56 protein-coding genes, 1 tRNA gene and 1 pseudogene (1 of these 58 cut by a window edge) are annotated in these 56,531 nt (G+C 56.7%); 14 read left to right on the top strand and 44 right to left on the bottom strand.

From position 1 onward, the window contains the following. Positions 1-223 carry the 5' portion of a D-sedoheptulose 7-phosphate isomerase gene (gene lpcA / locus ED901_RS23210; RefSeq protein ID WP_122097592.1) on the bottom strand. The gene continues 359 nt to the left of window position 1, outside the view, so 223 of the gene's 582 nt are visible here — the first part of the coding sequence; the start codon lies at positions 221-223; its stop codon lies beyond the left edge, outside the window. A 268-nt stretch (positions 224-491) separates the two neighbouring features. Here lpcA and fadE point away from each other — a divergent pair, with 268 nt between their 5' ends. Further along, on the top strand, positions 492-2,960 hold the full coding sequence (gene fadE / locus ED901_RS23205; protein WP_122097377.1) for an acyl-CoA dehydrogenase FadE: 2,469 nt from the start codon (positions 492-494) through the stop codon (positions 2,958-2,960). 81 nt (positions 2,961-3,041) lie between these two features. Here fadE and ED901_RS23200 read toward each other — a convergent pair whose 3' ends face one another. The 3 genes from ED901_RS23200 to mtnK form a co-directional block, all read right to left on the bottom strand. Next, positions 3,042-4,439 (bottom strand): carbohydrate porin, encoded by a 1,398-nt coding sequence (locus tag ED901_RS23200; protein ID WP_122097376.1) that lies wholly within the window; start codon positions 4,437-4,439, stop codon positions 3,042-3,044. Positions 4,440-4,734: 295 nt separating this feature from the next. After that, a complete protein-coding gene (locus ED901_RS23195; RefSeq protein ID WP_056781497.1) occupies positions 4,735-5,205 on the bottom strand; it encodes a DUF1456 family protein in 471 nt (156 codons plus the stop codon). A 95-nt stretch (positions 5,206-5,300) separates the two neighbouring features. Then, positions 5,301-6,500: an S-methyl-5-thioribose kinase gene (mtnK, locus tag ED901_RS23190; RefSeq protein WP_122097375.1), complete on the bottom strand. Its 1,200-nt coding sequence runs from the start codon at positions 6,498-6,500 to the stop codon at positions 5,301-5,303. 117 nt (positions 6,501-6,617) lie between these two features. On the opposite strand from mtnK, the gene mtnA reads away from it, so the two are divergent. Further along, positions 6,618-7,646 (top strand): S-methyl-5-thioribose-1-phosphate isomerase, encoded by a 1,029-nt coding sequence (gene mtnA, locus ED901_RS23185; RefSeq protein ID WP_122097374.1) that lies wholly within the window; start codon positions 6,618-6,620, stop codon positions 7,644-7,646. A 75-nt stretch (positions 7,647-7,721) separates the two neighbouring features. On the opposite strand, the gene rbsK is transcribed toward mtnA, so the two are convergent. The 12 genes from rbsK to ED901_RS23125 all read right to left on the bottom strand — a co-directional run bounded on the left by rbsK (position 7,722) and on the right by ED901_RS23125 (position 18,949). Beyond that, entirely contained in the window at positions 7,722-8,654 is a 933-nt protein-coding gene (gene rbsK, locus ED901_RS23180) for a ribokinase (RefSeq protein WP_122097373.1), read from the bottom strand. Further along, positions 8,651-9,595, bottom strand: a complete 945-nt coding sequence (alsK, locus tag ED901_RS23175; RefSeq protein ID WP_122097372.1) for an allose kinase — start codon at positions 9,593-9,595, stop codon at positions 8,651-8,653. The genes rbsK and alsK overlap by 4 nt, the downstream gene beginning before the upstream one ends. Before the next feature lie 15 nt (positions 9,596-9,610). Then, positions 9,611-10,291 (bottom strand): D-allulose 6-phosphate 3-epimerase, encoded by a 681-nt coding sequence (alsE, locus tag ED901_RS23170; RefSeq protein WP_122097371.1) that lies wholly within the window; start codon positions 10,289-10,291, stop codon positions 9,611-9,613. Between the two features lie 38 nt (positions 10,292-10,329). Next, complete coding sequence (locus ED901_RS23165; RefSeq protein WP_082465782.1) at positions 10,330-11,415, bottom strand: ABC transporter permease; 1,086 nt, start codon at positions 11,413-11,415, stop codon at positions 10,330-10,332. A gap of 11 nt (positions 11,416-11,426) precedes the next feature. Continuing rightward, positions 11,427-12,416: an ABC transporter permease gene (locus tag ED901_RS23160; RefSeq protein WP_122097370.1), complete on the bottom strand. Its 990-nt coding sequence runs from the start codon at positions 12,414-12,416 to the stop codon at positions 11,427-11,429. Next, entirely contained in the window at positions 12,409-13,941 is a 1,533-nt protein-coding gene (locus tag ED901_RS23155; protein ID WP_122097369.1) for a sugar ABC transporter ATP-binding protein, read from the bottom strand. The genes ED901_RS23160 and ED901_RS23155 overlap by 8 nt, the downstream gene beginning before the upstream one ends. 2 nt (positions 13,942-13,943) lie before the next feature. Beyond that, complete coding sequence (locus ED901_RS23150; protein ID WP_221298082.1) at positions 13,944-14,930, bottom strand: substrate-binding domain-containing protein; 987 nt, start codon at positions 14,928-14,930, stop codon at positions 13,944-13,946. Positions 14,931-14,932: 2 nt separating this feature from the next. Beyond that, a complete protein-coding gene (locus ED901_RS23145) occupies positions 14,933-15,805 on the bottom strand; it encodes a DeoR/GlpR family DNA-binding transcription regulator (protein WP_056781519.1) in 873 nt (290 codons plus the stop codon). Positions 15,806-16,255: 450 nt separating this feature from the next. Beyond that, entirely contained in the window at positions 16,256-16,999 is a 744-nt protein-coding gene (locus ED901_RS23140) for an SDR family oxidoreductase (RefSeq protein ID WP_122097368.1), read from the bottom strand. Between the two features lie 95 nt (positions 17,000-17,094). Beyond that, positions 17,095-17,640 carry an acireductone dioxygenase gene (locus tag ED901_RS23135; RefSeq protein ID WP_056781525.1) on the bottom strand — a complete coding sequence of 182 codons (546 nt, stop codon included), beginning with the start codon at positions 17,638-17,640 and terminating at the stop codon, positions 17,095-17,097. A gap of 11 nt (positions 17,641-17,651) precedes the next feature. Next, a complete protein-coding gene (gene mtnC, locus ED901_RS23130; protein WP_122097367.1) occupies positions 17,652-18,338 on the bottom strand; it encodes an acireductone synthase in 687 nt (228 codons plus the stop codon). Continuing rightward, on the bottom strand, positions 18,335-18,949 hold the full coding sequence (locus ED901_RS23125) for a methylthioribulose 1-phosphate dehydratase (RefSeq protein ID WP_056781530.1): 615 nt from the start codon (positions 18,947-18,949) through the stop codon (positions 18,335-18,337). The genes mtnC and ED901_RS23125 overlap by 4 nt, the downstream gene beginning before the upstream one ends. A gap of 205 nt (positions 18,950-19,154) precedes the next feature. Between ED901_RS23125 and ED901_RS23120 the strand changes: the two genes are divergently transcribed. Together ED901_RS23120 and ED901_RS23115 are read left to right on the top strand one after the other, a co-directional pair. After that, positions 19,155-20,315: a pyridoxal phosphate-dependent aminotransferase gene (locus ED901_RS23120; RefSeq protein ID WP_122097366.1), complete on the top strand. Its 1,161-nt coding sequence runs from the start codon at positions 19,155-19,157 to the stop codon at positions 20,313-20,315. After that, positions 20,303-21,076, top strand: a complete 774-nt coding sequence (locus tag ED901_RS23115) for an amidohydrolase (RefSeq protein WP_122097365.1) — start codon at positions 20,303-20,305, stop codon at positions 21,074-21,076. Before ED901_RS23120 ends, ED901_RS23115 begins: the two co-directional genes overlap by 13 nt. A gap of 125 nt (positions 21,077-21,201) precedes the next feature. Here the strand turns inward: ED901_RS23115 and ED901_RS23110 are convergent, their stop codons facing one another. Together ED901_RS23110 and ED901_RS23105 are read right to left on the bottom strand one after the other, a co-directional pair. Further along, positions 21,202-22,488, bottom strand: a complete 1,287-nt coding sequence (locus tag ED901_RS23110; RefSeq protein WP_122097364.1) for a nucleoside deaminase — start codon at positions 22,486-22,488, stop codon at positions 21,202-21,204. 392 nt (positions 22,489-22,880) lie between these two features. Next, positions 22,881-23,387 carry a DUF1993 family protein gene (locus tag ED901_RS23105; RefSeq protein WP_122097363.1) on the bottom strand — a complete coding sequence of 169 codons (507 nt, stop codon included), beginning with the start codon at positions 23,385-23,387 and terminating at the stop codon, positions 22,881-22,883. 212 nt (positions 23,388-23,599) lie between these two features. Between ED901_RS23105 and ED901_RS23100 the strand changes: the two genes are divergently transcribed. Then, positions 23,600-24,868, top strand: a complete 1,269-nt coding sequence (locus ED901_RS23100) for a glutamine amidotransferase (protein WP_122097362.1) — start codon at positions 23,600-23,602, stop codon at positions 24,866-24,868. 13 nt (positions 24,869-24,881) lie between these two features. Here ED901_RS23100 and uraH read toward each other — a convergent pair whose 3' ends face one another. From uraH to ED901_RS23055, 9 genes are all read right to left on the bottom strand, one after another. Beyond that, on the bottom strand, positions 24,882-25,232 hold the full coding sequence (gene uraH / locus ED901_RS23095; protein ID WP_056781545.1) for a hydroxyisourate hydrolase: 351 nt from the start codon (positions 25,230-25,232) through the stop codon (positions 24,882-24,884). Further along, positions 25,232-25,726 carry a 2-oxo-4-hydroxy-4-carboxy-5-ureidoimidazoline decarboxylase gene (gene uraD / locus ED901_RS23090; RefSeq protein ID WP_122097361.1) on the bottom strand — a complete coding sequence of 165 codons (495 nt, stop codon included), beginning with the start codon at positions 25,724-25,726 and terminating at the stop codon, positions 25,232-25,234. Before uraD ends, uraH begins: the two co-directional genes overlap by 1 nt. Next, the gene (gene hpxK, locus ED901_RS23085) at positions 25,723-26,997 is read right to left on the bottom strand and encodes an allantoate amidohydrolase (RefSeq protein WP_122097360.1); all 1,275 of its coding nucleotides are present in this window, start codon (positions 26,995-26,997) and stop codon (positions 25,723-25,725) included. The genes uraD and hpxK overlap by 4 nt, the downstream gene beginning before the upstream one ends. Next, a complete protein-coding gene (locus ED901_RS23080; protein ID WP_122097359.1) occupies positions 26,997-28,235 on the bottom strand; it encodes an alanine--glyoxylate aminotransferase family protein in 1,239 nt (412 codons plus the stop codon). Before ED901_RS23080 ends, hpxK begins: the two co-directional genes overlap by 1 nt. A 131-nt stretch (positions 28,236-28,366) precedes the next feature. Beyond that, positions 28,367-29,128 carry an amino acid ABC transporter ATP-binding protein gene (locus ED901_RS23075; protein ID WP_122097358.1) on the bottom strand — a complete coding sequence of 254 codons (762 nt, stop codon included), beginning with the start codon at positions 29,126-29,128 and terminating at the stop codon, positions 28,367-28,369. Next, on the bottom strand, positions 29,128-29,778 hold the full coding sequence (locus ED901_RS23070; RefSeq protein WP_122097357.1) for an amino acid ABC transporter permease: 651 nt from the start codon (positions 29,776-29,778) through the stop codon (positions 29,128-29,130). The genes ED901_RS23075 and ED901_RS23070 overlap by 1 nt, the downstream gene beginning before the upstream one ends. 2 nt (positions 29,779-29,780) lie before the next feature. Then, positions 29,781-30,446, bottom strand: coding sequence for an amino acid ABC transporter permease (locus tag ED901_RS23065; RefSeq protein ID WP_056781565.1), 666 nt, complete (start codon positions 30,444-30,446; stop codon positions 29,781-29,783). 24 nt (positions 30,447-30,470) lie between these two features. After that, on the bottom strand, positions 30,471-31,256 hold the full coding sequence (locus ED901_RS23060; RefSeq protein WP_056781677.1) for a transporter substrate-binding domain-containing protein: 786 nt from the start codon (positions 31,254-31,256) through the stop codon (positions 30,471-30,473). A 263-nt stretch (positions 31,257-31,519) separates the two neighbouring features. After that, on the bottom strand, positions 31,520-32,359 hold the full coding sequence (locus tag ED901_RS23055) for a MurR/RpiR family transcriptional regulator (RefSeq protein WP_056781567.1): 840 nt from the start codon (positions 32,357-32,359) through the stop codon (positions 31,520-31,522). 191 nt (positions 32,360-32,550) lie between these two features. On the opposite strand from ED901_RS23055, the gene ED901_RS23050 reads away from it, so the two are divergent. The 4 genes from ED901_RS23050 to hpxZ are packed head-to-tail and all read left to right on the top strand — an operon-like array spanning position 32,551 to position 36,191. Next, entirely contained in the window at positions 32,551-34,137 is a 1,587-nt protein-coding gene (locus ED901_RS23050) for a gamma-glutamyltransferase family protein (protein ID WP_122097356.1), read from the top strand. A 36-nt stretch (positions 34,138-34,173) separates the two neighbouring features. Next, positions 34,174-34,368 (top strand): oxalurate catabolism protein HpxX, encoded by a 195-nt coding sequence (gene hpxX / locus ED901_RS23045; protein WP_056781572.1) that lies wholly within the window; start codon positions 34,174-34,176, stop codon positions 34,366-34,368. Further along, positions 34,365-35,768, top strand: a complete 1,404-nt coding sequence (locus ED901_RS23040) for an AtzE family amidohydrolase (RefSeq protein WP_122097355.1) — start codon at positions 34,365-34,367, stop codon at positions 35,766-35,768. The genes hpxX and ED901_RS23040 overlap by 4 nt, the downstream gene beginning before the upstream one ends. A gap of 39 nt (positions 35,769-35,807) precedes the next feature. Beyond that, positions 35,808-36,191, top strand: coding sequence for an oxalurate catabolism protein HpxZ (hpxZ, locus tag ED901_RS23035; RefSeq protein ID WP_056781578.1), 384 nt, complete (start codon positions 35,808-35,810; stop codon positions 36,189-36,191). A gap of 611 nt (positions 36,192-36,802) precedes the next feature. Here the strand turns inward: hpxZ and puuE are convergent. Genes puuE through ED901_RS23020 form a run of 3 tightly spaced genes read right to left on the bottom strand, consistent with a single transcriptional unit; the run spans position 36,803 to position 39,226 of the window. Further along, entirely contained in the window at positions 36,803-37,741 is a 939-nt protein-coding gene (puuE, locus tag ED901_RS23030; protein ID WP_056781581.1) for an allantoinase PuuE, read from the bottom strand. After that, positions 37,734-38,492, bottom strand: a complete 759-nt coding sequence (locus ED901_RS23025) for an aspartate/glutamate racemase family protein (RefSeq protein ID WP_122097354.1) — start codon at positions 38,490-38,492, stop codon at positions 37,734-37,736. The genes puuE and ED901_RS23025 overlap by 8 nt, the downstream gene beginning before the upstream one ends. After that, entirely contained in the window at positions 38,492-39,226 is a 735-nt protein-coding gene (locus ED901_RS23020) for a GntR family transcriptional regulator (protein ID WP_056781586.1), read from the bottom strand. Before ED901_RS23020 ends, ED901_RS23025 begins: the two co-directional genes overlap by 1 nt. A 176-nt stretch (positions 39,227-39,402) precedes the next feature. Here ED901_RS23020 and ED901_RS23015 point away from each other — a divergent pair, with 176 nt between their 5' ends. Beyond that, positions 39,403-40,905, top strand: a complete 1,503-nt coding sequence (locus ED901_RS23015; protein ID WP_122097353.1) for an NCS1 family nucleobase:cation symporter-1 — start codon at positions 39,403-39,405, stop codon at positions 40,903-40,905. Between the two features lie 83 nt (positions 40,906-40,988). On the opposite strand, the gene ED901_RS23010 is transcribed toward ED901_RS23015, so the two are convergent. Further along, positions 40,989-41,065, bottom strand: a tRNA-Asp gene (locus ED901_RS23010). A 140-nt stretch (positions 41,066-41,205) separates the two neighbouring features. Further along, positions 41,206-41,937 (bottom strand): DNA polymerase III subunit epsilon, encoded by a 732-nt coding sequence (gene dnaQ / locus ED901_RS23005; RefSeq protein ID WP_056781591.1) that lies wholly within the window; start codon positions 41,935-41,937, stop codon positions 41,206-41,208. A 69-nt stretch (positions 41,938-42,006) separates the two neighbouring features. Here dnaQ and rnhA point away from each other — a divergent pair, with 69 nt between their 5' ends. Then, positions 42,007-42,474 (top strand): ribonuclease HI, encoded by a 468-nt coding sequence (gene rnhA / locus ED901_RS23000; protein WP_056781594.1) that lies wholly within the window; start codon positions 42,007-42,009, stop codon positions 42,472-42,474. 58 nt (positions 42,475-42,532) lie between these two features. Here the strand turns inward: rnhA and ED901_RS22995 are convergent, their stop codons facing one another. Further along, a complete protein-coding gene (locus tag ED901_RS22995) occupies positions 42,533-43,258 on the bottom strand; it encodes a class I SAM-dependent methyltransferase (protein ID WP_122097352.1) in 726 nt (241 codons plus the stop codon). Between the two features lie 43 nt (positions 43,259-43,301). Here ED901_RS22995 and gloB point away from each other — a divergent pair, with 43 nt between their 5' ends. Together gloB and mltD are read left to right on the top strand one after the other, a co-directional pair. Continuing rightward, on the top strand, positions 43,302-44,057 hold the full coding sequence (gene gloB, locus ED901_RS22990; RefSeq protein WP_122097591.1) for a hydroxyacylglutathione hydrolase: 756 nt from the start codon (positions 43,302-43,304) through the stop codon (positions 44,055-44,057). A 69-nt stretch (positions 44,058-44,126) separates the two neighbouring features. Beyond that, positions 44,127-45,515 carry a murein transglycosylase D gene (gene mltD, locus ED901_RS22985; protein ID WP_056781602.1) on the top strand — a complete coding sequence of 463 codons (1,389 nt, stop codon included), beginning with the start codon at positions 44,127-44,129 and terminating at the stop codon, positions 45,513-45,515. Between the two features lie 74 nt (positions 45,516-45,589). Here the strand turns inward: mltD and ED901_RS22980 are convergent, their stop codons facing one another. Further along, positions 45,590-46,390 carry an endonuclease/exonuclease/phosphatase family protein gene (locus ED901_RS22980; protein ID WP_072158198.1) on the bottom strand — a complete coding sequence of 267 codons (801 nt, stop codon included), beginning with the start codon at positions 46,388-46,390 and terminating at the stop codon, positions 45,590-45,592. A gap of 250 nt (positions 46,391-46,640) precedes the next feature. Between ED901_RS22980 and yafC the strand changes: the two genes are divergently transcribed. Next, positions 46,641-47,540, top strand: a complete 900-nt coding sequence (gene yafC, locus ED901_RS22975; RefSeq protein WP_056781607.1) for a DNA-binding transcriptional regulator YafC — start codon at positions 46,641-46,643, stop codon at positions 47,538-47,540. A gap of 39 nt (positions 47,541-47,579) precedes the next feature. Here yafC and ED901_RS22970 read toward each other — a convergent pair whose 3' ends face one another. The 10 genes and pseudogenes from ED901_RS22970 to ED901_RS22925 all read right to left on the bottom strand — a co-directional run. Next, positions 47,580-48,272 carry a 4'-phosphopantetheinyl transferase superfamily protein gene (locus tag ED901_RS22970; protein ID WP_122097351.1) on the bottom strand — a complete coding sequence of 231 codons (693 nt, stop codon included), beginning with the start codon at positions 48,270-48,272 and terminating at the stop codon, positions 47,580-47,582. A 3-nt stretch (positions 48,273-48,275) separates the two neighbouring features. Beyond that, on the bottom strand, positions 48,276-49,505 hold the full coding sequence (locus tag ED901_RS22965) for a beta-ketoacyl-ACP synthase (protein WP_122097350.1): 1,230 nt from the start codon (positions 49,503-49,505) through the stop codon (positions 48,276-48,278). Next, entirely contained in the window at positions 49,502-50,233 is a 732-nt protein-coding gene (locus tag ED901_RS22960; RefSeq protein ID WP_056781613.1) for a 3-ketoacyl-ACP reductase FabG2, read from the bottom strand. Before ED901_RS22960 ends, ED901_RS22965 begins: the two co-directional genes overlap by 4 nt. Next, complete coding sequence (locus tag ED901_RS22955) at positions 50,230-50,709, bottom strand: 3-hydroxy-fatty acyl-ACP dehydratase (RefSeq protein WP_122097349.1); 480 nt, start codon at positions 50,707-50,709, stop codon at positions 50,230-50,232. Before ED901_RS22955 ends, ED901_RS22960 begins: the two co-directional genes overlap by 4 nt. Beyond that, positions 50,706-51,878, bottom strand: a complete 1,173-nt coding sequence (locus ED901_RS22950) for a beta-ketoacyl-[acyl-carrier-protein] synthase family protein (protein ID WP_122097348.1) — start codon at positions 51,876-51,878, stop codon at positions 50,706-50,708. Before ED901_RS22950 ends, ED901_RS22955 begins: the two co-directional genes overlap by 4 nt. A 1-nt stretch (position 51,879) precedes the next feature. Further along, complete coding sequence (locus ED901_RS22945) at positions 51,880-52,455, bottom strand: DUF3261 domain-containing protein (protein WP_122097347.1); 576 nt, start codon at positions 52,453-52,455, stop codon at positions 51,880-51,882. Further along, positions 52,452-54,758, bottom strand: coding sequence for an MMPL family transporter (locus tag ED901_RS22940; protein WP_122097346.1), 2,307 nt, complete (start codon positions 54,756-54,758; stop codon positions 52,452-52,454). Before ED901_RS22940 ends, ED901_RS22945 begins: the two co-directional genes overlap by 4 nt. Further along, on the bottom strand, positions 54,748-55,353 hold the full coding sequence (locus ED901_RS22935) for an outer membrane lipoprotein carrier protein LolA (RefSeq protein WP_122097345.1): 606 nt from the start codon (positions 55,351-55,353) through the stop codon (positions 54,748-54,750). Before ED901_RS22935 ends, ED901_RS22940 begins: the two co-directional genes overlap by 11 nt. Beyond that, positions 55,350-55,793 carry a thioesterase family protein gene (locus ED901_RS22930; protein WP_122097344.1) on the bottom strand — a complete coding sequence of 148 codons (444 nt, stop codon included), beginning with the start codon at positions 55,791-55,793 and terminating at the stop codon, positions 55,350-55,352. The genes ED901_RS22935 and ED901_RS22930 overlap by 4 nt, the downstream gene beginning before the upstream one ends. Position 55,794: 1 nt before the next feature. After that, a pseudogene (locus ED901_RS22925) lies at positions 55,795-56,531 on the bottom strand (glycosyltransferase family 2 protein); the annotation flags it as partial.

The raw sequence follows: 56,531 nt of genomic DNA, 5'->3' as shown, positions 1-56,531 counted from the left end.
GACGGTTCTCACGGTAGCGGCCGGTCAGTTCTTCCGCAAAATGCATGGCATCGCAGTGTGAACCGCCGTTGCCGCAGGAAATCACTTTCCCGCCCGCTTTGAATGAATCCGCCAGCAGCACTGCTGCACGTTGAATAGACTCAATATTTGCCGGATCGCTGATGAATTTATTCAGCGTTTCAGCAGCTTCGTTCAGTTCAGTACGGATAATATCCTGGTACATAGCAGCCTCTTTTATGTCCATTTGCAGCCGTTGAAACACAGCCGATAGCAATAAAACTTTCCGCTGTGCAGTGTAACGGATCGGCGGATCGGCGAGAAGCAATGAAGCGGTAATGATTCCGATAGTTTCCATTTTTAACGCTTCGTGCGGCCGGATTGTGAGCTGTGTTGTAATTAGTATGTAAACACATTGATAAAGAAATGAGCATGAACTAAAACCATTGTATCCCTACAACAGGTCAGACCTCCTACTACTCAGGAGCATTACTATGATGGTTCTCAGCATTGTTGCATTTGTCGTTATCCTTGGTGCGCTGTTTTATCACCGCGTCAACCTCACCCTTAGCAGCCTGATTTTACTGGCGTTCACCGCCGTGATGGGCGCGATCAATCTGTGGACGCTGTGGCTGTTAGTGCCACTGGCGATCCTGTTGCTGCCACTGAACATCCCGGCCCTGCGCCGTTCATTATTCTCCGGCCCGGCACTTCGCACCTTCCGCAAAGTCATGCCAGCCATGTCACGCACGGAAAAAGAAGCGATTGAAGCCGGTACCACCTGGTGGGAAGGCGACCTGTTTGGCGGCAAGCCGGACTGGAAAAAGCTGCAGGATTACCCTGAGCAGCGCCTGACAGAAGAAGAACAGCGCTTTATTGACGGCCCGGTGGAAGAAGCCTGTCGCATGGCGAATGATTTTGAGATCACTCACGAACTGGCCGATTTGCCGCCGGAGCTGTGGGCGTATCTGAAAGAGCACCGCTTCTTTGCGATGATCATTAAGAAAGAGTACGGCGGCCTCGAATTCTCGGCTTACGCTCAGGCACGTGTTTTACAGAAACTGGCCGGTGTGTCAGGGATCCTGGCGATCACCGTCGGCGTACCAAACTCCCTCGGTCCGGGCGAATTGCTGCAACATTACGGAACCGAAGAGCAAAAAGATCACTATCTGCCACGTCTGGCCGAAGGCCTGGAAATTCCGTGTTTCGCACTGACCAGCCCCGAAGCGGGTTCTGATGCCGGCGCAATCCCGGATTTCGGTATTGTGTGTAAAGGCCAGTGGCAGGGCAAAGAAGTGCTCGGTATGCGCCTGACCTGGAACAAGCGTTACATCACGCTGGCACCTATCGCCACCGTGCTCGGTCTGGCATTCAAACTGAAAGACCCCGATCATCTGCTCGGCAACGAAACTGATTTAGGCATCACCTGTGCGCTGATCCCAACGGATACCCAGGGTGTGGAAATCGGCCACCGTCACTTCCCGCTGAACGTGCCTTTCCAGAACGGTCCGACGCGGGGTAACGACATTTTTGTCCCGATCGACTACATCATTGGCGGCCCGAAAATGGCCGGTCAGGGCTGGCGTATGCTGGTGGAATGTCTGTCCGTGGGCCGTGGCATCACGCTGCCGTCAAACTCCACCGGCAGCCTGAAATCTCTGGCGATGGCGACCGGCGCTTATGCCTATATCCGCCGTCAGTTCAAACTGCCGATCGGTAAAATGGAAGGTATCGAAGAGCCGCTGGCACGCATCGCGGGGAACGCTTATGTCATGGACGCGGCGGCGACGCTTATCACCAACGGCATTATGCTGGGTGAAAAACCGGCGGTGCTGTCCGCAATTGTGAAATATCACTGTACGCACCGCGGTCAGCGCGCCGTAATGGATGCGATGGATATCACCGGCGGTAAAGGCATCATGCTCGGTAAAAGCAACTTTGTTGCCCGCACCTATCAGGGCGCGCCGATTGCCATCACCGTGGAAGGGGCCAACATCCTCACCCGCAGTATGATCATCTTTGGTCAGGGCGCGATCCGCTGCCATCCTTACGTGCTGCGTGAAATGGCGGCAGCGGAGAAAAATGATCTGGTCGATTTCGACCGGGCGCTGTTCGGCCATCTCGGCCACGTCGGCGGCAACACCGTGCGCAGTTTCTGGCTCGGCCTGACCGGCGGGCGCACCAGCGATACGCCGGTGAACGATGCCACCGCCCGCTACTATCAGCACATTAACCGCCTGAGTGCCAATCTGGCGCTGCTGGCCGATGTGTCGATGGGTGTTCTGGGCGGCAGCCTGAAACGTCGCGAACGCATTTCCGCCCGTCTCGGCGATATCCTCAGCCAGATGTATCTGGCGACAGCCACGCTGAAACGTTTTGATGAAGAAGGCTGTCACGAGGCCGATTTGCCGCTGGTCCACTGGGGTGTTCAGGACTGTCTGCATCAGGCGGAAGTGGCGATTGACGATCTGCTGCGTAACTTCCCGAACCGTTTCATCGCAGGCGTCATGCGTCTGGTGGTGTTCCCGCTGGGTGGCGCTCACGCTGCACCGTCCGACCAGCTGGATCACGAACTGGCGCGGATTCTGCAAGTGCCTTCCGCCACCCGCAGCCGTATTGGTCGCGGTCAGTATCTGACGCCAAGCGAGCACAACCCGGTCGGTCTGCTGGAACAGGCGTTGCAGGATATTCTGGCCGCCGAACCGGTTCACAAACGTCTGTGTGAGGCGATGGGTAAAAAACTGCCGTTCACCCGCCTGGATATTCTGGCGCAAAAAGGTCTGGATGCCGGGCACCTGAGTGCTGACGATGCGCGCATTCTCAGCCGTGCGGAAGAAAGCCGTCTGCGTTCGATTAACGTTGATGAATTTGAACCGCACGAACTGGCCGCACATCAGCCAAAGGAAGAGGCAAAAACGCTAAAAAAGGATGAAGCGAAACCGCGTCATACTGAAGCCGCCTGATCCTCTTTTCTGACCAATAAAAAAGCCTGAGTGCAAAACACTCAGGCTTTTTCTTTTGTATTGCCGAAGTAAGGCCGGAAATCAGAAGAAGTATTTGAAGCGCACGCGCCCGCCGTAACGTTGCTCGCTGTCGTCGTCATTGGAATAGGTTTTATCCCCATCCAGCATCGACATATACGCCCCGAGATAGACGTTAAAGTTCTGCATATTCATCACGTTCGGGATCAGGTAGCTGGCATGAATGGTATGAATATCATAGCTGCCCGGCTCATTGAACCAGTCGTCATCGTAGTCAGACGCACGAACGCCATCCATGCTGAAGTCTTCAATTTTGTTATGCGCGTAGATGTAGCCCAGTTCGAAACGTTTCCACAACGCATTCGCGCCGACCGTGAAATCTTTTTCGTCACTGGCATCCATGTACGCCGTGCTGAGGTTTGCCACGATGCCATTTTCAGGGTCCGCTTTCTGGCCGTTCCAGGTCATGGTCATGCCGTAACCGTTACGTTTAGACTGATCGATGGTTTCGCCCTGATCATTCTTGTAACCGTACGCATTATTCACCACGTTGGTTTCCGCCGCCGCCGCCACCGAGAATGCGTCCCCTTTCCAGGCAATCACAGGGCGCAGATACGCCACGTTTTTATCCTGTTCCAGTTTGTTACCGTGGTAGTTTTGCTCGGCGAACAGCGAGGTCCCGTCTTCGAGCAAGGTATTGAGCTCGAAATACCAGTTGCCGATATTTTTATTCAGCAGGATGTTACCGCCGCTGTCGCTGCGTCCGCGCCCTTCTTTCATCATATACACATAGCCGTAACCATCGGCATACAGGTCGTTGGCCGTATTACCGGAGTATTCGATGAAGGTATCCTGATTAAGCGGGAACATATCGTAAGCTTCGAACCGGCCAATTTTGGCCATCCAGTCTTTCTCTTCACCGAAGAAGAACGCGGCATCATCAAGGGTCATTGACCCGTTGAGGTCGGCGGTCGGCTGAACAGAGAATCCGGAGAACTGGCCGTTGTCATTTCGGCGATAACCATCAAGGCCGATCAGTAAACGCCCGTTCACATCCCAGCGCTCATTGGTGCCTGGCCGCCAGTTTTTATTATCACTGGTGCGTATTGACGTTAATTGTCCGCTGCGGCTGGCGCCGTCGACGTTAAATTCCACATCGCCGTATAACTTCAAATTATCGAAACCATTCAATGTTAATAATTTGTCTTTCGATATTCCTTCGGTTTTCACTTCTACCGGATTGGCTTCTTTCACGCTGGCTATTTCCTGCCCGCGCTGCACATCCTGTTTTTTCAACTGTTGGATCTGTTTCTCTGCCGTATCTGCCCGTGCTTCAGCCTGCTGGAGGCGCTGTTCAAGCAGTGCCATACGCGCTTCCAGACTGGAGGGAGCCCCCGAAGCAAACGCGGAACCCGACACCGCAAGACCCATCAAAAGAGCAATCGGCTTAATTTTTCTCATGTGTTGATGTCCTTTTCTTATACCCAGATTAACATTCAGCGTTGAATTAAATTCAGCTGTATTATTTTTTTAAAATATAAGCCAGTGGAGGTTTGGCGAGGACTGAAGATAATAGGCAGAGGAATGGACTGTCAAAAAACAAACCGGTGAAACGTGAAGTTGAACTGTAATAACGAAATTTCATTCCTGTAAAACCAATAAACGTAAAACGGGGCGCTTTTATTAAAAGCGCCCCGTTTAATATGTCATTTAAATAAATACATTTAATTTATTTATCAGCTGAATTCGTTAATGCTCAGCTTTTTTTAGGACGGACTCTGGCCGTCAGGCCTTTCAGAAAGTAACGCAACACCTGATCACCGCACGGGCGGTAGTTCTTGTGGCCTTCTTTGCGGAAGAATGCGCTCAGTTCGCCTTCGGAGACTTTAAAATCTGCCGCCGTCAGCACGGCGATCATGTCTTCGGTTTTCAGCTCAAACGCCACACGCAGTTTTTTCAGCATGATGTTATTGGTCAGGCGTTTTTCAACTTCCGGTGCCGGGAAGCGATCGTCTTTACCGCGTCTGAAGGTGATCAGGCCGTTAAGGAAGTTCGCCATCACTTCATCAGGCACTTCCATGTAACCTTCTTCATCTTCTTTTTTCAGATAACGGGACATCACTTCAGGGCTGACCGGCGTGCCGGTTGTCTTGAGGATCTCGATCAGCTGGCCTTCGCTCATATCCAGCATGTAGCGGACACTGCGTAAGACGTGGTTATGCATCATAATTCTGTATTCCTGTTAAAAGTAAACCGAGGAAATGCCACCGGGTTTACCCCTACGCACCTCGAAGGCGGGCATTATACAAGAAACTCACAGGATTAGCTGAACTGACGTATCCGTGCAATAAGTGACTCCACGTCGCTGATTTGGTGTGCAGTGAGGATCAGTTTTTGGCCGAGGCTCAGCGCATGGCGCTGACAATCGGCACGCATCTCTGCATCTTTAATAGTATCGAGATCCGCCACGTGCGCCAGCCCGATGGTGCGGCGGATAAGCTCCGCGCCGCAATATCCCACGGCATCGTGCCAGACATCTTGCAGGTAGATTTCCGCATAACCCGGTTCCGCCAGCGTCGGATCCTGAGATTTTTCACGCGCCAGTTGCAGGAAGCGTTCGGAAAAACTCAGCCACAGCTCGCGCACATCTTTCAGCCGCTGTTCACGGCCATCCGCCGCTTCGCGCACGCCCAAAAGCCCCGGCAGACCGCAGTAATTGAGCAGTAAATTGCCGATAGCCGAACCCGGATCAAATCCCAGCGGGCCGTAATAACCAAATTCTGCATCGATAGCTTTAAGTTTACCTTCAGCCACGAAAATCGAACCACTGTGAATATCCCCGTGCAGCAGCGCTTCGGCTTTCGTCAGGAACCGGTGTTTCAGCGCGGCCACGGCCAGCCGCAACGGTTTATCAGCGCGCAGCGCGGTCACTTCTGGCAGCAGCAGCGGATCCACATTATTGCGTTCATGATCGACGTACGGATCGGTGAAAAACAGATCTTCGGTGATCTGACACAGTTCAGGGTTAGTAAAGCGCGAGACTTCGGCTTTCTTGGTTTGCGCATTCTGGTAGAAATCGGAGGTGTGAAACAGCGTCTGTGCCAGATACTCGCCCAGCTGGCTGGCTGCCTGCGGGTAGTCGTTTCCCTGCACCAGTTCGCTGCGCCAGATCTGATGATCCGACAGATCTTCCTGCACCATCACCGCCAGTTCCGCGTCGTGATGCAGCACTTTGACCGTATGTTGCGGGCAATACTGACCGTGAATGATCAGGGTTTCGGCTTCGATGCGCGCACGATCTAACGTCAGCGGCCAGGACTCGCCCACGCAGCGCACATAAGGCAGCGCCTGTTTGACAATCACCCGGCTTTTCCCCGTCGTATCGCGGATTTTGAACACCAGATTCAGGTTTCCGTCACCGATTTCATCGGCGGTGACCAGGGAGTGTGGATCCGCCACGCCGCCGAACTGGCGGGCATATTCAACGGCATCTGCGGCGGTAAACGTGTAGTAGCGCGACATCCTGACCTCTCGAATTCTTTTTTCAGCCTTAAAAGCGTTTAGACGTCTATACATCTATAAAACATGTTGGCAGAATAAGTAATCAGATGCAACTGGGCAACAAGGATTTAACCGACCATGCAAAGTCTCACAACTACCAGTTTACGAATTCGCGAAAATCAGCTGTGGATCCTCGATCAGCAGGCCCTGCCCCAGCGCTCAGACTGGCGTGAATGTCGCAACGTCAGCGAGCTGGTGGATCACATCCGCACCCTGCGCGTGCGCGGTGCGCCACTGATTGGCTTGTCCGCCAGCCTGCTGCTGGCCTTGCTGGCCGAACAGGGAATGTCCCAGGATGCCCTGCTTGATTCACTGGAAACGCTGCGCGCCTCGCGCCCGACGGCGGTTAACCTGATGAACAATCTCGACCGCATGAAAGCCGCATTGCATCAATCTGATTACGTGAAAGCGTTAGCGGAAGAAGCCCTGCGTCTGGTGGAAGAAGACCGGGCACTGTGCGACAGCATTGCAGATCACGGTGCCGCGCTGGTCACGCACGGCAGCCGCCTGCTGACGCATTGCAACACCGGCGGGCTGGCAACAGCGGGCGTCGGCACGGCGATTGGCGTTATCCGCCGCGCGCACGGGCTGGGCAATGTGCAACAGGTGTGGGTGGATGAAACCCGACCGCTGTTACAGGGCGGGCGTCTGACGGCCTGGGAGCTCGGCGAACTGGGCATTCCTTACCAGCTGATTTGCGATTCAATGGCCGCCAGCCTGATGGCACAAAAACGCGTGGATGCCATCTGGGTCGGCGCTGACCGTATTGCCGCCAACGGCGATGTCGCCAACAAAATTGGCACTTACAGTCTGGCGGTGCTGGCGAAATACCACGGCATTCCGTTTTACGTCGCCGCGCCGCATACCACCCACGATCCGCACTGCCCGAACGGTTCCGCGATCCCCATCGAACAGCGCGCAGCGAGTGAAGTGACCGGCGTTTCCGGCAGTTTTGGGGCCGTGCAATGGGCACCGGATGACGCGCAGGTTTACAACCCGGCCTTTGATGTCACTCCGGCTGAACTGATCAGCGGATGGGTGCTGGATGTCGGTGTGGTGACGCCGGTTCAGGTGCGGGATGGGATATTGACTCAGGCGCTGAAGTAGCAAGTGCTCGCTTTGCTCTTCCCCGGCCAGGGGAAGAGCACGAAAAACTCCGCAACCGCCTGTCGCCGTGAAGTCTTAAACCACCGCCATCCCCATTCTTTCCCGTGCTTCCTCATACGTCGGCATCGATGCCGCCGCGCCTGCCCGTTCCACACAAACAGACGCATAGGCAGAAGCAAATTGTGCCGCTTCGCGAAGGGTGACACCGGCGGCCAGCTGCGAAGCCAGCGCACCGTTAAAGGCGTCGCCTGCGCCGGTGGTATCAACCGGGGTGGCCGGGCAGGCGTGGATAATCTGCGTGTCGCCGTTCACCGAAAGCAGCGCGCCCTGCGTGCCCAAGGTGATGATCAGCGCCTGTATGCCTTTGGCGTGCAGCGCGTGGGCAGCTCGTTCGGCGGAAGGAATATCGCAGACGTCGATGCCGGTGAGCAGCGTGCATTCCGTGGCGTTTGGCGTGAGTAAATCCACCTGCGCCAGCAGATGGTCGGACACCGGCTGGAACGGCGCGGGGTTGAGGATAATGTAGGTGCCGTTGTCTTTCGCGATGCCGATCAGTTTTTCAATCGCAGGCAGATTGTTTTCAAGCTGAGTCAGCAGGATATCGGCGGCAGCCACCGCCGGGCGGCACTGTTCCACTTCTTCATCCGTGACTGTCAGATTGGCGCCCGGATCAACGGCAATCATGTTTTCAGCATCGGCGCCGGCGACATAAATCAGCGCATTGCCGGTCGGGCATTCGCTGGTGGAAAACAGCGTGACGGCGTCGAAACCGGCGCTGTCGAGGTGGCGGCGGGCAAACATGCCGAAATCATCGCGGCCCACTTTGCCGATGTAATGCACCCGCGCACCGGCGCGCAGCGCGGCAACCGCCTGATTCGCGCCCTTGCCGCCCGCACCCATCATGCTGTTACGGGCAATCAGGGACTCGCCCGGCTTAGGGAAACGCGCCATGCCGGCGACGATATCGAGGTTGAAAGAACCAAATACGCATACCTTGCCTTTGTTCATGCCTCTCTCCTGAAGGAAAATGTTCCGGCAGCCAGAGCTGGCTGCGACGGAAAAACGCGCTGTGCGGCTAAACACGCGCCACGGCAGCCCGTCTCGTCGGTCACGGCGCTGAAATGAATCGTGAGATCGTTGGCCGGATACGGACTGCGTAAATGGCTGCGTAACTGCCGTTCGAGTTCGGCCAGCGGGAAGTTCTCCATCGCCAGCACGCCGCCGCCCAGCACTAAATAGCCGGGATCCAGAATGTTCATTTCGCTGGCGACAGTGCGCGCCAGCCGTGCCACAAATTCGGTTAAATCCACATGCCCGGCGTGACGCACAAACAGCTCGGCGAACGGCGTCTGTGGCGCGTGTTGCCGCGCCCAGCCGGTCAGCCAGTTACCGGAAGTGAGCGTCTCAACGCAGCCGGTTTTACCGCAAGGGCAGAGTAGCGGATTCCCCGCCAGCGGAATGTGCCCCAGCTCCCCGGCACCGCCGTGCGCGCCGTGGTAAAAATCCCCGTTGATCCACAAACTGTTGCCAAGACCCGTGCCGAGATACAGCCCGACGGCGACATCCGGCAGCGCGCCGTGCTGCGTTAAATCCCACCACATCAGATGGTTAACGTCTTTGTCCATCGCCACCGGCAGATGCAGGCGCTGTGAGAGCAGCGCCGCCACCGGCTGGTTATCCAGCGCGGAAACAAATGGCAGCGACAACACGGTCTGGCGGTCGCGGGACAATATTCCCGGCAGCCCGAGCATCACCTGCGCTACCTGATGATGCGGATCCTGTTCCTGCAAATACGTCGTGATCAGGTTTTCCAGCCCCTGTAACGGGTCAGTCTGCCCCGCCCAGCGTTGGGTCGGGGTTTTGTGGTAGCCGCGAAAATTTTGCTGGCTGTCCATCAGCATTAAACGGGTATTGGTGCCCCCGACATCCACTCCAAGAAAGTGCGGCATACGGCTCTCCTGCCCTCAGGCTGCGTGACGCGCCTGACGCATCTGATCGAGCATTTTGTCCCAGGCAACATCCAGATCGCTGTCCAGCGTGAACAGGCCGGAACTGCCGACGATCAGCACTTCCGCACCCGCGCTCATCAGATCCTGATAGGTGCGAAGATTGCAGGATCCGTCGATTTCGATCAGGTAGCGGTAACCTTTTTGCTGTTTGAGATCGCGCAGCTGGGCGATTTTTCCAAGCATTTCAGGGATGAATGGCTGACCGGCATAGCCCGGATCCACGGTCATCACGGTGATTTTATCCAGCAGATGAATGTAATGCTGGATGTACTCCACCGGCGTCGCGGGGTTGAGCACCACGCCGACTTTTTTCCCCAGCGCGCGGATCTGATTGATGATGCGGAACGCGTCGCGGTTAATGGTTTCGGCGTGCGGGCAGATAAAATCGGCACCGGCAAGGGCAATCGGCTCGATAAAGTCAGCCGGGTTTTCCACCATCATATGCACGTCCAGAACCAGCGGCGTGTGCGGGCGGATCTGCTCGATAAAAAACGGCGACAGCGTGATATTTTTGACGTAATGGCCGTCCATGATGTCGATGTGCAGCATGTCGGCGCGGCGGTTCAGCACTTCGAGTTGCTGTTTGATGTCGATCAGGCTCATGCACATCAGCGACGGAGAAATTTTGTATTCCATGATGTTTTCCTAAGTCAGAGGCAATGTTAAAAGAGTGTTTAAGGTTGAGCCGCCCGCGCTTTGGCAGCGCTCATTCGCCCCGCCCTTTTTTGCAGAAAACGGCTGCGGAAGAATTTCAGCGCCAGCACCACAATCAGTACCGCGCCCCACATCGCCAGGCTGAAATGCGGGCTGACGTTCATCAGGTTCAGGCCGGTAGAAATCACCTGCAGGACAATCAGCGAGAGCACCACGCCCGCCACTTTGCCGAATCCGCCGTTGGGATCTGTGCCGCCGAGAATGATGGCGAGCACCGTCAGCAACAGATAGGAATCGCCGTAGCCCATGCGCGCCGAGTTGAAGCGCGCCATCATGATCAGCCCGGCAATCACGCATAACATGCTGGAAATCACGTAGATGGCGATCAGCACGCGGTGGGTATTCACGCCGCTGAAATGGGTGGCGTTGATGTTGCTGCCGCTCATGTAGATGTATTTACCGAGGCGGGTGCGTTCTAAAAACACCGCAACGAAGGCCGCCGTCAGCAGGAAGATAATCAGCGGCACCGGCACGCCGAGCAGGGTTTCCGCGCCGATAAAGCGCACGATATCCGGCATGCCGCTTAACGCCGCGCCGCGTGAAAGGTAGATGCCGACGCCGTTCACCATGGTCATGGTCGCCAGCGTCACCAGAATCGGATGTGCGCCGACATAGGCCACCAGCGCGCCGGTCAGCATGCCAATCACCAGCGCCAGAATCATTGCGCCGACCAGCGCCAGTGTCAGCCACACCGCCTGCATCGCCATGCTGGCATCCGGCGGCAGCCAGGTGAGAAACACCCACGCCATCAGTAAACTGGTCAGGTTCGCGGTGGCGATAATGCACAGGTTCAGGCCGCCGCTGAGGATCGGGATAAACATCGCCAGCGTCAGTAAACCGAGCTCCGGTAACTGGAAGGCGACACTCATAAAGGTGGCGTCACTGAAGAAGCGCCCCGGCATCGCCAGGCTGAAACCGATGATCACCACCAGCAATAACAGCGATAACCCGAGCGTAGTGTTGTCGACTTTCAGCTTGCCGATTTTCAGGCGAGGCCGCGCATCGGGCTTCGCTTTAAGACTCACATTTCTGCTTTTTGCGAACATAGCGATTTTCCTCAGGCGAAGCCGACTTCGGTTTCTTTGCGTTTCTTATAATGGGTGACGGTGATGGCTGCGACGATCACCACGCCGATGACGATATTCATGAAGTAACTCGACACACCGATCAGGTTGAGGCCGTTTTTCAGCACGCCAATCAGGAACACGCCCATCAGGGTACCGACCACGCTGCCTTTGCCGCCGTTGAGGCTGGCGCCGCCGAGTACCGCCGCGGCCAGCACATCCAGCTCGCCGCCGACCAGCGCATTCGGCACCACTTCACCGACGCGATACACCTGCACCAGCCCGCCAATCGCCGCCATCGCGCCGAGATAACCGTAAGCAAACAGATGCAATAATCCGACGCGGATACCGATTCGGCGCGCAGATTCCTGATCACCGCCGACCGCAAACAGCTGGCGTCCGAGATGGGTTTTGTTGAGCAGGACCCAGCTCAGTCCGGCCACCGCCAGCATCACCAATACCGGCAAACCAATCTGATAATGTTGCTCGCCGACGCTGAACGGCAGCACGCGGATCGGCGTGGTCAGCCAGTCCGGCAGGTCGTACAGGCTGGTGCCGTTGGTCAGCCACATCAGCATGCCAAACAGCAGCGACTGCATACTGATGGTGACGATGATCGACACGATGCGCAGGCAGTAGATCAGAATGGCGTTGATCATCCCGAGCACCGTGCCGATGGCGACCGCCAGTAAAATGCTGCCGGTCGGGCTGCTCAGGCCGTAGTGGATCGCAAGCGTAGCGATGGTGTACTGCACGACAGACGCCACGGCGGCGAACGAAATATCAATGCCGCCGGTGACCAGCACCACAAACAGGCCGAGGGCGAAAATGCCGCTGACGGCGTAGCTTTCGGTCAGATCCAGCAGGTTCTGCAAGGTCAGAAACTGGCTGGTCAGTAAGGAAAAGGTGACGATAACCACCAGCAAAACCCAGGCTAAATAACCTTCGTTGCTGGACGGGCGTAACCGGCTGAGCTTAAGCATTGACCGCCTCCGCAAGTTGTTGCTGGGTGATCGCGCCCGGCAGATATTCGCCAACCACCGTGCCTTCGCTGAAATGCAGCACGCGGTCGCAGTTGAAATAGACTTCCGGCACTTCGTCGGAAATCAGCAGGATGGAAATCCCCTCTTCTGCCAGCTGGTGGATCAGCTGGTAAATGCTGGCTTTTGCGCCGACATCGACGCCGACCGTTGGCGAATCAAGGATCAGGATTTTCGGCTGCGTCAGCACCCATTTCGCGAGCACGATCTTTTGCTGATTGCCGCCGGAAAGCGTGGAGATCGCCTGATCAGGGTTTGCGACTTTGACGCCGAGTTTTTCGATCCACTGCTGGATGATCTTGTTCTTGCGGTATTCGTCGATCAGATGAAAACGGCTGCGCAGCTGATCCATGATCGCCAGCACGGTGTTGTCGCCGACGGATTGTTGCTGGATCAAGCCGAGCGTCAGGCGATCTTCCGAGACATAGCCGACGCCGGCTTTGATCGCGTCTTCATGGCTGCGAAAACGTACCGGTTTGCTGTCGAGGTAGATTTTGCCGCTGTCCGGTTTGGTCATGCCAAACAGGCTGAGCGCCAGTTCGGTGCGGCCCGAACCGAGCAGGCCACACAGGCCGAGCACTTCTCCGGCGTGCAGTTTGAAACTGACGTCGTGGTACTGGCCCACGCGGCTGAGTTTGTCGGCTTCCAGCATGATGCGTTCGTCATTCATGTTGGCGGCTTTCAGGCGGTAATCGAGTTTCAGGCCGGTCATCAGTTCGGTCAGGCGTTCGCTGCTGACTTCGGCCGCGGGGAAGGTGCCGACTTTTTTGCCGTCGCGGATCACCGTCACGCTGTCAGAAATCTCCAGCACTTCATCGAGGCGATGGCTGACGAACACCACGCTGATGCCTTTGCTTTTCAGGTAATGCACGGTGCGCAGCAGCTGATTCACTTCGGTGCGGGTCAGCGAGGCGGTCGGTTCATCCATAATCACTAACCGCGCATCGGCCACCAGCGCGCGACAAATCGCCACCTGCTGACGCTGGGCAATCGGCAACGCCGAGACTTTGCTGTCGAGATCCAGCGTGTAGTTCAGCTCAGTCAGAATGCGCTGTGCGGTTTCCCGCAGGCGGGACGGACGGTACCAGCCCATCAGCCCTTGCAGGTTGTGGTCAAACGCGATGTTCTCGAACACGCTGAGATTGGGAAACAGCGACAGATCCTGATAAATCACCTGCACGCCAAACTGACGTGCCTGATCCGGCGACAGTTTGCTGAAACGCTGGCTGCCCTGTGAGGCCGAGGTGAGCGTGATCTGGCAACCGTTGTCCGGCTGGTAAACCCCCGAGATCACTTTGATCAACGTACTTTTCCCGCAGCCGTTGGTGCCCGCCAGGCAGTGAACTTCGCCCTGCATCAGCTGCAGGGAAATGTCGTTGAGCGCACGCTGTCCGCCAAAGGTAACCGACAGATTTTGCACATCAATCAGCGGCGCGTGGTCTGTTTGAATGATCTCGGAGATTGCCATGATTACAGCCCCATTTTGACCAGTTTCGGCAGGTTGGCTTTGTCCAGGCTTTCGGTTTCATTGCCCAGAATGGTGCGCGTTGCCTCGTCCACTTTCACTTTGCCCATGCCTTCAATGGTCATGCCGTCAGTGATTTTTTCGCCTTTTTCCAGCTTCTCGGCGATGCGCACGAAGACTTCACCGGCGACCATCGGGTTCCAGATAAAGCCGCCCTTAATCGCGCCGGCTTTCACCAGACTTGCCCCCTGACCCGGACTGAACGGCCCGAACACGCAGATGTCGTCCGTTTTGCCACGGTTAAGCACCGCGCGGCCTGCGCCAATCGGGCCTTGTGAGCCGATCGCCAGAATGCCTTTCAGGTTGGCGTCTTTGGACATCAGATCGTTGGTGGTACGGATGCTGTCATCGAGCGATTCACCGACGCCGAATTTGTCACCGACCAGATGCATATCCGGATAGTGTTCTTTCTGGTAATTGATGGCGGCATCGGCCCATTTCTGATGCAGCGGCACGGTCAGACTGCCGACGTATACCGCGTAATCGCCCTTCTCTTTCATGCACTGCGCCAGCGCGACCATGTGAGTAATGCCGTGCTGCGTGGCATCGACCATTTCGAAATCCCAGTCGGCGTATTTCTGATCCGGCGATTCATGCACGATGACTTTGATCCCGGCGTCATGGGCGCGTTTCAGCACCGGCTCCAGCACGCGGGCGTCGTTCGGCACCACGCCGATCACATCCACTTTCTGCGCGATCAGATCTTCAATCGCACGCACCTGCAATGCCGGATCCGCGCTGGTTGGCCCGACCTGCCACGCGTCGATCCCGCGTTTGGCCGCTTCGCTTTTGATCCCGGCTTCCATCGCGTTGAACCAGGCGTTACCGCCCACTTTCACCACCACGCCCATGCGGATTTTGTCGGCGGCGTGCGCAGACAGGGACAACATGGCTGTGGCGAACAGGCAGGCAAGAACGGATTTCTTGATCATGTTTACTCTCCTGGTAGGTCAGTTATGTGCCGCAGCTGACGCGCCGTTGCGGCTGTTTTAGTTTTTTTCTGTAGGGGTGACGGAGAAACTTCAATCACGTTAACGTTGCTCCAGGCCAGTTCCTGGCGGAATTCTTCATCCTCCAGATGGTCTGTTATCAGTGTGTCGATTTCCCGGTAGTGGCAGATCCGCGCAAAAGAGCGGCGGCCGAATTTGCTGGCGTCAGCCAGCAAAATTTTGTGCTCGGAGGACAACAGCATTTGCTGTTTCAGCCGCGCGTGATGCTCGTTACTTTCACGGATCCCGCCTTCGTGGCTGATGCCGTGACAGGAGAAAAACAGTTTGTTGATGACGAACTCTTTCAGCATTTGTTCGGCCAGCACGCCGACGAAATCTTCATACTTCGCCGAATATTCGCCACCCAGCCCGATCACCCGCACATTGGCTTTCACCGCCAGCGTCTGAATGATGTGTACCGAGTTGGTCAGCACCACCAGCTGAATGTCGGGCAACTGGCGGGCCAGAAACCAGCTGCTGGAACTGCTGTCGAGCAGCAGACAATCGCCGGGATTGATCAGCTGTAACGCCCGTTTGGCGATGCGCGTTTTGCTGTCCGGTGACTGATTACTGCGGTCCCGAAAGGATTCGCCCTGCTCGATCTGCGAAGGTACATAGGTTTTTTCGCCCGCCGAATGCTCCATAAACACCGCGCCGCCGTGGCTGCGTAACAGCACGCCGCGCTTTTCCAGCAGCGCCAGATCCCGCCGCGCCGTTTCCAGCGAGATGCGGCATAACTGCGCCACTTCCTGCACCAGAATGCGTCCGCGCTGGCTGAGAATTTCGGTGATATAACGATGTCGCTCTACTGGCAGCATGTGGTGATTCCTCTTTCCCGATGTCAAATAGGATACGCAGCCGGATGCTCACGGAATGCGCAGTGCCTCAAAGGCGACCGTGCGCATTTTTTGCCACAATCGTCTTGTGATAGTTGTCACGAAAAGGTGAGAAAAGATGAAATGTTAAAGTTTGGATCTGTGGCGGGAACGGCATTAAATCGTCATTTGCGTTGCAACAAGACAGCAACAGATTTGCAAACGGTCACAATTCCTCGCGCTTACCGCTGACCGTTAATGACCGTTTGTGTGGAGTTGACCGTTTAAGCGATCAGTGGAAAAAAATGCTGGCGTTGCGCTGGAAATTCGCTGTTTCACAAGATCAACAAACGCGCCTTTAATTGGCGCGCCGGGTGCGGCAAGGGAGATGGGTTTACGCGGGTTTAAGCGGGGTAAAACAGATGAAAAACGGGGAGCGATCCCCGTTTTTGGTTATCTGCCGCCTGCCAGCTCGAGAAAGCTGCCGGTGACGTAGGAGGCTGAATCTGACAGCAGCCAGGAAATGGCCTGAGCGACTTCTTCCGGCTGGCCGCCGCGCTGCATCGGCAGATTGGCTTTCACCCGATCCACCCGCCCCGGCTCCCCGCCGCTGGCGTGCATGTCGGTATAGATAAGCCCAGGCCGCACGCCGTTAACGCGAATACCGTACGCCGCCACTTCGAGCGCCAGACCGGTGGTCAGGGTATCCACCGCGCCTTTCGACGCGGCGTAATCCACATATTCACCCGGCGCGCCCAGACGGGAAGCGGCGGAGGAGACATTAACAATCGCCCCGCCATTTCCGCCATGACGGTGCGACATGATTTTCACCGCCTCACGGCAGCACAGGAAATAACCGGTCACGTTGGTAGACAGCACTTTATTGATACGTTCGGCGGAGAGATTTTCAAGGGTTGTCTGCTGGAACAAAATCCCGGCGTTATTCACCAGCGCGGTAACCGGCCCGAGTTCAGCGCTCAGCCGTCTGAACATCGCCACAACCTGTTCTTCGTCGGCAATATCGGCTTTCAGGACGATGGCTTTACCACCAGCCTGAAGGATGTCATCGACGACAGACTGCGCGGCGATGTCGTTATTAACGTAATTCACACCGACGGCGTAACCCTGCTGCGCAAGGAGAAGAGCCGTTGCGCGACCAATACCGCGGCTGGCACCGGTGACGAGGGCGATTTTCATAAGGAGGCTCCATCAGGGAAGTGAGGAAAGTGACGGCGCGGGCCGACGCCCACGCCCTTGCTACGGGCCTTAAACTTTCTTAAAGGCGAAAAAGCTTATTCCCCAAGCCGCGGATAGGCATCCGCAATCTTATCCCCGGTGAAGTGCGCCACCCAGCCTTCCTGATTATCGAATACACGGATCGCGGTGAAAGAAGGCGAACCGCCCATATCAAACCAGTGGCGGGTATTGGCCGGCACGGAAATCAGATCGTTTTTCTCGCACAGGATCTGAAAAATCTTCCCGTTCAGGTGCAGACAAAACAGCCCTGCGCCTTCCACGAAGAAACGGACTTCGTCTTCCCCGTGGGTATGCTCGGAGAGAAATTTGGTGCGCAGCACGTCGCGCTGTTCGTGGTCGGGGCGCATGCTGATCACGTCCCAGCTCTGATAGCCCTTCTCGGCCACCAGTTTGTCGATTTCATGCTGATACGCGGCAATCACGTCCTGCGGCTGCGGGTTCTCGCCTAAATCGCGATCGGCCTGCCAGCGTTCAAAACGCACATCAATTTTACTCAGTTCGGCGGCGATGGCCTCGCCGTCACGGCTTTCCCAGACGGGTGCCGAAGGATCCTGGTCACTAAAAATCGTCAATGCACTCATGGTCAACCCTCTTATAAGAATGTTTCTAAGGCTATCTGATCAAAACGATTTACTTGCAGGTGATCGCTGAGCTCGTCAGCGTCATCGCGGATCAGCTGACAGGTGTGCCAGCCCGCTAAGCGCGCGGCGTCCAGTTCCTGACGGATGTCCGATAAAAACAGCAGATCCTGCGGCGGCAATATCAGCTGTTCGGCGATGTTCTGATACGACTCCGTTTCACGCTTGGCACCGACGCGGGTATCAAAATATCCGCTGAACAGCGGCGTTAAATCACCCGCATCGCTGTAGCCAAACAGTAATTTTTGCGCGTCCACCGAACCGGACGAATACACGCACAGTTGCAGGCCTTCGGCTTTCCACGCGTCCAGCTGCGGCGCGACGTCGTCATAAAGATGTCCGCGAAAATCACCGTTCTCATAACCGGTCCGCCAGATGATGCCCTGCAACACTTTCAGCGACGTCGATTTCACGTCGTTATCCATGTAAGTGAAAAGCTGCTCGATCAGCGCTTCGACGCTGGCCTGTGGCCGGTCGATTTCAGCGCGCAGGGCGTTCAGCGCGCCCGCGACGTCCGGCTGCTCATGCTCATGACGCAGGAATTCGGCGAGGCGCTGACGGGCATAAGGGAATAACACCTGATGCACAAAGCGGATATCCGTGGTGGTACCTTCAATATCAGTGACGATGGCGCGGATCATTTAGCCTCCAGCAGGCGACGTTGCAGTTCACACTGGAATAAAAATTCCAGCCCTTCCAGATGGCGGCGCGCTTCGGCCACATCTTTGCCCCAGCAGGTCAGCCCGTGGCCGCGCAGCAGAAAACCATACTGCAACGGCGCGTGCTCTGCCGACGCCATGATCTTCTGCGCCAGCGCAGGAATATCCTGGCTGTTGTCGAAGATCGGGATCACCACCTGATCAAGGTGCGAGGTCTGCCCGCTGAGCGATTTCTGCATCTCATAGCCTTCCAGCACCAGCGCGCCGCTGCGCTCAACCCGCGACAACACGGTCGAGTTCACCGAATGGGTATGCAGCACCGCACCTGTTTCAGGATAGCGGGAATACAGCATCGTGTGCAGGCCGGTTTCCGCAGACGGACGGCGGCCGCCGGGTGCCAGCCCGCTTTCCAGTTCCACCAGCAGGAAATCCTCTGCGGTGAGCGATCCTTTGTCTTTTCCTGATTCGGTGATCAGGCAATGTGCATCGCCTTCACGGATCGACATATTGCCGCCCGTCGCCGGGCTCCAGCCCTTCTGACCAATCCAGTGACAGGCCGCCAGCAGCGCGCCCAGTTGCAAATTCTCTGTCATCGTATTCCTGAAAAGCTGTGCGTTGAGGGACTGAGTTCGGGATGAAAATGGCGATATCTATGATTTATAGCGATATACACAATGTGTTGCCGCTTAGACCAAATTGGCATTTAGCCATCTAAGCGTCTCGATTGCCAAATATTAACATCGTGTTATATTGTGAGCAACATCGCTATCTGCACCGGTCCAGGAGTATTGACCCGCCATGAGCACAGCCGCACTGATCCCCGAAAGTAAACTTCCTGCCCTGGGCACCACGATTTTCACCCAAATGAGTGCCCTGGCGCAGAAACACAATGCGATTAACCTGTCGCAGGGTTTTCCTGATTTCGATGGCCCGCAATATCTGAGAGATCGTCTGGCGTATCACGTCAGTCAGGGCGCGAACCAGTACGCGCCGATGACCGGCACCGCGCCGCTGCGCGAAGCGATTGCCGCGAAAACCGAACAGATTTACGGCTTTGCCCCGAATGCTAACACCGACATCACCATCACGGCGGGCGCGACCGAATCGCTGTATATCGCCATCACCGCGCTGGTGTCGAAAGGTGACGAAGTGATCGCCTTTGATCCGAGCTATGACTGTTATGCCCCGGCGGTAGAGCTGGCGGGCGGCGTGATGAAACGCATTCAGTTGCAGCCGCCGGAATTCAAAGTGAACTGGGCGGAATTCGCCGATCAGATAACCGACCGCACCAAACTTGTGATCATCAATACGCCGCACAACCCGTCGGCCACCGTCTGGCGCCACAGCGACGTTGAGCAACTCTGGCAGACCATTGCGGATAAACACATTTTTGTGCTGAGCGATGAAGTGTATGAGCACATCTGCTTTGCACCGGAAGGCCACGCCAGCGTACTGCGTCATCCCGAGTTACGTCAGCGCGCCATCGCGGTGTCGTCATTCGGCAAGACTTATCACATGACCGGCTGGCGCGTGGGCTATTGCATCGCACCGGCGGTCATCAGCGCGGAACTGCGCAAGGTTCACCAGTATCTGACCTTCTCCATCACCACGCCGGTGCAGCTGGCGCTGGCGGATATGCTGCGGGAAGCGCCGGAACACTGGCAGGAATTACCGGCCTTTTATCAGGCCAAACGCGACCGTCTGGCGCAGGGGCTGGCAAACAGCCGCCTGAAAGTGTTACCGGGCCAGGGCACCTATTTCCTGCTGGTCGATTACAGTGACGTGTCAGATTTAGACGACGTTGCCTTCTGCCGCTGGCTGACTGAACATGCGGGCGTGGCGGCGATTCCGATGTCGGTATTCTGCGCCGCCCATTTCCCACATAAACTGATCCGGCTGTGCTTTGCCAAACAGGAAGCCACGCTGGACGCTGCCGCGGAGCGCCTGTGTCAACTTTAAAACTGTCCGTACTGCAACAGCCGCTGGTGTGGCTGGACGGCGAGGCCAACCTCGCGCATTTCGATGGCCTGCTCGGTGCGCTGACCGGCCGCGACCTGATTGTTCTTCCTGAAATGTTCACCACCGGTTTCGCCATGCAGGCGCCGGGCAGCGCGTTGCCGCAGTCGCGTGTGGTGCAATGGTTGCAACAGTGGGCGCAACAACTGAACGCCATGATTGGCGGCAGCGTCGCGCTGAGTACAACAGAAGGTGCCGTCAACCGTTTCCTGCTGGTTGAACCCCAGGGGAAAGTGCATTTTTATGACAAGCGCCATCTGTTCCGCATGGCCGGTGAACACCATTATTATGTGCCGGGTAAACGCCGTGAAATCGTCGAATGGCGCGGCTGGCGGATCCTGCCGCAGGTTTGTTACGACCTGCGTTTCCCGGTCGCCTCGCGCAATAATCAGGATTATGACCTGGCGCTTTACGTCGCCAACTGGCCGGCACGCCGCAGCCACCACTGGCAGACGCTGCTTACCGCCCGCGCGATTGAAAATCAGGTTTACGTGGCCGGATGTAACCGCGTCGGTGATGACGATAACGGCCATCATTACAGCGGTGACAGCCTGATCATTACTCCGCAGGGTGAAGAACTCGCGCGGGCCGAGCCCGGCTCCGCGATGATTATTGACGCCGAACTGTCGCTGGAAGCATTGCAGGATTACCGGGAAGCCTTCCCCGCCTGGCGCGATGCCGACACGTTTTTGCTGCACGAGTGATCGGCCAGAAACTCAGCCTTTCGTCAGGGAAAGCTCGCGTCAGTCACGCCGGGACTGTTTGATCAAACGAAAAAACCGCCTGTGAAATGACCAGGCGGCTAACGATTGAGTGCGGCTGACAGACATTACACGGTCGGTAAACCGGCCTCCAGCGCGTCGATCAACCCCTGATCCACGACCTGTTGCGGGTGAACCTTAATTTCCGAGCTGTATAGCGGCGGCAGTTTCTGACAATACGCATCCAGTTCGGTTTGCGCGATGGTCGGCACACCGTACTGGAAGGAATTCGGATTCTCCTCAGGCAATGCACCTTCCATGGTTGAACCGTAGGCACCAAGTTCAATCAGGCTATGTGATGACTCGTCCGGACCATGCGAAAACACAAAAGTGCCGTATTTAGGATGGCCGAGATAAGGCAATACTTTTTCGTCGCCGAGAGAATCCCGCAGGTTATAACGCAGTTGTGCATAATTGCGCGTCACCAGTAAAAACGCCGTCTGAATCAATGAAGCTGTTTCGTTACCGGACAAACACAACAGCAAATTACCGAAGTAGTCGAGGAATGCGACCGAGTTGCCTTTACCGCCCAGAGCAATATCCGTATTCGCCGCTTCAATCAGGAAAGGAGCCAGCCCGGCATCCGGTGCGCCACGTGAGGGGGCGGTATATTGCAAAGCGTCCGGATAGATGGCCTGCAACGCCACAACGATCGGATCATCGGTCGGTAATTCTTTGATATCTTTCAACTGATCCGGCGGCAAATCTGAGTTGATGCTGGCTTTCACCTGCGTCAGGGTGGCGTCAAAAATAGACTCACACAGCGCCAGCGTCTGCACATCAATTACGTCTTGCGTAAAGAACTCCGCCACCGGCGCAGAACTTGCCGGCCGGGAAAAACAGTTATCCCCGTTGACGGCCGGATAACTGAATGTCTCCTGCGCCACCACAGCCAGATCGTCAGAGAGCGAAGGGAAATCCGCCAGTGTGTCGTAATTGATACCGGAATAAGTATCGAACGCCGCAGAAATCACGTTAAAGCCGCCGGTAATAATCGAACCGGTACACATGCAGCAGGGATCCAGTGAGGTCACAATAGTAATCTCGGACGGAGGTGGCATCTCAACACCCTGAGCAATCTGCGCGTAATACCAGTCGATCAGTTGTCTTTCACCGTGAGCAGTAGGATCGTTGGTCTTATTATTCATGACGACGTTATTATGAATCGCATTCAGCACTTTTCCTGTGCCATCGAGCATTACACCGCCGACGCTGAAAGTATTCTGGCAATAGGCCAGCATGGCCTGATTTGCCGCAGCGGCGGCGGCCGCTTCGACAGAAACATACGTGACGTCTTTCACTACGCCCGCTTTTAATGCCGTTTTATTTGATGAATTACAATTGCAATTACACATAGTAAATCCTTCCATTAGATTAAGTGCATAAATTGAAGATCAGTAATTCGCGAAACGTCATTGAATAAATACGCCGGAATTAAAGAGGCTTTATCGTGGCAAATTAATCTTTAATTAAATAATGGAAGCTGTTGTGCCAGCGGTGGCACCGGGGGTATTAAATAAAAAGGAGGGTATTTCAGAATTGTTTTACTTTAATCATAATCCTCGTGAATATTAAAAGTTTTATTTACGAGCTGAATAAATAAATTACAGGGCGTAATAATATTTCGCGGTTCAGGTTATCAGCAACCTTTCTGACTTTTCATTTTTATGAGAACGTCTCAATGCCAAAGAAGAAGTACCTGTTCCGGCGCCTGCCCGCAGGGTAAACGCCGGAGTAAACCTATCTGTTATATCGCGCCGATAAAGTCTGCTTTACCGATATTCACGCCAAGATGGCGCAGAATGTTGTAGGCGGTGGTGATGTGGAAATAGAAGTTCGGCACGGCAAACGCGGTCACGTAGCTGTGCGCGGTGAATTTCAGTTCGTGATTTTTGCCTTTCACCACGATCTCACGGGATTCATCACCTTCCAGTTTTGCGACATCCACGCTTTCGATAAAACGCAGCGTTTTAGCAATACGCTCCTGTAACTGGGCAAACGTCACTTCGTTGTCTTCCATCGCAGGGGCGTCTGTGCCTGACAGGCGGGCGATCGCGCCTTTTGACATATCACTGGTGATTTGCACCTGACGCGCCAGCGGATACATGTCATCGGCCAGGCGGGTATTGAGCACCTCTTCTTCCGATTTTCCGTTTTCCTTTGCCCATGCCGCGCCCTTTTCCAGCAGGGCTGAGAGATTCTGTAAACCACGAACAAACTGTGCGGCCGTACTGCCATAAAGTGATGCTGACATGATGCTTCCTCAGTGAATGATGGGTTAGAACAACTGGCGCTACCTTAGCGCGTTACGGTCTGAACAACGCGACGTTTTATAGCAGTGGAGTGTGACGCAAATCCGGTTTACGGCATTCGCCTCTCTTTTTGTCAGCGCATGTAAACACACCCCTGTGTGGATCAATTCTTGCATTCACTACCCCCGCAAAAACATCTGACAGAGGACCACTGATGACCATCACCTTTATTGCACACACCACGCCCGAGCCTGCGTTGTACGGCGCGATGGCAGCGATACTTGCTGAATTGCGCGCGTTGCCGCTGTGTCACTTCCCCGTCAGTCATGATGCGCAACGTTACCCGAATGCCCGCCAGCACGTGACGGCGCAGGGGCATGCGCTGACCAGCGGGCTGGTATGGCTCGAGCGCCTGACCGGGCGCGGTGCGGGTGCTGAATCCAGCCTGGAATCACTGATTTATCGGGCACTTAAAGAAGATATCGTGGTGCCACTGCGTGAACCGTTATCCGCAGAACTGGCCGCGCAACTCGCTGAACAGGGCATTGAAATCGAATCATTAACCGTGGTGCGCCATCAGGATAAATTCCAGCTGGAAGACGTCACCACCGGCAAAATTCGCAGTAACGGCTGGGGGCGTGATGCCTTTGGCCGCTGGGCTTTAGGCTCCGTTTCACAACCGGTCATGCGGGCAGGAAAAACCTTGCGCGTGGCGCTGGTGGGGGATATTGCCGGGCAGCGCGACAGCTATCCGGCGATGCTCGCTGCACTGGGAGACGCCGCCGATGCACTGGCAATGAACATCGACGTCGTCTGGGTGACGCCAACGCTGCTGGGCAGCCAGCTGGATTCCACGCTGTTTGATGTGGACGGTATTATTCTGCCGGGCATGACGCTGACCCACACTGACTGTCAGGCCGGGCAACTGGCAACCGCCACCTGGGCGCTGGAAAATCAGACGCCGGTGCTGGGCATCAATCAGGGGATGCATCAGATGGTGACCGCGCTCGGGCAGAAAGTGCTCGGACAGGAGCGCGTGGTGATGCACGGCCCCTCGCCGCTCGGCAGCCTGCAAACCGGCCTGCCGCTGGCGGAACATACGCAGCCGCGTCTGGGGAATCATCCGGTGTTCAGCCGCAGCGGCAGCCTGCTGGCGAATAAAATGGGCGAGGAGTTTACGCTGCGCTACAACCAGCGCCGCTACCTGAATCCGCAATTACTGGCGGAACTGGAAAGCGCGGGGCTGTGCGTTTCTGGTTATGACGAAAGCGGGGAACAGGCGCAGGCGGTTGAGCTGAGCAACCATGCCTGTTTTATCGGGATCCAGGGGCAGCCGGAGCTGATGTCACGCCGCGAGCGCCCGCATCCGCTGCTGATGACGTTCCTGCAACAGGTTCGCCAGAGCAACCGCCAGCACGACGTCAGCCACGATGCGCTGACCAAAAGCGTGCGCTTAAAACAACCGCACCTGCTGATGGGCTGATCGGGCCACGGGTCTAACTGCCGCGATAGGTCGAGTAAGAATACGGGCTGATCAACAGCGGCAGATGGTAATGATCCTGACTGCCGTCGAGCATCACATCAATAATGGCCGAGTGATACAGCGTCGCGCGGCCGGTCGCGGCGAAATACGCGCCGATATCCGCACACAGCCGGTAATGCCCGGAGGCGACAGGTTCCGGCGTTAATTTCGCGGCGCGGCCATCGGCATCGGTTTGGGTTTCGCTGATGAGCGTCACGTTCTGCCCGTCAAGGCTTTCCAGCCAGACGCGCACGTTGGCCGCAGGCTGCCCTGAGGAGGTATCGAGAATGTGAGTGGTGACTTTCGTTTTAGAAACCGGGGTCATTATTGGAAAATCTCCTTTAAACGCAGCAGGGTAATTTCTTTGAGTTGTTGCGCCGTTTCCTGATCTTCAGCGTCCGGCGAATTTTCAAGACGGCGTTGCAGATTATGCAGAATGTCTTCAGAACTGCGCCCTTTGGCGCGGATCAGAAACACCCGTGCGAAACGTTGTTCATAACGCAGGTTCCCCTCGTGCAGCGCATCGATGACCGCCTGCTGGCTGATATTGAGCCTCGCCTGTTCGCCACGGGAAAGCTGCGCTTCCTTGCTGGCACCGCTGGCACGCTCGCCAATGCGCGGGTGCGCCGACAGTGCGCGGGCGATGTCATCCGGCTGCCAGTGCTGACAGGCTGCTTCGGCGCATTGCATCAGGCGTTGCGTTGAAGAATATGGCCGCGCGTCAGTGAGTTGCGTCGCCCAGGACGGAATATTCACCAGCGGGCGCAGCAGCGCAACGGCTTCGAATTCAGACAGCGCGTTAAACTCATCCAGCGTCATAAATGCCCTTCTTTAAAACTCAGCACGGTGTTGATATACGCCTGCACCGCATAAGCCACGTCGCCGGTGGTGACGGATTCATCGGGATGATGGCTGATACCGTCTTTACAGCGCACAAACAGCATGCCGACCGGCCAGCATTCGGCGATGGCGATGGCGTCGTGCCCCGCGCCGCTTGGCAGCGACATCGCCTGCCCCTGTAAGTGTAAAACACTTTGATTAAGACGATGCTGCAAACCGGCGTCGCAGGCGGTGGCGCGGATGCCGTAAAACTGTTCGGCAGCGAAGGTCAGCCCGCGGCGCGCCGCGATCTCCCGGCCTTTCGCCAGCAGCGTTTCCAGTAAAGCGGATAAATCCTCATCACGGGGGCCGCGCACGTCCAGCGACAGTTTCACCTGCCCCGCAATGACGTTCACCGCGCCCGGCAGGCATTCCAGCGTACCGACGGTCGCCACCAGATTGCGGCCGGTGGCGGTGGTGATGCTTTCAATCGCCAGCGTCCATTCGGCGGCGGCAGTCAGGGCGTCCTGACGCTGCCCCATCGGCACGGTGCCGGCATGGCCGGCGTGACCGGTAAATTCACAATTAAGACGACGCGCGCCGTTAATCGCCGTGACCACACCGAGCGGCACATTGGCCGTTTGCAGGCACGGGCCCTGCTCGATATGCAGTTCCAGATAGGCGCAAAAATCGCTGACCGCACGCTGTGACGCGCCGATTTTCAGCGGATCCAGCCCGGCGTTGTGCATAGCCTGCGCCACCGTAATGCCTTGTGCATCCTCGCGCTCCAGCCACTGCGCGGGCCAGGTGCCGGTCAGCCCGCGGCTGCCCAGCAGCGTGATGCCAAAACGCGTTCCTTCCTCATCGCAGAAGCCGACAATTTCCACCGCCATCGGCAAACGGATGGCGTTCTGATGCAAATGCGCCACCACTTCCAGCGCGGTGAGCACGCCGAGCGGGCCGTCGTAACGCCCCGCGTTGCGCACGCTGTCAAGATGTGAACCGAGCAGCAGAGCAGGAGCTGACGCATCAAGCCCTTCATAGCGCCCGCAAATATTGCCGACGCTGTCCTGCCAGACGCGCATACCGGCCAGCGCCATCCACTCCCCCACCAGACGGTTGGCCTGCAAATGTTCTGCCGAGAGATACACGCGGGTCAGTTGCCCCGGTGTTTCACTGATGGCGGCCAGTGCGTCGCAGCGCGCCATCACCCGTTCAGCGGCCAGTTTTGCGCTGCCGGAAACCGCAGCCAGCGTAAAGGCTTCTGCCATTACTGACCTCCTGCGTAGTGATCCCACGCAGCCTGCGCCCCTGCGCCGTATTTCGACGCAAAGCCCAGACGGTTGAGCACCGCTTCCAGCGCCACCAGCGTCTGCAATACGCAGTCTTTACGGGCGTTATAGCCCATGGTGCCGATACGCCAGATTTTCCCGGCCAGCGGGCCAAATGAGGTGCCGATTTCGATACTGAAATCGTTAAGCATCATCTGACGCACCTGTTCGCCATGCACGCCCTGCGGAATGACCACGCCGAGCACGTTGTTCATGCGGTTATTCAGGTCACCGAACACCTCCAGCCCCATCCCCTGAATACCGGCCAGCAGTGCGCCGCCGTGCAGTTTATGACGGGCGATGCCGGTATCCAGCCCTTCTTCCAGAATGATGCGTGCGCATTCGCGCGAGGCGAACAGCATGCTGGTGGCTTCGGTATGGTGGTTCAGACGCTCCGGCCCCCAGTAATCCATGATCATGCCCAGATCGAAATAGTTGGAGTAGATCATCTCTTCGTCGCCGTCGGCGTGATCGGCGGTACGGATGCCTTCCTCCACGCATTTACGGCGGCGGATTTGTTCTTCAAAGCGCGGACTGATGGTCACCGGTGCGCTGCCGGACGGGCCGCCGAGGCATTTTTGCAAGCCGGCTGACACGGCGTCTAACCCCCAGGCGTCGGTTTCCAGCGGGTTGCCGCAGAATGACGCCGTGGCGTCTGAATAGAACAGCACGCCGTGGCGGCGGCAGATTTCGCCCAGCTGTTCCAGCGGCTGCAACATGGTGGTGGACGTATCGCCCTGCACGGTCAGCAGCCAGCGGGGTTTCACCGATTTAATCGCATCTTCGATTTGCTGCGGATCAAACACTTCGCCCCACGGCACTTCGACGGTGTGCACTTCGGCACGGCAGCGGCGGGCAATTTCACACAGCAGATGACCGAAACGGCCAAACACCGGCACCAGCACTTTGTCGCCCGGACGGATACCGGAGAGCAGCACGGCTTCGATACCGGCGCGCGAGGTGCCGTCGATCAGGAACGTCCACTGGTTTTCGGTTTTATACAGCGCACGGTACAGCGCCATGACTTCGTTCATGTAACCGGTCATCACCGGATCATATTGCCCGACCAGCTGGCTCGCCATCGCCCGCAGCACGCGCGGATCGGCGTTGATCGGCCCCGGCCCCATCAGCAGACGGGTCGGCGGGTTGATTTGTCCGGGAGAGATGAAATCTGACATAGTGGATCCTTTAATTTCTTTAAGAACTGATACCCAATAGATTTCAATGTGCAGCAAGGCGGCAATTGAACGAATCCCCGTTCACTTTGCTCACTCAGTGACCGGGGTGAGAGAAAGCAGCCAACGCCGCTTCACATTGAAAGAGGCAGCGTCTCTTCATTTAAGCCGCGTACGGAGGCGATAAACTGTTTCAGCTCGGGGGTTTGCGGATTGGCAAACAGCGCCCGGCTTTCGCCCTGTTCCCACACGGTGCCCTGATGCATAAACACCACGCGGTCGCCCACTTCACGGGCAAAATTCATTTCGTGCGTCACCAGCACCAGCGTCATGCCCTCTTTCGCCAGCTGCTCGAGCACTTTCAATACTTCACCGACTAATTCCGGATCCAGCGCCGAAGTGATTTCATCACACAGCAGCACTTTCGGGTTCATCGCCAGCGCACGGGCAATCGCCACACGTTGCTGCTGGCCGCCGGACAGGTTCGACGGGTAATAATCCATGCGATCCGCCAGGCCGACTTTCGCCAGCATCTGTGCCGCCAGTTCGCGGCATTCGGCGGCGGACTTTTTCAGCACGCGGCGCGGTGCCAGCATGACGTTTTCCAGCGCGGTCATGTGCGGGAAAAGATTGAAACTCTGGAACACCATGCCGACGGAACGGCTGATATCACGCGCCTGCGAATCGCGGTCGGTGATGGTCATGCCGCCCAGCTTGATGCTGCCTTCCTGATAGCCTTCCAGCCCGTTTATGCAGCGTAACAGCGTGCTTTTTCCGGAGCCGCTGCGGCCAATGATGGAGATCACTTCACCGCTGTCGATATCCAGATCCACACCTTTCAGTACGTGGTTCTGGCCGTAAAATTTTTGAACCTGATTAATTGTGATCAACGGCATTACTGTTTATCTCCACGCAACGATTTCTCTAAATGCTGGCTGTAACGCGACAGCGGGTAGCACATCAGGAAGTAGCCGAGCGCCACGAGTCCGAACACTTTGAAGGGTTCGAAGGTGACGTTGTTGAGCATCGTGCCCGCTTTGGTCAGCTCGACAAAACCAATAATCGACGCCAGCGCCGTGCCTTTCACCACCTGAACGGAAAACCCGACGGTCGGTGCGATGGCAATCCGCAGCGCCTGCGGGGTGATCACCCGCCATAATGTCTGGCCGAAATTCAGGCCGAGGCAGCGCGACGCTTCCCACTGGCCTTTCGGTAACGCGGCAATGCTGCCACTCCAGATATCCACCAGATACGCGCTGGTGTAGAGGGTCAGCGCCAGCGCGGCGGCTGTCCACGGGCTGACGTTGATGCCAAACAGCCCGAGGCCAAAGAATGCCAGGAAGAGCTGCATCAGCAGCGGTGTGCCCTGGAAAAGCTCGGAATATAAGCGCACAAAACGCGACGGCCAGCGGCGTTTTGTCAGGCGCATCAGCAGCAGCGGTAACGTGACCAGCGTGCCGCCGACAAACGCGGTCAGCGACAGCAACAGCGTCCAGCGCGCCGCCAGCAACAGATTGCGCACAATGTCCCAGTCAGTGAAGGTCATCATTAGTTTTCACTCCCAAAGAAGCGGCGTCCGGCCAGCAGCAACAGCTGACGCATCGCGACCGACAGCATTAAATAGAACAGCGTGGTGACCAGATACACTTCGAAACTGAGGAAAGTGCGCGACTGAATTAAGTTGGCCGCAAACGTCAGTTCTTCATAGGACACCTGCGATACCACGGACGATCCGAGCATCACGATAATGCACTGGCTGACCAGCGACGGATAAATACGTTTCAGCGACGGCGGCAGCACGATGCGCAGAAAGGTCTGGCTGCGCGTTAATCCAAGCACGCGCCCGGCTTCCCACTGGCCTTTCGGCGTCACCTGAATACCGGCGCGGATGATTTCCGTGCTGTACGCGCCGAGATTAATCAGCATCGCCAGCAGTGCCGCCTCACCGGCGGTCATTTTCAGACCGATGGCGGGCAGACCAAAAACAATGAAAAACAGCTGCACCACAAACGGCGTATTACGGATGGCTTCGACATACACGCCCCACACCGCCCGCAGGGTTTTATGGTTGCCGCAGCGAATGGCCGCGCCGCAGATACCGATCGCGACGCCGCCAATCGTTGCCATCACCGTCAGCTCAATGGTGGTCCATAAGCCGGCCAACAGCTCCGGCATATAAGGCCACAGCGCGCTAAAGTTAAGCTGATAGGTCATGAAAGATCTCCGTGAAAACGTGGATTACGCGCCGATGGACGCCGGAAGCGGAGCCTTCATCCATTTTTCGGACAGCGCGTTGAGCGTCTTGTCTTTCACGCCTTCGGCAATCAGTTCATTCACTTTGTCTTTCAGCGCCGGTTCGTCTTTACGCAGGCCAACGAAGCACGGCGAATCTTTCAGCATCACTTTCGACTCTGGCGCTTTGGCCGGGTTCATACGCGCAATTGCCGCCACCACCAGGTTACCGGTAGCAATGTATTCCACCTGACCGGACAGGTACGCCGACAGCGTGGTGTTGTTATCTTCGTAGCGCTGAATTTTGGCGTCTTTCGGTGCCACATCGGTCAGCGCCAGATCTTCCACCGCGCCACGGGTCACGCCGATGGTTTTGCCGGACAGTGCTTTCAGATCCGCCAGTTTGTCGCCTTTCGCGCCAAATACGCCGAGGAAGAACGGCGCGTAGGCGTTGCTGAAATCGATCACTTTTTCACGCTCGGCGTTTTTCCCGAGGCTGGAAATCACCAGATCCACTTTATCGGTTTGCAGATAAGGCACGCGGTTGGCGCTGGTCACCGGCACCAGTTGCAACTTAAGTTTCATTTTATCGGCAAGGTATTGCGCCATATCGATGTCATAACCTTCAGGTTGCAGATCTTTTCCCACCGAACCAAACGGCGGGAAATCCTGAGGCACGGCCACGCGCAGCACGCCGCGTTTCTGAATATCCTGCAACTGATCGGCCATCGCGCCGGATGCCTGAAGCACCAGCATTGCAGCACCTGCCCACGCCAACAGCCGTTTGTTCATGTTCATAGATTATCTCCGGTGAAAGGTTTTTGGAACGATAGATTCTTATAAACATGACTCTGCAACGAATGTGCCAAAAACGTTTCAGAGGAAAAATTGTGCGCTAAGTCACGGTACGACAAGGGATCAGACGAATAAGAAGGTATTCTGAAGCGTTCTTTTTGCCCTGTATCAGGGCAAAAAGAATGAAAAACGGAAAACCGGATGCACTGAAATTGTGCGAAAGCACCACAAAAGCGCTCAGTATGTTCTGTAAACGGGAATCAGCGCTGCTCCAGCTCATCCAGATCGGTATACAGATCGCTAATCTGATGAATGCGCTGACGGCCCGATGCCAGGGTATCGTGCAGTAACGCATTGCTGAGAAGATTCGCCAGACTCATGGCGGAGGAATAGCTGTCAAACGCCGAGACGCTGTCGAGCGGTGCGGCCAGATGCCAGGCGGCCAGCGGGATAAGCGTCTGCGCCTGCGGCTCGCAAATCAGCAGCACCGGCACGCCCAGCGACTGCAACTGCGTCAGAATCGCTTTCGCCATACGCGGCCTGCGGCGAAAAGCGACGAAAATCACCACGTCCTGCGCGGTGAGATCCACCAGTTCTTCCGCCAGCGTCTGCCCTGGTTGCGGCATCATCATCACCCCTGCGCGCACCTGAATCAGCTGCTGGCGCAGGTGCAGCGCCACCGGATAGCTGTTGCGAAAGCCCAGCAGACGCACCTGCCGCGCCTGACTCAGGGCGGTGATCAGCGCGCCAAACTGAGCGCCGTCGATCTGGTTAATCCACTGGGTCAGATTAGCCATTTCCTGCTTATAGTGGCGGGATAACAGGGTGTTGCCCTGCACCGCGTCACGGCTGTCGGTCAGCGGCATCCCGCTCTGGCGCAGGGTGCGCATTTCATCGCGCATATCGCGATAACTCGGATAGCCGAGACGCTTAAACAGGCGGCTGACCGTGGCCTTCGACACGCCGCTAAGCCGCGCCAGCTCGGCGCTGTTGTAGCTCATCAGATCATCGATACTGGCAAATATAAAGTCGGCGACGCGCTGTTCCTGCGGCGTCAGCTCTGCGTAATGATCCCGCAGACGCTCATCAATTTGTTTCATCTCACCGCCTCTGTAACCAATGTTTCAGCACCTATCATGGCATGCACTATGCTTGCCAATGCAAGCGAAATTATGCAGGAAAGCGTGAGAAATCTGCCGATGTGGAACACCTCTTGCTTAACGTTATCCCTACGCGCCCGAAACCCTGCAAACACGGGCAGCATAAAAAAGCGTCTCAAAAAGGACATCGCATGATTAACAGTAACAGCGCACCGCTCGGTATGGCGGTGACGCCTCATCACCTGGCAAGCCAGAGTGCGCTTGCGGTATTACGTGAAGGCGGCAATGCCATTGAAGCCATGGTCGCCGCCGCTGCCACGATTGCCGTGGTGTATCCGCACATGAACGGGCTCGGCGGTGACGGTTTCTGGCTGATTGTGCCACCGCAGGGCAATCCGGTGGCCATCGACGCCAGCGGTGCCGCCGGATCGCTGGCATCGATCGGGTTCTACGCCGGTGAAACGCATATTCCGCATCGCGGCCCGAAATCTGCCCTGACCGTCGCGGGCACCGTCGGCGGCTGGCAGGAAGCGCTGAACATTTCCGCTGAATTTGGCGGCGAGCAAAAACCCCTGTCGCGCCTGCTGCGCGATGCCATTCGCTATGCGGCCGACGGCATACCGGTTACCGCCTCTCAGGAAGCTGCCACCCGCGCCAAACAACACGAACTGAAAGACATCCGCTCATTTACCGACGTCTTTCTGCCAAACGGCGAAGTGCCCCGCGCTGGCAACCGCTTTACCCAGCCGCAGCTGGCGCAGACGCTCTCGATGCTGTGCGAAGACGGACTGGGCAGTTTTTACCGTGGCGAACTGGCCGACAGCATGGCCGCCGACATGGAAAAACTGGGTATGCCGGTCACCCGTGCCGATCTCGCGGCGTATAAGCCACAGCGCCGCGTGCCGCTGCGCCTCAAACACAGCAAAGGCGAAATCTACAACCTGACGCCGCCGACGCAGGGGCTGGTTTCACTGGCGATCCTCGGCCTGACTGACCGTCTGCCGCTGGAAGGCATGGACGAAAGCGCCACCATTCACAGCATCGTCGAAGCCACCAAACTGGCGTTTGGCCTGCGCGATCGTTTCATCACCGACCCGCGCATGATGACGCAGGACGCCCAGAGCCTGCTGGATCCGCAGTATCTCGATGCTCTCGCGACCCGCATCAAACCCCACAGCGCCGCCGACTGGGGCAAAGGTAAAGGCCCCGGCGATACCGTCTGGATGGGCGTGATGGACAGCAGCGGGCTGGCGGTGTCTTTTATCCAGAGCATCTATCACGAGTTTGGCAGCGGTGTCGTGCTGCCGGAAAGTGGCGTGCTGTGGCAAAACCGCGGCGCCTCTTTCAGCCTCGACCCCGATCATCTGCTGGCGCTGGCGCCGGGCAAACAACCGTTCCACACGCTGAACCCCGCCGCCGCACGTTTGTACGATGGCCGCACGCTGGTGTATGGCTCGATGGGCGGCGACGGACAACCGCAAACGCAGGCGGCGGTGTTTATCCGCCACGTGGTGCAGGGGCAATCCTTACAACAGGCGATCAGCGGGCCGCGCTGGCTGCTGGGCCGGACCTGGGGCGAAAGTTCAGATTCCCTGAAACTGGAAGGCCGCTTCGACTATCTGACACAGGCCGGGCTGAGGCAGCGCGGCCACGACGTCGAATTATTACCGGATTTCAGCGAGGCCGTCGGCCATGCAGGGGCGATTGTGCGCCACACCAACGGCATGTTTGAAGGTGCCTCCGACCCGCGCAGCAACGGCAGCGCCGCCGGATTTTAATCAGAGTTCGCTCATAAGAATGGATAAGGAAGCAACATGAAAACGCCCCCCGCAGCGACCGACTGGGCCGCTTATGTCCGTCAGATGGAGTCCGTTCTGGCACTGGATCTCGACGACGCGCGTCGTCAGGAATTGCTGATACAGTTCAGCCGCATTGCGCAGATGGCGCAACCGCTGATGGATTTACCGCTCGATTCGCGTCTGGAAATCGCCGGGGTGTATCGCGCATGAAATCGTTCGATCATTTCACCATCAGCCAGCTGCACCAGGCCCTCGCACGGGGCGAGCTTTCCGCCACGGAAATCGCCACCGCGACGCTCAGCGCCGTCGAACAGGCCAATCCTGCCATCAACGCGTATACGCATATCACCCGCGAACGCATGTTGAGTGAAGCCGCAAAAGTGGATAAAACCCGTGCCAGCGGCGCAACCTTATCGCCGCTGGCCGGCATTCCCTACGCGGTGAAAAACCTGCTGGACGTGGCCGGTGAGGTGACGCTGGCAGGTGCGAGCCTCAACAGCAGCAACGCCGCCGCACGTCATGATGCGTGGACCGTTTCACGCCTCGCGGCACAGGGCGCGATGCTTTCCGGCATGCTGAACATGGATGCGTACGCCTACGGTTTCACCACGGAAAACAGCCATTACGGCGCGACGCGCAACCCGCGCGATCTGACCCGTGTCGCGGGCGGATCGTCCGGCGGTTCTGCCGCCGCGGTGGCCGCCGGTCTGGTGCATTTCACGCTGGGCAGCGACACCAACGGCTCGATTCGCGTGCCCGCCTCCCTGAGCGGTATTCTCGGCCTGAAACCCACTTTCGGGCGGATCTCGCGCAGCGGCAGCCAGCCGTTTGTCGCCAGCCTCGATCATCTTGGCCCGATGGCGCGATGCAGCGAGGATTTATCACAGGTGTATGACGCCATTCAGGGCACCGATCCGCAGGATCATTTTCAGGCAGACAAACCCAACACCGAGACGTTCTCTCAGTTAAAACGCGGTCAGCAAGGTTTACGCACCGCGGTTCTCGGCGGCTATTTCTCCACCTGGTGCGACGGCCACGCCAAAGACGCGGTGCGTCAGATAGCCCAAGCACTGGAGGCGCAGGAAGAAATTGATATGCCGCAGGCTGAACTGGCCCGTTCCGCCGCGTTCATCATCAGTGCCTCGGAAGGGGGCAATCAGTATTTGCCAAAACTGCGCAGCATTGCGCAGCAGTTTGAACCGCTTTCCCGCGAGCGTTTGCTGGCCGGGGCGATGATCCCGGCGGCCTGGTACGTACAGGCGCAGCGTTTCCGTCATCAGTTTCAGCAACAGGTGTTGCCATTGTTTGACCATTGGGACATCTTGATTGCGCCAGCCACGCCGTGTCCGGCGACGTTAATCGGTCAGGAGACGATTCACATCAACGGTCAGGATCTGCCAACGCGCGCCAGCATGGGTATGCTGACACAGCCGGTTTCGTTCCTTGGTCTGCCGGTGGTGACCGTTCCCGTGACAACGGCAACAGGCCTGCCGATAGGATTACAACTGATTGCACCGCCGTGGCGGGAAGACCTGTGCCTGCGTGCTGCGTGGGCGCTGGAGCAACAGGGCATCGTGAACGTCAGCAGTTCTCCGGTGATGTATACCTGAATTAACAGGCCACCGTTTTCCAGGGTAAAGAGAGTAAACATGAAAACTGACAATATTGACCGCCCGGCGATCCTCGCCGAAATGAACGCGGCATTTTATCGTTATGAGCAGGCGCTGATCACCAATGACACTGCGGTTCTCGACGAGCTGTTCTGGCACGATCCGCGCACCGTGCGCTACGGCGCAGGGGAAAATCTTTACGGCATCGACTCCATCCGCGCGTTTCGCGCCGCCCGCCCGGCGCAGGGTCTGGATCGCGAACTGATCAACACCACCATCACCACCTTTGGCGATGACATGGCGGTCGCCAGCACCGAGTTTCGCCGCGAAGGGACCGACCGTGTCGGGCGTCAGCAGCAAACCTGGGTGAAGATGGCGAGTGGATGGAAGATTGTGGCAGCCCATGTGAGTCTGATGGTTTGACAGAACCAATGGGCGGTTCAGCTTTGGAAAGCTGGGGAAACTGTTCTTTTTCCAGGATTGGACGGGTGAAGTTTCGGTTTCTCAATTGCGGTGATCACTTGTCGCACTGCGCCGAAACCGCCCAAAAGGGGCCAGGACGGGCCCCTCTTGGATCTCCCGCGTCTTTTAACTGCGCGCTCCGCGGGTATGACGGACATGTTCCGGTAGATCAGTGAGTGGCGCAAAATATTGCCGCTTCGCGGTTCCTTCTCTCGGTCTTCGAGCCTCTGGTCTCGAAGCCGCTCCGTTCAGCAAAATTTTTAATCGCGCCAATTCACTCTCTAAAAACAGAGCGATTTAAACTCCAATTTGAATTTAAGATCGTGCGGGCGATTCAGAAATCTTGCCGAACGGAGCGGCCTGAAGACCTAAGGCTTCAGGACCGAGAAAGGGCACCGCGCAGCGGCAAGATTTCCAGCCTGTCGCTGCGGCAGCTGAAACATAGCCAGCGAGCGACAGCGCGCAGTGTAAGAGCCCGGGATTCTTAAGGGGTGCGGCGATAGGCGCCCCTTAAGGCCAGTTTGGGTGGCAACCCAAGGTTTTGAATTTGAAATTGAATTTGAATTTCGAGATTAAACACCGAAATGTTTAACCCAGTGATCCGCTATTTCCTGCCGCTTACAAACCCAAACGCGTTCATGCGATTCCACGTAATCCAGAAACCGCTGCAAAGCCCTGAACCGCCCTGGTCGGCCAAGTATCCGGCAGTGCATCCCGATCGACATCATTTTGGGTGAGGTTTCACCCTCTTCATACAGCACGTCAAACGTGTCTTTCAGGTAGGTATAAAACTGCTCGCCGGTGTTGAAACCCTGCGGGGAGGCAAAGCGCATGTCGTTGGTTTCCAGCGTGTACGGGATCACCAGATGCTGTTTTGTCTCACCATTTTCCAGTTTTACCGGCGTCCAGAACGGCAGGTCATCACCGTAGTAATCGCTGTCATACTGGAATCCGCCCGATTCGGCCACCAGCTGGCGGGTGTTCGGGCTGTCGCGGCCGGTGTACCAGCCGGACGGCGCTTTGCCGAATAAATCGCGCAGCACGGTGACGGCTTTTTGCATGTGCTGCGCCTCTTCGGCTTTGCTCATGTCCTGATAGTGGATCCAGCGCCAGCCGTGGCTGACGACATCGTAATCCGCCGCTTTGATGGCATTGACGATTTCCGGGTTACGCGCCAGCGCCATCGCCACGCCGAAAACGGTCAGCGGCAGGCCGCGTTTTTGAAACTCATTGTGGATGCGCCAGAAACCGGCACGGGAGCCGTATTCGTACAGCGAATCCATCGACATATGTCGGGCAGGGAAACTGGCAGCACCGATGATATCAGACAGAAATTGCTCGGAACCGGCGTCGCCATGCAACACGTTGTTCTCTGCGCCCTCTTCATAATTGAGGACAAACTGCACCGCGATGCGGGCGTTGCCCGGCCAGTTGGCGTGCGGCGGGCGTCCGGCATAGCCGATCAGGTCACGCGGATACGCGTCGGTAAAACCGTGCTCAACATCAGACATAGTGATCTCTCAGATTCAGTCCGGCAAATCGACCAGACAGGGGTTTTTCCAGCGGATAATCCAGATCGCCGTGTTTACTGGTGGTCAGGCGCAATGCGGCCAGTGACTCCACCATTTTGACTGCCGCGCTGACGCCGTCGATCACCGGAATGTTCAGCTCCAGCGTCAGTTCCTGCGCCAGATCGGCCATGCCGCCGCAACCGAGCACGATCGCCCCGCTGCCGTCGGATTTTTTCGCCGCGATACACTGCTCACGCACTTTTTCCTGCGCCAGACCGCTGCCGTCTTCCAGCGATAATACCGGCAGATCGATGGCATGCAGCGCCGCGCAGTGGCGTTCAAAACCGTACTGATGCAGCAAATGCCGGGCGATGGTCAGCGTGCGCGGCAGGGTCGTCACGATGGAAAACCGTGTCGCCAGCATAGTCGCCAGGTGCATCGCCGCCTCCGCAATACCCACCACCGGCCCGCGTGCCAGCTCGCGCGCGGCCAGTAATCCGGGGTCGCCGAAACAGGCAATAATGTGCCCGTCAGCACCGGCATCCCGCCCCGCCTTCACCTGTTGTAAAACGCCCAGGGTGGCAATCGCCTCATCAAAATGCCCTTCTATGGACGGTGCCCCCTCTTCAGGGCAGACGGCCAGAATCTGTGTCTCCGGTGCCGCCACCGAACGGGCCGTTTGCGCCATCACTGCGGTCATCGCCTGGCTGGTGTTCGGATTGATCAGTTGTATACAAAGCGCGCGCGACATCAGCGTTTCTCCTCATTGTTGGCTGTCCGTTGCGAGGAAAAGATCTGCGCGAAATCCGGCATCTGCCCCTTGTTCTGCTCAAAACGCAGGCTGGAAACAATGCTGTCAAAATGCTGCGCCATGCTCGCGGTCAGCGCGGTGACATCGCGCTTTTTCAGCAAGTCGAGAAGATCGTCGTGATCGTGACAGCGGCATCCCTGCTGCCACGGCGCGCCCCAGGCGGCAATGGCGAGGGAAGACCGCAGCGTCAGCTGGGAGACAGATTCGGTCAGCACTTTATTGCCGGAAATAGCCTGCAGCTGGACATGAAAGGCGGCAGAAAGGCGGATTGCGGCCTCACCATTACGTTCTTCGTGGGCACGCTTTTCTTCCTGCACCAGCTTTTTCATGGCCACCAGATGGGTGGACTGACAGCGGGCGATCACCAGCGGCAGGTTGGCGCATTCGAGAATTTTACGGGTGGCGAAAACATCGCGGGATTCTTCAGCGTCCGGCGTGGTGACGTGCGCACCACGCTTGGGCAATAACGTCACCAGTTGCACTGCGGCAAGGCGTTGCAACACACGGCGGATGCCGGTGCGGCTGACGGAAAACACGTCCGCCAGCGCTTCTTCCGGCAATTTACTGCCCGGTAACAGCTGATGTTCGACGATCGATTTCACCAGCGCGTTATAAATATGGTCGTCCTTATCCTCGGTAAAATAGGCCGTATTCAGCCCGTTCCAACTGGTCATTGCCGTTACTCCGTATACCGTTCGTGTATTAATCGTATACATGAAATAGATTTTTTGTATACAAAAAGTGAAATTTGGCCTGATTCATGCAGTGCTCCTGTGACTGCTTTCATCTTTTGGCAGCCGGAGATCCGGCTTCCGACTTTCACATGTTGTTTATGACAGGAGCACGATTTATGCCAAATCAGGAAATCACCTCCGCCACGGCGTCTTCTGAACAGAGCGCCGGGATCATCAAGCCTTATTACAGCCCGCGGCTGTGCAATGATGATTTAGCGCCAACGCGTCACCAAAACTGGAGCTGGTACAACATCTTTTCTTTCTGGATGTCCGATGTGCACAGCATGGGAGGCTATGTGGTGGCGGCGAGTTTCTTCACGCTCGGGCTGACCAGCTGGCAGGTGCTGCTGTGTTTGTTATGCGGGATTTGTATTGTGCAGATTTGCGCCAACCTGGTGGCGAAACCGAGCCAGCAGGCCGGTGTGCCTTACGCGGTGATTTGCCGTCAGGCGTTTGGCGTGTTCGGGGCAAACATTCCGGCGGTGATCCGCGGGCTGATAGCCTTCGCCTGGTACGGCATTCAGACCTATCTGGCCGCCAGCGCGCTGATGCTGGTATTGCTGAAGTTTTTCCCGTCAATCACTCCGCTGACCGTGCCGCACTGGCTGGGGCTGTCGGCGCTGGGCTGGATCTGTTTTGGCATTATGTGGGTGTTACAGGCCATGGTGTTCTGGCACGGCATGAGCGCGATCAAACGCTTCATCGACGTGGCGGGCCCGGCAGTGTATGTCGTCATGCTGATGCTCGCGGGCTGGATCTTGTATAAAACCGGCCTGAGCAATATCTCTTTCACGCTGTCGACTAAAACGCTGACCATCGGCCAGCAGGGCTGGGAAATGCTGACGGCCACCGCGCTGGTGGTGTCTTACTTCTCCGGCCCGCTGCTGAACTTCGGCGACTTCTCGCGTTATGGCAAAAGTATGAGCGAAATCCGTCGCGGTAACCGCTGGGGCCTGCCGTTTAACTTCCTGCTGTTCTCCATTGTGACCGTGGTTATCGTGTCAGGGACACAATCTCTGTTCGGCCAGATGATCACCGATCCTATCGAAACGGTCAGCCGCGTGGGCAACAGCGTGGCCGTAGCGCTCGGCCTGCTGACGATGATCATCGCTACCATCGGGATCAATATCGTTGCGAACTTTGTCTCGCCGGCTTTCGATTTTTCTAACTGCTCGCCGCAAAAAATCAGCTTCCGCACCGGCGGGATGATCGCGGCCGTCGGCTCTGTTCTGCTGACGCCGTGGAACCTGTTCCAGTCACCGGAACTGATTCACTACACGCTGGACGTGCTGGGCGCGTTTATCGGGCCACTGTTCGGGATTTTGCTGGTGGATTATTACCTGATCAAACGCGGTCAGATGGATGTCGATGCGCTGTTCAACGCCACACCTTCCGGACGTTACTGGTACCGCAACGGCTTTAACCCGAAAGCAATCGCGGCGCTGGTGCCTGCCGTGGTGATTGGTTTGGTCATCAGCTTTACGCCGGGCCTGCATCAGGTGGCGAACTTTAGCTGGTTCATTGGCGCGCTGTTGTCCGGTGGCTGTTACCGGTTTATTGCACGTCACGATCGTGTAAGCAGCCATGAGCTGGGGTATCTGAAAGCCGAAGCGGAATAAACAGAACAGAGAAGGAAGGAAAATGCCAGGACGGCAGAAACGACGAAGCCCTGAGTGATTTCTCACTCAGGGCTTCTGAATAGTGGCGGAACGGACGGGGCTCGAACCCGCGACCCCCTGCGTGACAGGCAGGTATTCTAACCAACTGAACTACCGCTCCGCGTTTTGTTCTGGTTAAGAACGGAGCGGATAGTAAGGAATCCCCGCGACGCCGTCAATGCTTTTCCTCTCGTTTTCAAACAACTGCACAGTTTTTCTGCATCCTGGATATTTTAAGTGCAACCGCCGGAAAAATTCGGCTCAGGAACGCCACAAACAACTGCCGCCTTTTTTCACGACCAGATCAAGACGCTCTTCATGCCACGCCAGCTCCTGCTCGCTGGCGTTGATCACTTTGAGGCCGGACGCCGGACGCGCGATCCGCTGGATCCCCTGCCCGTCCGCACCGGTGTTTTGCTCACCTTCGTGGGTAAACTTGATGCTGGTCTGGCCGCCGGTCATCATCAGATACACTTCGGCCAGGATTTCGGAGTCAAGCAGTGCGCCGTGCAGCGTACGTTTGCTGTTGTCGATCAGGTAGCGATCGCTCAGGGCATCGAGGTTATTACGTTTGCCGGGAAACAGCTTACGCGCCATCGCCAGACTGTCGGTGATTTTACAGAACGTCTCGGTTTTCGGCAGATTACGGCCCAGCATGTCGAACTCGTAATCCATAAAGCCGATATCGAACGTCGCGTTATGGATGACCAGTTCGCCGCCACGAATGTATTCGATAAAATCGTCCGCGACCTCGGCAAACGTCGGTTTGTCGGCGAGGAATTCATCGCTGATGCCGTGAACGCCAAAGGCTTCCGGGTCGATCAGGCGATCGGGTTTGAGATAAACGTGAAAATTGCGGCCGGTCAGGCGGCGGTTCACCACCTCAACGGCACCGATTTCAATAATCCGGTGCCCTTCGTAATGGACGCCGAGTTTGTTCATACCGGTGGTTTCGGTATCGAGAACAATCTGTCTGGTAGGAGAAGAAATCATATTGCAGTGCTCGCAGCGCTCGTTTATGTCAGACTTGGCTTTTACATTTGATGGAAGAGTCTACCAGAGATGACCAAACAGGTAGAAATTTTCACCGACGGCTCCTGCCTGGGTAATCCCGGCCCCGGCGGTTTCGGTGCGATTTTACGCTATAAGCAGCATGAAAAAGAGTTCAGCGCCGGTTTCCGGCTGACCACCAATAACCGCATGGAAATGATGGCGGCAATTGTGGCACTGGAAGCCTTGTCCACGCCGTGCGAAGTCACGCTGAGCACTGACAGCCAGTATGTGCGCCAGGGCATTACCACCTGGATCCATAACTGGAAAAAACGCGGCTGGAAAACAGCAGATAAAAAGCCGGTGAAAAACGTCGATTTGTGGAAGCGTCTCGACGCCGCCATTCAGACACATCAGCTGAACTGGATGTGGGTGAAAGGCCACGCCGGTCATCCGGAAAACGAACGCTGTGACGTGCTGGCAAAAGAAGCGGCGGGCAATCCGACGCTGGAAGATGTCGGTTATCAGGCCGAGAATTAACGCCGCAGGAACCACACCCTGTCCACGCCGCCCCTCATCAGAGGGACGGTGTAGTGTTTTAGTCCCGATGTTCTTCCCGGTAACTCTTCGTTGCCCCCACCGCCTGGGGTATTTTTTGTTTCTGCGCGGGCACTTTTTTCGCCATCGGCGTCAGCGGGAAAGTTCGCTTGCGGGCAATAATCAGCGTCATACAACCCAGCGCGGGCAGATGCGTACTCAGCAGTTTCCCACCGTTTTTTCTCCACGGCAGCACATGAAAACGCCGGTGAACCATCACTTCGTAATTCAGTAAAGATAGCCAGTCAAGTAACCGCATTTGGGTGAACAGGCGGCTGCTGTAGGGCTGACGTTTGCGAAAGAACGGCATCAGTTTGCCCAGCCCCAGCAGGCTCAGCGGATTGAAGCTGCTCAACACTATCCAGCCATCATCAATCAGCACGCGATCCACTTCACGCAATATGCGGTGCGGGTCTTCGGCGTAGGCCAGCGTATGGCTGAGCAGGCAGGCATCGACAGATTTTGCGGCGAACGGCAGAGAGTAAGGGTCGCCTCTGACGTGCATCCCTTCTCCCTGCGAGGCGAAATTGACCTGATGCGAAATAGGACAGGCTTCGGCATTGAGTTCGGCACTTAATGCGCCGATTTTCAGCAGGTGAAAACCGTACAGTTTTCCCCACCAGGGTTGCAGTTGTTGCTCAAGCGCGGCACGGTAGTAGTCGCCGCACGGGATTTCATCCCATGAAGCCGGAGCAACAATGTTCTTACGGGCGCGGGCGGGTCGCATATTTTATTATCTTCTTTCAAGCAGTTGCCAAAGAGAGGTTGCCATGAATCTTATCAGTATTCCTGCGTTACAGGACAATTACATTTGGTTGCTGGATGACCAGAAAGGGCATTGTCTGATCGTCGATCCGGGAGAAGCGGCGCCGGTATTGGCCGTGTTAAAATCGCACAATTTAACCCCTGATGCGATCCTTCTCACCCACCATCATCATGACCATGTGGGGGGAGTAAACGAGATTTGCAGCCATTTTCCTGCTCTGAAAGTGTACGGACCTCACGAAACTGAGAACAAATTTAGTCAGATTAGTCTTAAAAACGGTGACAAATTGGAAATTGGCGGTCTGGAATGGCAAATCTTTGCTACCCCCGGGCACACGCTTGGTCATATTTCATACTATAGCGCACCTTATCTTTTCTGCGGAGACACGATGTTTTCAGCCGGATGCGGCCGTTTGTTCGAAGGGACCCCCGAACAAATGTACCAGTCGTTTCAACGGTTAGCTGCACTGCCTGACGAAACATTCGTCTGTGCCGCGCATGAATATACTCTCTCAAATCTTAAGTTTGCGCGGTCCATTTTGCCCGAGGATCATGATATTCATTCTCATGAGCACAAAGTGCAACAAATGCGCGAAAAGGGACAATCTTCCCTGCCTTCTACCCTCGGTCTTGAACGGAAAATTAACCTATTTTTACGATGTGATGATCTTGATTTACAAAACAAATTAAACCTTAACGATCCCTTAAAACCCGCCTGGCACGTTTTCGCCCATTTAAGGGCTCTCAAGGATAGCTTCTGAACCCAAAGGTTGTGTTTTTCTTCTTAGCAAAGTATTATCGCTCGTCTTTTAAGCAACTATGACACACACATGAAGGCATATGCGATCCTAATAATCGCCTCCATGTTGCTCACCGGTTGCCAGGCGTCCAGGCAGGGCGCGAAGGTACCCGAGCAACATGCACAGAGTTTGTCTTCAGCAAGTCAAAGTGAAGAAGCAGGACAGTTCACAGGTGATGGCCGAGCGGCCTCTGGGGGATGGTTGGATGGAAACGACGCCGCCTCTCAGCAAAACCTGTGGAACTTCATTGGCGACGAGCTGAAGATGAAGGTTCCGGATAACCCCCGGATCCGCGAGCAAAGAGTTAAATATTTAAAACATAAGAGCTATCTCCACGATGTAACATTACGGGCAGAGCCGTACATGTACTGGATCACCGAGCAGATTAAGAAACGTAAGATGCCGATGGAACTGGTACTGCTACCCATAGTGGAGAGCGCTTTTGACCCCAAAGCAACCTCATCAGCTAACGCTGCTGGGTTGTGGCAGATTGTGCCGCAGACGGGTCGCAACTATGGTCTGAAACAAAACCAGTGGTATGACGGACGCCGCGATGTTGTGGCTTCGACAACGGCTGCGCTTGATATGATGCAACGCCTGAACAAGATGTTTGGCGGCGACTGGTTACTGACCGTGGCTGCGTATAACAGTGGTGAAGGCCGCGTGATGCAAGCGGTGAAAGCGAATAAAGCAAAAGGTCGGCCAACGGATTTCTGGTCTTTGGCACTGCCGCGTGAAACATCGATTTATGTTCCGAAGATGTTAGCGCTGAGTGACCTCTTAAAGAACAGCAAGAAGTATGGCATCAACCTGCCGAAACCGAGTGAAGACCGTGCTCTGGCGCGTGTTGAAGTCGGACAGCAAATGCAATTAACGCAGGCCGCTGAAATGTCAGGTATGTCACTGACCAAGCTGAAGTCGTTTAACACTGGCTACAAGAAGAATGTAACCGCGCCGAATGGCCCGCATTACATTGTTCTGCCGAAGGCGCATGCCGACCAGTTAAAGGATTCTCTGGCTGATGGCGATATCGCCGCAGTGCAGCAAACCCAACTGGCCAGCAACACTCCGTCAGGGGCAAAACAGTACAAGGTTCGCTCCGGCGACAGCTTGTCTGGTATTGCAGCCCGACTGAATGTGAAAACCCGTGATCTACAGCGTTGGAACAATTTGCGCTCAGCAGGCGCGTTAAAAGTTGGGCAAACACTGCAGGTGGCGGATAACAGCGTCAGCGATACCAGCGTGAATGGTGGCAGCATCACTTATCAGGTACGTAAAGGCGATTCGTTGTCGAGCATTGCCAGACGTCACGGCGTGAACATCAAAGATGTCATGCGCTGGAACGCGTCAGCAGACAACCTTCAGCCGGGCAAAAAGCTAACGCTGTTTGTTAGCAACAAAATGAGCCCGGAAACCTGACAGGTTTGGACCATAAAAAAGCACCCTGAACATTCCGGGTGCTTTTTTTTATCCAAAATTTGGGAAGGGCTTTTTTACTGCACCAGGGGTTTACCGGCCAGAAACTCTACGCGCAGCGGATTATGGTCAGACGCACGGGTTTCCATGACGGAAGCGTGAGTCACGCTCAGGTCGCGATAGAAGATGAAATCGAGCGGTCTGCCAAAGGCGCGTTTGCGGTAATCCGCCGGGAAACGCACTTCTTCCAGATGAATATTTCCCGCAAAACCAAACAGCGCGTTGATACGCTGTTTGCTCCAGGCATTGAAATCCCCCGCCATGATCACCGGGCCTTTATGATTCGCAATCTGCTCACCAATCGGGTCAAGTTGCTTGCTGTAAACGTCGATCCCAATACTGAAATTGACCGCATGAATGTTTACAACCATCAGCAGACGGCCATCCAGTAACGGATAGACGGTGACTAATGCCGATTTTGCCAGCCTGAGCAGCGGCTCACGCTCACGCAGAGGGCAACAATAGACCGGGTGTGCCGCAGACAGTGTCATCACGCCAGAGGGGTGCTGAGGCAGCATAAACGCAGGCACCTGATCGGCGGCCAGATAGTTGGACGTGGCATAACGGATCAGTTCCGGCGTGGTTTGCGCTTCCTGAAGTAATACCAGTTGCGCATCTTTGCCGAAATCACGCAGGACTGACAACCAGTCAGCCCGCTGCTGTTTGAAGATATTCCACACCATGACGCGCAAAATATTCGAGTTAGGAAGTGCGGCACCCGGCGGCAAATCTGGCCCCAAATGTGCGAGGGCGCCTGGGAAAATTTGCTCAGCGGGCTGACCTGCCACATACCTCATTGCATATGTTTTTTTTCGCACGCTAATCGCCTGTTCACTCATTCAATGATGCTATGTGAGAGATCATCTCTCAACGAAAGTTCAGTATACGCCCGCAGGCGCTCAGGCCAAATCTGTTTACAAGGGTATACAACCCGCCTGCTCCCCTAAAGGCTAGCATAAAAAAAGCCCCGCCCATCACCGGACCTGATTCGATGGCGGCGTTGATCTGCTTGTGCTTAAATGACATAAATAACCAAAGTATCAGATGATTTATGCTGGAGTAACATCAATGCGAGCCAGTTCTGAAGAGTTGATGACCTTTGTGACCGTGGTGGAAAGTGGCAGTTTTAGCCGTGCGGCCGAACAGCTTGGGCAGGATAATTCCGTCGTCAGCCGGACGCTGAAACGGCTGGAGCAAAAACTTGGGATCACCCTGCTCAACCGTACTACGCGCCAAATCAGCCTGACACATGAAGGCGAACGGTATTTTGTTCGCGTACAGAAAATCCTGCATGACATGGCTGCCGCCGAAGACGACTTACTGGAAAACCGTGACGATCCGCAGGGGTTGCTGCGCGTAGATGCCGCCACGCCGGTGATCCTGCACGTCATCACCCCGCTGGTGGCGGAATTCACCGAACGCTTTCCGAAGATGTCGCTGGCGCTGTTTTCTTCCGAGAGCAACATCAATCTGATCGACCACAAAGTTGATGTGGCGATCCGCGTCGGTGAGCTTGAGGATTCAAGCCTGCGCGCCCGCAAACTGATGCTCAGCTACCGCAGCGTGCTGGCCTCGCCGGAATACCTGAAAAAATGGGGAACGCCGCAAAGCGTCGACGCGTTACTGAAGCACCGTTGTCTGGGGTTTAACGAAGTGGTCGCGCTGAACAAATGGCCGCTGCTGTGCGCCGATGGCCAGCAACTGACGATCACCCCGTTTATCAGTTCCGGCAGCGGCGAAACGCTGCGCAGGCTGTGTTTGCAGGGCAACGGTATCGCCTGTCTGTCGGATTTCATGACCGATGAAGATGTGCAGCGCGGGGATTTAGTCAAACTGCTGGTGCCGGATGTCATGCGCATCGCGATGCCGCTGCACGCGGTGTATTACAGCGACCAGCGGGTCAGTACCCGGATTCGGAGTTTCATTGATTTTTTAAGCGAGAAGCTCGGGGATTCTGACAGGAAATAATTCGCGATCAGGTGATGCCGGTTTCGCGGAAATGTCGGTTCACCAGATCCCGGCATCAAAGGATGTCCAGACGCGCTGACGCTGAGAAATAAGCATTCCGCTGGTGGGTTCAAACCGGTATTCCTGCGGCGCCCCGGCGCCTTGCGGAACGGCCACCGCGCTCATCACCGTGCCCCGCCTTCCACACCATAACCGGCTGCCGGTCGCTGGCTGCGAGGTAAAACGTCTTGCGGCGGGATCTAGACAGAGGCGGTCCATTTGCCAGACGCTTGCGCCCTGCTGTTTCAGCCACGCCTCACGTAAACACCAGAGCTGCCAGAAGGCAGTCTGCGGATCGGTCTGCTCCACCATCCACCGGAATTCGCCAGCGCTGAAGGCCGCCTGCGCGATAGCCAGATAACGCGGACGCGGGCGCATCTGCTCGACGTCGCATCCGGTTTGTCCGGCGTCGCACAGAACCAGTTGCAGACAGTTTTTACTGTGGCTGAGGGAAAAATGCGGCAGGGAGGGAGCGACAAACGACGGTTTGCCCGTGGCGGAAATCTGTATAGCGGGCAGCATTTCACAGCCTTTAAAAGCCCACATCGCTTGCGCCAGCAGCGCCCTTCCCGCAAGCCATTGCTGCCTGCGGGCGGGGTTCATGCTTTCACTTCGCGCGAGAAGGTCTGCGGGCAAACGCGACAGCGGGAAGCGGTCGTTCAGCTGTGCCGTCACGAAATACGCAGACGTCATCAGTTATGGCCAGCGACGGAAAACCAGCGACGTATTAATGCCGCCAAACGCGAAGTTATTCGACTGAATAAACTCGGTCTGAATATGACGCGATTCGCCCATGATGTAGTCCAGTTCGCCGCACAGCGGATCCGGCTGCGTCAGGTTGATGGTCGGAACAAAGCGGTCTTCGCGCATCATTTCCAGCGACATCCAGGCTTCCAGCGCGCCACAGGCGCCGAGCGTATGGCCGAAGTAACTTTTCAGCGACGAAATCGGCGTTCTGTCGCCAAAGACCGCCGCCGTCGCCTGACTTTCCGCGATATCCCCGCGATCGGTCGCCGTGCCATGCGCACTGATGTAGCCAATCTCCGCCGCAGAAATACCGGCGTTTTTCAGCGCTTTTTCAATGCAAATTTGCATGGTGGATTGTTGCGGCTGAGTGATGTGCGCAGCATCGCAGTTGGTGGCGAACCCGACGATCTCGGCATAAATTTTCGCACCCCGCGCGCTGGCGTGTTCGAGGGATTCAAGGATCAGCGCGCCAGCACCTTCGCCAATCACCAGCCCGTCACGCTGCGCATCGAACGGACGGGGAGATAATTCAGGGTGATCGTTTTGCTGGCTGGTAGCGAACAACGTGTCAAAAACCGCGGCTTCCGACGGGCATAACTCTTCCGCACCGCCCGCCACCATCACGGTCTGGTAGCCGTGTTTGATCGCTTCATACGCATAGCCGATGCCCTGGCTGCCCGATGTGCAGGCACTGGACGTCGGGATCACCCGGCCTTTCAGACCAAAGAACAGACCGGCATTCACTGCCGTGGTGTGCGGCATCATCTGCACATACGTGGTGCCGGTGATGTTATTGGTGTGCTTTTCCGTCAGCATGGTGGCGAATTCGCTGACCGGCCCGGTGCTGCCGGTGGAAGATCCGAAGGCAATGCCGGTTTCGCCGTTGGTCAGGATCGGATCATCAAGTAAACCCGCCTGTTCCAGGGCCAGTTCCACCGCACGGGTGGACAGCAGCGAGACGCGCCCCATTGAACGGATGCGCTTGCGGGTGTAATGCGCCGGGATAACAAAGTCATCCACCGGCGCACCAAGATGCGTATTCAGCCCCTGATAAATCAGCCATTCGTCCATGTGGCGAACCGCGTTACGCCCCTGCTGCAGGCGGGCGCTGACGTCGTGCCAGTGATTACCGAACGCCGTAATTCCTTTCATGCCGGTGACGACTACACGGTGTGTCATACCATGCCTCCGTTGATGGAAATCACCTGACGGGTAACATAGCCGGCGATATCTGACATCAGATAGCTCGCCAGGCCCGCCACTTCATCGGCGTTGCCCATACGTTTGAGCGGGATCATGCTCATCGCCGCGTCGAACGCCGGTTTTTCCATCTCCAGCATGCCTGTATCGATAAGCCCCGGCGCAATGCAGTTCACGGTGATTTTGCGTTTTGCCAGCTCCAGCGACAGCGCCTTACAGGCACCGATAATGCCCGCTTTGGCCGCGCTGTAATTGACCTGCCCGCGGTTACCGGTGATACCCGAAACAGAAGACAGCGCAATAATCCGCCCGCCCTGACGCAGCCCGATCATCGGCATAACGCAGGGATGTAAAACGTTATAGAAACTGTCGAGATTGGTATGGATCACGCCATCCCAGTCTTCATCGGTGAGTGCCGGAAACGCCGCATCGCGGGTAATACCGGCGTTATTAACCACGCCGTAATACGCGCCGTGCGCCTCAATATCACGCTCAATCGCCTCGCGGCACTGCGCACGGTGGCTGATATCAAATTGCACAATACGGCCACTGCCGCCGAATCCGGCGATCTGCTGCAAAGTATCTTCAGCGCCTGTTTTATCGCTGTGGTAGTGAATCGCTACCTCAAAACCGTCTTTCGCCAGCCGGATGGCAATGGCTTTACCGATCCCTTTACTGGCGCCGGTGACTAATACTGAACGCGTCATGCCTGCATCCCCTGAGTTAATTTTATTATTTCGTCCTTGTCTGGCTGATAAGTATTCAGCCGTCCCTGTGCAACCTGTAGGTTGTCTTGTTTACCCTTAATACTGATAACACCTTCAAAACTCGCGATTTTTTCATCGCGTAATACCATCGATACTCTGATTAATAATTCACTGCCCGCCGCAAATTCCGGGACGGCGCATTTAAGACCACGTCCGCCCAGCAGCATACCTAATTGTGGCGGCTCGCCGGATTGTGCGCCATGCCAGCCGCTCCACACGCCGATCGTCTGCGCAATCAGCTCGAGGGAATACCACGCAGGCAAGGCACCGCCCGCATTCAGAAAGGGGGCCAGTACGCTGTCCTGGCTCACCACAACGCTGCACAACGCGGTGTCGCGGGTCACGTCAATCACGTTTTCCAGCAAGACCATCGGCTCAGCGTGAGGTAAAAAATCCGCCGCATTTTGATAACTCATGACTGCCTCCCGATCAGAATGCTGGCATTGTTGCCGCCAAAGGCAAAAGAGTTAGACAGGATCACCGGTCTGGCGAGCGGTTGCCCGGTCGTGGCCAGCCAGATATCCGGCAGGCTGACATCGCGCGAAATCTGTGAAAAATCCTGATGCGGCAGATGAAGAGCCTGCGTCAGGATCAGCCAGCTGAGCGCGGCTTCCGTCGCGCCGGCGGCACCCAGCGTATGGCCGGTGAGATGCTTGGTCGAACTGCACGGCGTGCTGTTGCCAAACAGACGATGTATGACAGCGGCCTCCACCTGATCGTTGAGCGGCGTCGCCGTGCCGTGAGCGTTGATGTACCCCACGTCGCTCGCGGTCAGCCCGGCCATTTTCAGCGCCATCGAGATCGCCCTTTCCGCCCCGAGCCCTTCCGGATGTGGCGCAGACATGTGCCACGCATCGGAAGATTCACCGACGCCGAGCAGTGCGACCTCTGCCGGTTCGCGGGTCAGTAAAATCAGCGCGGAGGCTTCACCGATATTGATGCCGTCGCGCCCCTGTCCGAATGGCGCGCACCGCCCATGCGATAACGATTCCAGACTGTTAAAGCCGTTCACGGGCATGCGGCAAAGGCTGTCAGCACCGCCGACAATGGCCGCGTCCACCAGCCCGGCTTCGATCAGTCGCTTGCCGCTGATGATCGCCCGCGCACTGGAGGAACACGCGGTAGACAACGTGTACGCCGGGCCGCTCAGATCCAGCAGTTCAGCCATAAACTGCGACGGATCGCCAAGCTCCTGCTGGCGGTAATCGAAGCCCGGCGGGAATTCACCGTGCTGATGTAAATAGCGCACGGCCTCTTCGCCCTCAGCAATGCCAGAGGTGCTGGTGCCCATGATCACCGCAACGCGATCTTTGCCGTACTGCGCGATCGCCGCGTTGACCTGAGATTCAATCTGCGCCAGCGCGGCCAGCAACAGCTGATTATTCCGGCTGCGGTGCGCCATCAGATCACCAGGGATCGCCGGCAGATCGCCCGTGACGGTGCCAAGCCAGACCGGACGGTTTTCCGTCAACCAGCCTTCCTGCAATGACATGCCAGGCGCAGTGCCCGCCGTGAGGTTTTGTGCGATCTGGACAAGATCGTTGCCCAGCGCGTTCACCATGCCCACGGCCGAAAAGTAAATCATGTTAGCCACCGACGTTCTGGATAGTTATCTGGTAATGAAAAGCCTGCTGGGTGATCGACACCGGCTGGCGGATCGCGCCTTTCGGCAGATAGTCGATGCGGGTGATCGTCGCCCCGTGGTTATCCAGCAACGTGCGGCGCAGCGGTTGATCGTCCAGCCGCCAGCCCGCCGGAAGCAGCGGCTGCCAGCGTTCGACCGGCCAGTAGCTCAGCATGATATCGGCCAGAACCTGATTTGCAGGAGGTAAACCGTCAATTTTTATGGCCTGTTCGGTATGGATCCCTTGTTGATCGTAGACCACTTTGAACAGACGGATCCCCAGCGGGGAGAGCCCGGCCAGTTGCAGCGATTTGCCATCGGCATTAAGTAAGACCAGCAGCGACTGCTGTTTGCCCTTCACGGTGGCCGTCAGCAACTGTTGCTGACTCACCGGCTTTTCCAGCAGCGGCGAGGGTAATTTCACCTGAACGCCGGGTTTCAGCCAGGCTTGCGGCAGCGTACTGGCCGGAGGCTGCGTGGCACAACCGCCGAGGCTAAGCACCAGCCAGGCCAGAAGTGGCAACGTGAATCGACTCATTTTCTACGTCCTCGTTTTTTAACCGGCAGGGTCAGCGGTGAGAGCAGGAAGGCCGTCAGAATGCCAAAACTCAGCACGATGCCAAAACTGCTGATCGCCTGCGTGGCGCTGAATACCAGCATCCCGAAGGTCAGCAGCGTCGTCACCACCGCCATGAATATCGCAAACATCGAGGTGGTCGGTGTGCCGCGCGGATTGGTGAAAAACAGCGTGTAGTTAATGCCAATGCCCAGCACCAGGATCAGCGCCAGCAAAGAAAACAGATTGAGATTATGCCCGCTGTAGCCGAGCGCCGCGATGCCCGTCGCCAGTGATAAAACAGTCGGCACCAGACAGATCAGCCCGTGCGGCAGGCGGAAACGCCAGAGATACATGACGGCAATCACTGCCACGGCCAGCGCCAGAAGGCCGGTCAGATAAACCCGGTACTGGGAAAAGAGATCGCTGAACTCCGTTTTACGGTCAATCCAGCCCGCGCCCGGCGAGGAATCCGCCAGCGCTGCCATCGCGGCGCTGTCGTGAACGCCACTGACAGGAATGAGTGTCGCGCTGCTCCCGTCCGGCAGGGACAACCATAATAACCGCCAGCCCTGACTGATGACGCTGTTAAGCCACATCGGAACATCGACCGTTTGCGGACGTAAATCGGGCACAGAAACGCGGATACCCGCCTGCTCTAACTGAGCCACAATCTGCGGCGCACGCTGCCTGAGCAAGGTTAAATCGCGCTGCTGCAGTGCCTGGGAGGGCAGCCCGAGCATCCGGTAGCCGTCAATCACGCCGCCCGTTTTGGCCTGCGCCAGCTTTGGCCGTAAGGCTTCGAGGCGTTGCAGCGTTTGCTCGGCATTTTCGCCATACACCACCAGCCATTTCTGATCGTTAGTTTGCCCGGTCAGCGCGGCAATCTGCTGTTCCTGCTGCTGTAACGCGGCGGGCAGCGATTGTAAATCAGCAATATCATCATTGATTTTAAGCTGAGCTATTCCGCCCGCTGCCACCAGTAAAATCAGGACGGGTAAGCCGATGCGCACCGCTTTCTGGCTGCGCCACGCCAGCAACCAGCGGAAAATCAGGGCAAGCCCCGGTGTCGGCCCTACCGGCAGGCGTTTTGATAAATACGGATACCAGCACATCACCGTTATACAGGCGGCGCTCAGACCGGCCGCGGCGAATACCGCCAGCTGTTGCAGGCCCGGAAAGGGCGCGATCAGCAGCATCAGATAGGCGGCTACCGTGGTCAGCAGGGCCATTGATAATGCCGGGAAAAGTTTTTTCAGGCTGTCCAGCGGCGTGGTCGTGTCGCCGTGAACCCGCCGCTCGGTGAGGAAATAAAGGGTGTAGTCAGCGGAGATCCCGACAATGCTGGTACTCAGCACCAGCGTCATTATGTGAATTTCGCCAAATACCCATAAGGTAAAGACGGTGCCGGATAATGCGCCAATGGCGATAGAAAGCAGACTGAGCAACAACGGCAGCACCGAGCGGAACATCACTAAAATCAGCACGAATACGCCGATCACTGACGCCGCGCCAATGGTGGAAAGATCGTGTTCAGCCTGCTGGCTGGCATAGTTGCTGTAGAAAATTGTGCCGCGCGCCAGCACTTTCGCCCCCGGCCAGCGGGTTTCAAAGGCCTGTTTCACCGCATTCAGGCTGGCGACCGTCTGCCTGCCGGTGGTGATGTCATACGAAGAGGCTTTCAGCTCACCGTGCACTAAATACCAGCTGCGCCCCTGCTTATCACGGGCCATTAGCCAGCCCTGATCGAGCGTCATGCCGCTGCTGTTCTGCTGCTGCGCCATCTGGGACGCGCGAACCAGCAACAGCGGGTCGTGAGTCAGCTCTTTTCCACTGACGCCGGCAAACGCCGAGTAGAGCTGACCGAGGATCCACTGGCTTTGCGCCTCCGCGCCGGTTGTCAGCCGCTGGCGAGTCGCTTCATCGAGCAAAGCGTTACGGTGTTGAAAAAAGAACGTGCCCCACTCCTGCTGGCGTTGAGCATCCATCGGCCCTTCCACCTGACTCAGTTCAGGCAACGCCCGCAGCTGTTTCAGCCAGTCGTCAAGCGGCGCAATGCCTGCGCCCTGCGGCGGGCTGACCAGCCACATCAGCTGACGATCAAGGCGCTGCGTGAAACCTTTTACAAACACCTGCGGAACGGTGGTGTTCTGCTGTTGCGGCAGGAGCGCCAGCACGCTGCTGTTAATCTGACTGCGCGGCAGCAGCCAGAACAAGGCGGCGACCAGCAAGGCGATGATCAGCAGCCAGCCCAGTGCGAGGCGACGATGAAATTCAGGACGCAAAATGGCGTTTCTCGGCGTCAGTCAGCTGGGCTGGCGCCGTTTGCTGGTTGAAGAAGCGGATATGCGTGGCGTCGCCCTGCATGTCATTAATATCGATATTGTTCAGGTAAGTTTCGCCATGCAGCGTGATGCTGCGGAAAAGACGGTTAAGCGGCGAGACTTTCGGCGTCAGGACAAGCGTCCAGGCGCCCTTTCCCTGATCGGTGAAACCGAGCGTGAAATTCTGCTCCAGCACGCGGCGATCGGCATGAAACAAGGCGCTCAGCAGCGAGTTGAACTGAAACATCTGCGGGTTGCTTTGCGCGGTGACGACCTGCGGATCCTGCCCCGCCATGATCTGCACCATGCGATTTTCGGTCAGTAATAACGTCAGGCTGAAGGGTTTCTCCTGCTGCCACCACAGCCCTTGCTGTTGGGCGATCACCAGATTTCCGCTGGAATTCAGCGGTTGCGCCATACCGCTGATGGTCCGCTGCTGGGCAAACTCGGCTCTGAGTACCGGCACCTGACTAAAACGCTGCTGTAACTCTTCCAGCGTGACGGCCTGAGCTGCCACGCTGAACACCGCCAGCAGGATAAATAACAGTGATCTCACAGGCTGACTCCCGTTTTATCGAACAACACCTGTGGCGAGACAAAGCACATCTCTTTGGTGGTGGCATCCACCGCCACCTGCAAGGTGTAACCGGTGGTGGTGCGCTTACCGGTTTCGATGTCGAAAATCTGATAGCCGATCCGCAGACGGTTTTCGATTTCCTCCAGCTGTGCGCGCACTTCAATACGTTGCTCGAAGACAACCGGCGCAATGTATTTCAGGCGGGTATCGACGATTGGCCAGACATAGCCTGACGCCAGCATCTGACGGTAACCGTAATCAAACTGCTTCAGCAATTGCTCGCGCGCGACTTCCAGATAACGGAAATAGTTGCCATGCCACACCACGCCCATCGAATCAGCGTCGTGAAAAGGCACGGTGATTTCCACGCGGGTAGAAAATCGCGGATCGTTAAATTGTGGGTCAAGTTTGGACGTCATATCAGTCAGGTTTCCCTTCAGGGGCGTCATCCGCTGGATGCTGCCAGAAATCATAAAAATTGAACCAGTCATGAGGCGCCAGCAGGCTGTAATGCTCAAGACGAGCGGCGTAACGATCGACTGCGTCCTGCAACGCGGGCAGGCGCTGAGCGCGCGGCAGGATCAGCGGGTCGGCAAAATTTTCACAGTAAATGTGCAGTTGCCGTTGCTGCATGATGCCAAACATCAGCATCACCGGCGCACGCAGCGCTGCCGCCAGAATAAAAGGCCCCTGCGGAAACGCGGCCGGCTTGCCAAGAAAATCACTCCAGATCACGCGGGCGTGTTCACCGCGCTGATGGCTGCTGGCGGAGGTACGATCGCCGACGATCGCCACCCATTCTCCTGCATCGAGCTTTTCCTGCAACAGCATCGCCGTATCCGGCCCCATCTTGCTCACCTGAATCAGGTTCACCACCGCCTGCGGATTGATCTCTTTCATCACCTGATTAAAGCGCTCGGCATTGTCGGTGAAAACCAGCGCATTGACGATGATCCGGTGGTTGAGCGCACCCAATGCGCGGCAGGATTCGATATCGCCCAGATGCGAGGCCAGAATAAGCGTTCCACGCCCCGAGGCGATGTGTGCCTCGCAAACCTCAGGATTGACCAGCACGGCGTCGGTCAGGGTTTTATCGCCCTGCCAGCTCGCCAGCTTGCTCAGCAAGGATTCGCCAAAACGCATGAAATGACGGAACG

This window comes from Rahnella sp. Larv3_ips (genome assembly GCF_003697865.1).
Taxonomy (GTDB): domain Bacteria; phylum Pseudomonadota; class Gammaproteobacteria; order Enterobacterales; family Enterobacteriaceae; genus Rahnella; species Rahnella rivi.
This window is presented reverse-complemented; position numbering and strand designations above follow the sequence as displayed.

Coding starts and splice junctions, on each gene's coding strand:
- ED901_RS23135 (WP_056781525.1), bottom strand. CDS start 17,640: ATGAGTGCATTGACGATTTTTAGTGACCAGGATCCTTCGGCACCCGTC.
- ED901_RS22960 (WP_056781613.1), bottom strand. CDS start 50,233: ATGACGCGTTCAGTATTAGTCACCGGCGCCAGTAAAGGGATCGGTAAA.
- alsE (WP_122097371.1), bottom strand. CDS start 10,291: ATGGAATACAAAATTTCTCCGTCGCTGATGTGCATGAGCCTGATCGAC.
- ED901_RS22970 (WP_122097351.1), bottom strand. CDS start 48,272: ATGACGTCTGCGTATTTCGTGACGGCACAGCTGAACGACCGCTTCCCG.
- ED901_RS23150 (WP_221298082.1), bottom strand. CDS start 14,930: ATGATCAAGAAATCCGTTCTTGCCTGCCTGTTCGCCACAGCCATGTTG.
- ED901_RS23110 (WP_122097364.1), bottom strand. CDS start 22,488: ATGTGTAATTGCAATTGTAATTCATCAAATAAAACGGCATTAAAAGCG.
- rnhA (WP_056781594.1), top strand. CDS start 42,007: ATGACCAAACAGGTAGAAATTTTCACCGACGGCTCCTGCCTGGGTAAT.
- hpxZ (WP_056781578.1), top strand. CDS start 35,808: ATGAAAACTGACAATATTGACCGCCCGGCGATCCTCGCCGAAATGAAC.
- ED901_RS23140 (WP_122097368.1), bottom strand. CDS start 16,999: ATGAAAATCGCCCTCGTCACCGGTGCCAGCCGCGGTATTGGTCGCGCA.
- mltD (WP_056781602.1), top strand. CDS start 44,127: ATGAAGGCATATGCGATCCTAATAATCGCCTCCATGTTGCTCACCGGT.
- gloB (WP_122097591.1), top strand. CDS start 43,302: ATGAATCTTATCAGTATTCCTGCGTTACAGGACAATTACATTTGGTTG.
- ED901_RS23200 (WP_122097376.1), bottom strand. CDS start 4,439: ATGAGAAAAATTAAGCCGATTGCTCTTTTGATGGGTCTTGCGGTGTCG.
- ED901_RS22945 (WP_122097347.1), bottom strand. CDS start 52,455: ATGAGTCGATTCACGTTGCCACTTCTGGCCTGGCTGGTGCTTAGCCTC.
- mtnC (WP_122097367.1), bottom strand. CDS start 18,338: ATGATCCGCGCCATCGTCACTGATATTGAAGGTACCACCACGGATATC.
- puuE (WP_056781581.1), bottom strand. CDS start 37,741: ATGTCTGATGTTGAGCACGGTTTTACCGACGCGTATCCGCGTGACCTG.
- ED901_RS23025 (WP_122097354.1), bottom strand. CDS start 38,492: ATGTCGCGCGCGCTTTGTATACAACTGATCAATCCGAACACCAGCCAG.
- ED901_RS23015 (WP_122097353.1), top strand. CDS start 39,403: ATGCCAAATCAGGAAATCACCTCCGCCACGGCGTCTTCTGAACAGAGC.
- ED901_RS23050 (WP_122097356.1), top strand. CDS start 32,551: ATGATTAACAGTAACAGCGCACCGCTCGGTATGGCGGTGACGCCTCAT.
- dnaQ (WP_056781591.1), bottom strand. CDS start 41,937: ATGATTTCTTCTCCTACCAGACAGATTGTTCTCGATACCGAAACCACC.
- hpxK (WP_122097360.1), bottom strand. CDS start 26,997: ATGGCAGAAGCCTTTACGCTGGCTGCGGTTTCCGGCAGCGCAAAACTG.
- ED901_RS23155 (WP_122097369.1), bottom strand. CDS start 13,941: ATGGCAATCTCCGAGATCATTCAAACAGACCACGCGCCGCTGATTGAT.
- mtnK (WP_122097375.1), bottom strand. CDS start 6,500: ATGTCGCGCTACTACACGTTTACCGCCGCAGATGCCGTTGAATATGCC.
- ED901_RS23055 (WP_056781567.1), bottom strand. CDS start 32,359: ATGAAACAAATTGATGAGCGTCTGCGGGATCATTACGCAGAGCTGACG.
- ED901_RS23160 (WP_122097370.1), bottom strand. CDS start 12,416: ATGCTTAAGCTCAGCCGGTTACGCCCGTCCAGCAACGAAGGTTATTTA.
- ED901_RS23120 (WP_122097366.1), top strand. CDS start 19,155: ATGAGCACAGCCGCACTGATCCCCGAAAGTAAACTTCCTGCCCTGGGC.
- ED901_RS23040 (WP_122097355.1), top strand. CDS start 34,365: ATGAAATCGTTCGATCATTTCACCATCAGCCAGCTGCACCAGGCCCTC.
- ED901_RS23165 (WP_082465782.1), bottom strand. CDS start 11,415: ATGTTCGCAAAAAGCAGAAATGTGAGTCTTAAAGCGAAGCCCGATGCG.
- rbsK (WP_122097373.1), bottom strand. CDS start 8,654: ATGAACAAAGGCAAGGTATGCGTATTTGGTTCTTTCAACCTCGATATC.
- hpxX (WP_056781572.1), top strand. CDS start 34,174: ATGAAAACGCCCCCCGCAGCGACCGACTGGGCCGCTTATGTCCGTCAG.
- ED901_RS23065 (WP_056781565.1), bottom strand. CDS start 30,446: ATGACCTATCAGCTTAACTTTAGCGCGCTGTGGCCTTATATGCCGGAG.
- uraH (WP_056781545.1), bottom strand. CDS start 25,232: ATGACCCCGGTTTCTAAAACGAAAGTCACCACTCACATTCTCGATACC.
- ED901_RS22950 (WP_122097348.1), bottom strand. CDS start 51,878: ATGATTTACTTTTCGGCCGTGGGCATGGTGAACGCGCTGGGCAACGAT.
- uraD (WP_122097361.1), bottom strand. CDS start 25,726: ATGACGCTGGATGAGTTTAACGCGCTGTCTGAATTCGAAGCCGTTGCG.
- ED901_RS23100 (WP_122097362.1), top strand. CDS start 23,600: ATGACCATCACCTTTATTGCACACACCACGCCCGAGCCTGCGTTGTAC.
- ED901_RS23060 (WP_056781677.1), bottom strand. CDS start 31,256: ATGAACAAACGGCTGTTGGCGTGGGCAGGTGCTGCAATGCTGGTGCTT.
- yafC (WP_056781607.1), top strand. CDS start 46,641: ATGCGAGCCAGTTCTGAAGAGTTGATGACCTTTGTGACCGTGGTGGAA.
- ED901_RS23105 (WP_122097363.1), bottom strand. CDS start 23,387: ATGTCAGCATCACTTTATGGCAGTACGGCCGCACAGTTTGTTCGTGGT.
- ED901_RS23070 (WP_122097357.1), bottom strand. CDS start 29,778: ATGACCTTCACTGACTGGGACATTGTGCGCAATCTGTTGCTGGCGGCG.
- ED901_RS23145 (WP_056781519.1), bottom strand. CDS start 15,805: ATGCTGCCAGTAGAGCGACATCGTTATATCACCGAAATTCTCAGCCAG.
- ED901_RS22930 (WP_122097344.1), bottom strand. CDS start 55,793: ATGACGTCCAAACTTGACCCACAATTTAACGATCCGCGATTTTCTACC.
- ED901_RS22965 (WP_122097350.1), bottom strand. CDS start 49,505: ATGACACACCGTGTAGTCGTCACCGGCATGAAAGGAATTACGGCGTTC.
- ED901_RS22995 (WP_122097352.1), bottom strand. CDS start 43,258: ATGCGACCCGCCCGCGCCCGTAAGAACATTGTTGCTCCGGCTTCATGG.
- alsK (WP_122097372.1), bottom strand. CDS start 9,595: ATGCCGCACTTTCTTGGAGTGGATGTCGGGGGCACCAATACCCGTTTA.
- ED901_RS23125 (WP_056781530.1), bottom strand. CDS start 18,949: ATGACAGAGAATTTGCAACTGGGCGCGCTGCTGGCGGCCTGTCACTGG.
- fadE (WP_122097377.1), top strand. CDS start 492: ATGATGGTTCTCAGCATTGTTGCATTTGTCGTTATCCTTGGTGCGCTG.
- ED901_RS23195 (WP_056781497.1), bottom strand. CDS start 5,205: ATGATGCATAACCACGTCTTACGCAGTGTCCGCTACATGCTGGATATG.
- ED901_RS22955 (WP_122097349.1), bottom strand. CDS start 50,709: ATGAGTTATCAAAATGCGGCGGATTTTTTACCTCACGCTGAGCCGATG.
- mtnA (WP_122097374.1), top strand. CDS start 6,618: ATGCAAAGTCTCACAACTACCAGTTTACGAATTCGCGAAAATCAGCTG.
- ED901_RS23075 (WP_122097358.1), bottom strand. CDS start 29,128: ATGCCGTTGATCACAATTAATCAGGTTCAAAAATTTTACGGCCAGAAC.
- ED901_RS23080 (WP_122097359.1), bottom strand. CDS start 28,235: ATGTCAGATTTCATCTCTCCCGGACAAATCAACCCGCCGACCCGTCTG.
- ED901_RS23020 (WP_056781586.1), bottom strand. CDS start 39,226: ATGACCAGTTGGAACGGGCTGAATACGGCCTATTTTACCGAGGATAAG.